This window comes from Pseudomonas sp. GD04158, assembly GCF_029834875.1.
In the GTDB taxonomy this organism is placed as follows: domain Bacteria; phylum Pseudomonadota; class Gammaproteobacteria; order Pseudomonadales; family Pseudomonadaceae; genus Aquipseudomonas; species Aquipseudomonas hydrolytica.
This window is the reverse complement of sequence record NZ_JAODYT010000021.1, coordinates 1-57,055: the sequence shown is the minus strand read 5'-3', so window position 1 is coordinate 57,055 and position 57,055 is coordinate 1. Positions and strand designations below refer to the sequence as shown.

Genomic DNA, 57,055 nt, shown 5'->3' with positions numbered 1-57,055 from the left:
ACGCAGCGCCACGCCAAGGCGCTGGCGCGACAAGGACCTGGCAGCATTGTATTTTTCTGCGCTGGATATCGGCCTGACCCGCCGCGACAAGCTGCGCTTTCTACGCAGCTACTTCCAGCGTCCTCTGCGCCAGGTACTGCGCGATGAGGCGCGCCTGCTCGCCTGGCTGGAGCGCAAGGCGGCGAAACTGTACGAGCGTAAGCAGCGTTATGGAGATCGACTGTAGATGTCGGAGAGCAAGACATTGATCGGCCCTGGGGTGAGCGTCGCGCTCGTACCCTGTCCGGCGCTCGGAGATACCACTTTGTTCCTGCGCCTGGCCTGGCGTCTGCAGGCCGCTGGCGCGAAGGTCAGCCTGGCTTCCGCTTCGTTGGCCTCTATACATGAGTACCTGCCGGGTCTGGAAATAATCGGCGGCAAACCCGATGTGGTGGGTCTGGCAGAGCGCAATGACCTGGTGATCTGTGCCATCGACTGGCAGGTCGACGCGCCGCTGGGCAATGTGGCCTATCTGGCTGGCAAGAAGCTGCCACGCGCATTCAAGCCCGAGCAACAACCCGTGTCACTGTTCGGGTATGAGATCGCCGGGGCGCATAACGTGATCTGTCGCGATCCGAAGGCCGGCAAGAGCATGGTGCAATGGATCGATCTTTATGCCGAGCAGATACTGGGGCTCGACCTGACTCAGCCCATTGCAGGCCTGCAGGCGATGCCTGTTCCGCCGGCGGATGCGGAGCGGCGCGTCGCGATTTTTCCAACGACGCCCCATGCCAGCAAGAACTTTTCATGCTCTGGGTTTCGCCGTCTGGCACGTTCTCTGGCTGCCAGAGGGTGGCTGGTCGAGTTCGTTGTAATCCCCGCCGAGCAGCAGAGGTTGAGTGCTGAATACGCAGACTACAGGGTGCATGCCTTCGCGGATCTGAAAGGGCTCGTCGACTTTCTGCGTACATGCTCCGTTGTCATCAGCAACGACTCTGGAGGCGGGCATCTCGGTTCGCTCATGGGGCTGCGTACGTTCACCATTACCCGCCGTCGTACCGATTTCACCTGGCGTCCGGGTTTCAATGAGCTCAATTACGTGATCAATCCGGTGCTGAGCTTCAAGTGGCTGGGCAATACGGTCTGGCGCCCTTTCATTCCGCTGCGCCGGATCGTGCAGGCCTTGCCGAACTGGAAGGGACGGCAGGCATGACGACTTGGAAGCATGACCTGCAACATCCGCAATTGCTTGAGGCTTTCGGTACGCTCGAGGCCGTATTCGCCCTCAAGGGAGAGCGCCTCACTTCCGATCCCCTGTCCGAGGTGATCCGCGTCGAGCTCGACGGCGTGCGCTATTACGTCAAGCGCTACTGGGGCGCCGGCAAGGGGCTGCGCCGCTATCTGGGGCGGCCGCGGGTCAAGGCCGAATGGCAGAATCTCAAGCTCTTCGCCAAGTGGGGCATTCCCACCGCGCCGATCATCGCGCATGGGCTGGAGCGCCGCGCCGGCGCGTTCGTGCGCGGTGCGCTGGTGACTCGCGAGCTGGAAAACACCCGCGACATGGCCGAGATGGCCAGTCAGGGCGATCCGCGGCTGCATGATTCGCACTGGGTGGCAGCGGTCAGTCGGCAACTGGCGAACCATACCCGGACGCTGCACGACCATAGCTTCACCCACAACGATCTCAAGTGGCGCAACCTGCTGGTCAATGACAAGGCCGAGCTGTTCTTCATCGATTGCCCCACCGGCAGCTTCTGGTGGGGCCCCTTGCTGCGTTACCGCATCGTCAAGGACCTGGCCTGCCTGGACAAGGTCGCCAAATACCATCTGTCGCGCACGCAACGCCTGCGCTTCTACCTGCAATATCGCCAGCGCAGTCGGCTGAGTCGTGGTGACAAGCAGCGTGTGCTGCAGATTCTCAGGTTCTTCGAGGGACGCGAATGAGTGATTTCATCGCCGCGCAGGATCGCGCGCTGCTCGAGCGTCACGGCCTTTCCAGTTTCGAGGCGCTGTGGGCGCTGCAACTGGAGGCCGTGGATGAGCCCAACACCGAGCGCGGTGGCTGGAGCACGGTGTATCGCCTTGAGCTGGACGACCGCGCCTTCTACCTCAAGCGGCAGAGCAATCACCTGACTTACAGCCTGCTGCGCCCGTTCGGTGAGCCAACCTTCGCTCGCGAGTTTCGCAACATTCGCCGTTATGCCGAATTGGACATTCCGGCCTTGCAGGCTGCCTTCTTTGCCGAGCGCAAAGTACCCGGCGAGCGCCGCGCTATCCTGCTGACCCGTGCGCTGGATGGCTGGCAGGATCTGGACAGCTGGTTGGCGCGCTGGCAGACCGTCGACGCCGCGCGGCGTACAGCTGTCCTGCGTGCCTGTGGCGAGCTGGCGCGATGCCTGCACCAGGCTGGGCAGGTGCATGGCTGCTTCTATCCCAAGCACATCTTCCTGCGCGAGCAGGGCGATAACGTCGAGGCGCAACTGATCGACCTGGAGAAGACCCGGCCATTGTTGCTGGGGCGACGTGATCGAATCAGGGATTTGGAACCCCTGTTGCGCCGCGCCAGGGTCTGGAGCGAGGCCGAGGTGCGCGAGCTGCTGGTGGCCTATCTGGGCAGCCCTGCGCAGGTCGATATCTGGTGGCGGCTGCTCGAGGCGCGCCAGCGCCACAAGGAGGCGCGTTGATGCCTTTGCACAAGCTGAGTCAGGCCGGGCGGACGCCGACACTGCCGCTGACGCTGGAGCTGGCAGGCGAGCCTCTGGTGCTGGAACGCCTGCTACGCGTGTTGCCGGGGCAGCGTTATGTCGGCGTGGCCCATTGGCTGGGGCGCCAGGTGCTGGCCAAGGTGCTGGTGGGCGGCAAGGCGCAGCGGCATTTTCAGCGTGAGCTGGAGGGCGCCGAACGGATGGCGCGGCAGGGACTGGACACGCCGGAGCTGCTGGCGCACGGATTCGTCGAGGGGCAGGGCGGCTGGCTGTTGTTCGAGTATCTGGATGGCGCGCAGAGTCTCTGGCAGGCCTGGCGCGAGGTCGCGCAGCAGCCGCTGCTCGGCGATGGCCAGCAAGGCGTACTGGCAGAAGCGCTGGGCGCCATCGGGCGGATGCATGCGCAGGGCCTGTGGCAGGACGATCTGCATCTGGACAACCTGCTGCGGCACGAGGGGCGCCTGTACCTGATCGATGGCGGCGGCGTGCGTTGGGAAACGCCGGGCCAGCCACTGTCCCGCGCGCACGTGCTGGAAAATCTCGGCGTGTTCTTCGCTCAGTTGCCGGCCGAGCTGGATCCCTTTCTCGAAGAGCTGCTGATCCACTATCTGCTAGCCAATGGCGAGCACGCGTTGCCTCTGGAAATGCTCCAGGCCGAGATCGCCAAGGTGCGTCGCTGGCGTCTGCGCGATTATCTGAAGAAGGCGGCGCGCGACTGCAGCCTGTTCGCCGCGCGCATCGGCGCCTTCGGCCTGCGCGTGGTGCGTCGCGAGGCCGAGGCGGCCCTGCAGCCGCTGCTGTCCGACCTGGATGCTCGCATCGAGGCCGGGCATATCTACAAGACCGGTGGCGCCGCCACGGTGGCGCGCGTCGAGCTCGATGACCGGCAGCTGGTGGTCAAGCGCTACAACGTGAAGAACTGGCTGCACTGGCTCAAGCGCTTCTGGCGACCCAGCCGCGCCTGGCACAGCTGGATCGAAGGCAATCGCCTGGAGCTGCTCGGCATCGCCACGCCGCGCCCGTTGGCGGTGATCGAGCGGCGCTGGTGCTGGCTACGGGGCCGCGCATACCTGATTACCGACTATTGCGGCGGGCAGGATATAATTGCGCGTTTTGAGGCATACAAGCAGGCCGTACCCCCGGAAAACGAGCTGCTGGCGCTGGATCGACTGTTCGCTGCCCTGCTGCGCGAGCGCATCAGCCACGGCGATTTCAAGGGGCACAACCTGTTCTGGGATGACGCGCAGGGCGCCTGGTCGCTGATCGACCTGGATGCCATGCGCCAGCATCACAGTACGCGCAGTTTCGCCCGGGCCTATGCCCGCGACCGCGCCCGTTTTCTGCGCAACTGGCCGGCGGACTCCGCCCTGCACCAGTTGCTCGACCAACGTTTACCGCAGGTGCCCGGCACCTGCCCGAATTAGAGGCTCAAACCTGTGGCACTGACCATTCTCGGCCTGTCCGGCGCCCTCAGTCACGATCCGTCCGCTGCGCTGTACATCGACGGCAAGCTGATCGCGGCGGTGGAAGAGGAGCGCTTCGTGCGCGACAAGCACGCGAAGAACCGCATGCCCTACGAATCGGCCAAGTTCTGCCTGGAACAAGCCGGGATCAAACCGTCGGACGTCGACGTGGTGGCGATTCCCTTCGCCCCCATCAGCATCTTCGAAAAGGCCCGCTGGCAGTACGCCAAGCGCTATGCCTACGCGCCGGATCGCGCTCTCGATGCGATCCTGTTCGGCAACCGCCGGTACAAGCGCTACAAGAAGCGTATCGAGTGGTGCCTGGTACAGCTGGGCTTCGACCTGAAGAAGGTCAAGATCGAACCGGTCGAACATCACCTGGCCCACGCCTCCAGCGCCTACCACTGCTCTGGCTTTCAGGAAAAGACCGCGATCCTCGGCATCGACGGCAAGGGCGAGTACGCCACCACCTTCTTCGGCTGGGGCGAGAACGGCAAGATTCACAAGATCAAGGAGTTCTACGATCCGGATTCCCTCGGTGGCCTGTACGGCGCGATCACCGAGTATCTTGGCTTCGAGATGCTCGACGGCGAGTTCAAGGTCATGGGCATGGCGCCCTATGGTGATGCCGCCAAGTACGACTTCTCGCGCCTGGCCAAGTTCGAGAACGGCGAGCTGATCATCAACACCGAGTACGCCAACGTCATCGGTTTCCGTCGCTACAAGGAAAATGGCAAGGGCTACTACTTCTCGCCCAAGCTGATCGAATGGCTGGGGCCGAAGCGTCAGGGCGACATCGCCGACGATCCCTACATCCATTACGCGGCCAGCATGCAGGCACTGTTCGAGAAGCTGGCGCTGGAGATGATGGAGTACTACTTAGGCGACATCCTCAAGGAAACCGGCAAGATCGCCTTCGCCGGCGGCTGCGCGCTGAACGTCAAGCTGAACCAGAAGATCATCGCCCGCGACGACGTCAAGGAGCTGTTCGTGCAGCCGGCCTCCGGCGATGCCGGCACCGCCGTCGGCGCCGCCGCCTATGTCTCGCACCAGCGCGGCGTACCGGTGGAGAAGATGGAGCACGTCTACCTCGGCCCCTCGTACAGCAACGAGGAGGTCATCGCCGCCTGCGCCAAGCACCCGAACAAGCCGGTGTTCAAGCGCATCGACAATACCCCCGAGCGCATCGCCAGGATCATGGTCGACGGCAACCCGGTGGCCTGGTTCCAGGGCCGCATGGAGTTCGGCCCGCGCGCCCTCGGCGGCCGCTCCATCATCGGCTGCCCGAGCGTGCCGGGCGTGGCCGACCGCATCAACGAGCAGATCAAGTTCCGCGAGCGCTGGAGACCCTTCTGCCCGTCGATGCTCGACACCGTGGCGCCGAAGATGCTCAAGGTCGATCACCCGAGCCCGTTCATGACCTTCACCTTCGAGGTGAACGAGGAGTGGAAGGAGCGCGTCGGCGAAGTGGTGCACGAGGACGGCACCTCGCGTGCCCAGGTGCTGGAGCGCCAGTACAACCCGCGCTGGTACGACCTGATGCTGGAGCTGGAGAAGCTCACCGGCAACGGCGTGTCGCTGAACACCTCGCTCAACCGCCGCGGCGAACCGATGATCTGCTCGCCGACCGATGCGCTGAACATGTTCTACGGCTCCGACCTGCAGTACCTGATCATGGAGGACATCCTCGTGGTCAAGGACGGCAAGGACTGGTATGACCACGTCTGACCAGGCTCATGGCGAGCCCGAACGTTGGGTGCTGCAGTTCTGCCACGGCTATGACGGCCCCTTTCTGGATTGCGCGCGGCAATACGCCGTGCTGTTCAAGGGCACGCCCTACAAGGTCTGCACGGTTTACCTGACCGGCAAGCCGAGTGCCGAGGTCGAGCGCGGCTCGGCCTCCGACGAGGTGATTTTCCTCAACTACTCCAGCGCTCAGGTGCGCGGCCTCAAGCTGGGAGCGATCCGCGATTTCCGCCGGATCGCCACCTCGCGCCACTTCGCCCTGTGCATCGCCCACCGCTTCAAGCCGATCTACGTTGCGCTGCTCGGCAGCAACCTGCCGGTGATCGGCGTGCATCACGCTTTCGGTGACTACAAGCGTCGTTCCCGACAGCTGTTCGCCAATTTCTTTCGCAAGCGCCTGGCGCTGCTCGGCGTGTCCAACGCCGTACGCGACGACATGCGCGCCTGTCTGCCCGATTGGCCGGCCGAACGCATCGAAACCCTCTATAACCGCATCGACGTCGAGGCCGTGCAGGCCGAGCAGGTATCCCGCGAGGTCGCGTGCGACCATCTGGGGCTGCCCCAGGATGCCTGGATAGTCGGCAACGTCGGCCGTCTGCACCCGGACAAGGACCAGGCCACCCTGATCCGCGGCTTCACCCTGGCATTGCCGCAACTGCCGGCAGGCAGTCTGCTAGCGATCATGGGCAGCGGCCGCCTGGAGGCGCAGCTCAAGGCATTGGCGGCGGAACTGGGCGTCAGCGAGGCGGTGCGCTTTCTCGGCCAGGTGCCGAATGGGCGACATTATTTCAAGGCGTTCGACGTGTTCGTGCTGACCTCCGACCACGAGCCGTTCGGCATGGTGCTTTTGGAAGCGATGGCGGCAGGGGTGCCGGTGCTGGCGACCGATTGTGGTGGGGCGCCCGAGGTGGTTGGCGAGCCTGATGCGCTGTTTGCACTGGGTGACGATGCGATGTTGGCATCTCGCCTATCGGCTCTACCGACCACCGAGCGCAAAAGTGCCGAGCATGCGGTGAAGGACTGTTTCACTGACGCGGGCGCCCATGCTCGTTTCTGGTCGCTGGGCCTGATGCCATTGAGGAAGCCGTGATGCCTGAGCGCGTATCCAGGCAACTGGTTTATCTGGTTTACGGAGGCAAGCCGGAATATCACCAGGAGGCCAAGTACAGCATTCTCTCGGCCCTGCACCATGCGCAGGGCGCCTGCCCTCGAATTCTGCTGTACACCGACGAGCCTGGGCAGTTCCAAGGTTGGCCGGTCGATCTGATTGCGCTCGATGCCGATACCTTGAAGGACTGGACAGGCCCGGCGAGCTATCTGCATCGCCGCAAGGCTGCTGCCATCCGCGATGCAATGCAGTATGCCGAGCAGAGCATCTTCATCGATACGGATACCTTCTTTCTGGACTCGCCAGTGAGGCTCTTCGAGCGACTGGCAAAAGCGCCCTGGCTCGTCGATGAAATCGAGGGTGTCTGGAAAGAATACAAGGGCGACGCCCTGCATGATGCTTTGGCACCCTATTTGGCAGAACGGCATGGTGTCGATCAGCAGATGTTGTTGATCAATTCAGGAGTTCTGGGCTTCCAGGATGATGCTTCTGGTTTGATGGATGAGGTGCTGAGTCTCATCGATGTCATGCATCCGATGGTTCCCAAGATTCATATCATCGAGCAATTCGCCGTTGGAGTCGCGGCCAGGCACCTGGGGCGACCTGCGGAGTCTCGTGGGGTGATAAAGCATTACTTCTCAGGCAAGAACTATTGGCGTCACCTGGTCGCGGCGTTCTTCCAGCGCCATGGTGAGGCGTTTTCAGCACTTGCCGTGCAGGCGGTGCGTGAGATGCCAACTACAAAACCCAGGCCTGCCTGGTGGCATCGTTTGAACTTTCGTTTGCGAAGTCTGTTCCTGCCCTCTCGAGTCCGCTCTCATGCCAAGCTGGCTTACTACGCTGCGGTGATGCGCACCGATCCTTATGCTGAGGCCTGTGGCCGTGGGTATGCAGAGGAACTACGGCGCAAAGCTATGCCTAAAGGCGAAAGTCTCAATGGGCAGCCTTGGAGCAAGGTGCTGAGCAGGCCGCAGAAGGAGCATCTGGCCAGGCTGTTGGGTGAAGCTGTTTCAGGGAGCTCTCGTGATCTTTCCTAGTCGTGTTTTCGAGGTGTTCCGGTGAACGTGCTTTTTCTGGTCCAGGCCGAGCAGCGGGCAATACTGGATCGACTGTATGACGGTATCGCGCAAGCGTGCGATAGCTGTGACATCCGCTGGCTGAGCAGCGATGAGCAGGCCCATCTGCAGCGTTACTTCCATGAGCATGTGGACGTATCGCGTTACGACAGGATTCTATTCTTTCTACGTTTCAAGAAAGAAATGCGGCAGTGGCGTTTTATTCGCACCCTGCCCAATCTGGTGATTCTGGAGCACGACGCCTACCAGAACTACATCCCCTGCAAGTACACCGGAAAGTTCAGTGCGCACTACCGGCGGATGCCATGGGCGCGCATCATCAGTTCAGGCGCCCAGGTCAGTCAGCGCCTACGCGAGGAAGGATTTGACGCCTGTTTCGTGCCCAAGGGTTATGACCAGGCCCTGCTGTCCTACCAAGGCCGGGAGCGGGATATCGAACTGGCCTTTGTTGGCAGCACCAAGAGCGTGGCCTACAGTGGGCGCAAGGCGTTGCTCGAGGAGCTGGGGCAGGTGGAGAACCTGCTCGTGACCAAGACCAAGTCGGGGGCGGAGTATTGCGATACCCTGAACCGCATCCGCTTCTTCGTTAGCGCGGATGTTGGCATGGGCGAGTACATGATCAAGAACTTCGAGGCGATGGCCTGTGGTTGTGTGCTGCTGGCTTATGACCATGGTGAAGTGGAGAACTCGGCGCTGGGCTTCGTCGACATGCACAATCTGGTTCTGTATCGAAACGTCCCGGAGCTGCGCGAAAAACTTAACCTGCTGCGGCAGGATCCGCAGAGGGCTGCCGCTATCGCAGAGGCGGGGCGTCAGCTGGCCGAACAGCGCTATGGCTTTGGCGCTATCGGGCGCCAGATCGTCGAGACCATGCGTCCGCCGTTACGTCCCGCACGACAGGCATCCTGGCTGCAGCGGCAACTGCGCAAGATCGGTGTTTACTACTGATGCAGACGCAGGTGGATGTCCTCAACATCATGTGGGGGGGCGGCTCGGCCTTCGCCTCCGTGCACAAGGTGCACCGTGACATCCTTCGACTCGTCGGGACCGGCATGGTTGTTAACAGCCTTTTGCTGCAAGGTGGAGAGGCTGAGCCGCTGGCGGAGGTCGGCGAGGTCTTCAGTCTGGGATTGTCTTCGACACGCATCAAGGGGCGCGGGCTTGCCGCGTTGAGACGCTGGTTCGATCGCCGCAGTCTGGCCAGGTGGCTGGCAGCGCGTCGGCCGCGGGCGGTGCTACTTGATGGCATCGGCGTGGCGGCCTACATCCTTCCGCTGCTGGCTGCGCTGAGCGAGGTGCGAATCATTGTGCTGTTTCATGGGCACAAGCGCCTCAAACCTGAGCACATCAGGCTGCTGCAACGCTTCCCTGCCGAGAGGCTGGAGCTGGTGGCGGTTTCCGAGACACTGGCGGGCGATCTTGAGCGCCAGATCGGGCGCAAGGTCGTGGGCGCTCGCATCGCCCTGGAGCCGGTTGCTCTGGGCGCGGCCCTCAAGAGCAGGGAAGAGGCCAGGCGTATTCTCGGCCTATCGGTACCTGTGGAAGGGCGCGTCATCGGGGCTGTTGGCCGGTTGGTCAAAGAAAAGGGGTTCGGCCTGCTGATCGAGGTGGCGTCAGGGTGGTTGAAGGCGCATCCCGCTGACCGGCTGGTCATAGTCGGCGAGGGCTCGGAACGGCAGGCGCTGTTGGCGTTGGCGTATAAACTCGGTATAGCTCATCAGGTGCATTTGCCAGGTCACGTGGCAGAGGCTCCTCGCCTTTACCGGGCCTTCGATTTGTTGTGTATCCCCTCGCGACAGGAAGGTTTGGGCCTGGTGTTGCCCGAAGCCGTGATCGCCGGCGTTCCGGTGCTGGCGACGGACCTGCCGGTTTTCCGCGAACAGCTGGCGGGCAGCTCTGGTTTGGTCGCCTTGGATCAAAAGGCCGCCTGGGTGGCAGCCTTGAATGAGCATCTGCAGAGTGATCCCCACGCATTGGCGCGAGTGCAGCGCGCGGGTCTGGATCCCGAGGGAGCCTGGTTGCGCTTCCGTGAGCGATACGGTGCGCTGTTGCGTTAGTCCTTTAGGACGGCCGATGTCAGGGCTGCCAGCGGGAACTGTTCGGCGAGACCGAGATTTTCCAGTAGGCGTGTGAAGTGGGCGAGATTGCGCCGGGCTTTGGCTTTCGATAACGGCCGGCGCTGAAAGCTCAGGTCGGCGATGTCGATCAGGCCCAGCGAGCCTTCCGGCGTCAGCACGATATTGCCCAGGTGAAGCGAGCGGAAATAGATGCCACGGCGATGCAGCGTACGAATGAAGTCGCTCAGGATTGGCAGGTGTTTGCCGAACGCATCCGGTTCATCCAGATAGATGTCTTTAAGCGTTTTTCCCTGCAGCGGACTGTACAGCACCGCGCTCAGGGAAGAGTCTTCTAGCCGATACAGTTCCAGCGGTGTGAGAGTGGCAATGCCCAGTTCCTTCAGTCGCACGGCGTTGAGCCAGAAGCGATCCGAATAAGGAACGAACAGCGCCGAAGAGATCAGACGCTTGCGTCTGAAGAGCTTGAGAAAGTTGCCATCGGCCAGTCTGTAAACTTTGGGGCCGAGGCTGTCCTCCTCCAGTACCTGCGCGCCGGCCGTCAGGGTGGCCAACATGTCATTGTTGAGTTTGGTTTTGATGGGCATGGGTCTTGAGGCGTGCATGTGGAGTCGGGATTGGCGAAGAGCATGCCGCCGAGCAAGCGGCGTTTTCGTCTTCGTCGAGTTTTTTGTGCTCGCATCGGTCATTGTTGTTGCTTTTGCCATTGCAGACGAGCGCCGCTTGAACGGCTGCTAAGCCGAGCTCAGAGAGGTGTCGCGCGGCCGGCCAGAGTTGAGCTTGGTGCGTAATGCGAGCTTTGTGATTCCAGTCGTCCTGAGGGTGTCGATATAGAATATCAGGTCGACCGAGCATATGCCGGAGCGGAACAGTCTGCCAATGAACTGTAGAATGCTCGCCTCTCATTACGGGCCGTCAGAATGTGGCCCATCTTATTGGAGCGAAGATGGTAGGGGTTCGTGTCGCAGGCGTGACCAGTGTTTTGTGTCTGGGTTATTTATGGTTCCTGATCGGCATCGTTTGGATCCCCACCAACAAGCTGTATCAGCAGGGGCTGGTAGTCTTGCTTTGGCTTCCAGCTCTCGTGACTGCTGTGCTTTGGCGGAAACGTCTGACCGCAGCATGGCAGTCTGAAAAGCTTCTTCTTTGGCTGGTCTTCCTGCTGTTGGCCTGGGCTGGACTGAGTGTCACCTGGACGGAAGCCGGAGAACCCTTAAGAGAGCTTAAGCGCGTTCTTTACGTCGGCCTGTTTCTGGGCGCCTTCGTTCTGCTGGCACTGGAGAAGCCTGCTTTCGTGTGGAAAGGTTTGGGGCTGGCCTTCGCTCTCTTGGCGCTGTCCTGCCCCATCAGTATCTATCTGTTTTACGGACTGGATATTCACCCCCTTCAAGCGAGGCTCCACGGGATAGGGCAGGCAGGTCATCCTATTCTGGGCGCCTACGTGATGGCGTTGGCGGTAGTGTGGGGGCTGCAGTGCCTACCCCGTATCGGCTGGCAGCGCATCGTATGGGGTGCTCTGCTCGTCATGCTCATGTTGTTTATCGCATTGGGGCAAAGCCGCGGGGCCATGCTGGCGCTGGGCCTGGCTGCCATTTCGATGCCTTTCTGGGGCGGCGGTCGGGGGGCCTGGCTGGTATTCCTTTCTGCATGCCTGATAGCCCTTGGAGGTTTTTTCTTTTTTGCTCCTTTCATCCTTGAACGCGGATTCTCCCACCGTCCGGACATCTTCTGGTCCAGCGTGGATATGATCTCGCAGAACCCCTGGCTGGGCCTGGGTATAGGGGCGGATTACCGTGTAGTGACAACCCACTTTCCCAGGGGAGTCGACCATTCCCATAATGTGTTCACCCACGCCGCGATTGAACTCGGGATACCGGGGCTGGTGCTATGGGCTGCGTTGTGGCTGGCGGCGTTCAGGGTGGCATGGGGGGCGCGTCAGTCACGAGAGGGACGCATTCTGCTAAGCAGTCTTCTGGTTTCGTTTGTCGCACAGCAGTTCGACGCTGCCAGCCTCTGGGGAAGCCCTAGAGCGGAGTGGTTCGTGACTTGGCTGCCGATAGGCCTGGCCATGGCTCTCGCCATTCAGCGTGGTCGAGTAGAGGAACATGGCGTGCCCCGACGCCCCTGAAACATTTTTGCCGCGTCATTTCCAGCGCAAGCGTCTTGGGCGGGGGCGAGGAAAACTTGTAAGGTTGCCGACGTGCTTAATAGGCACGTGCTGCTACAATCCGCCCCTTGCTAATCCTGCCAGTGCGTGAGGCGAGCCGAATGGCCAATTCCAACCAGCAATCCAGCATGAAGGTGTATCTGCGGTTGCTGCGCTACGTGGTCCCCTACTGGGGGCTGTTCACCATCAGTATCCTCGGCTTCCTGATCTTCGCTTCCACCCAGCCGATGCTGGGTTACATCCTCAAGTACTTCGTCGACGGCCTGTCCAACCCTGACGCCAGCCTGTTCGCAGGCGTGCCCTGGCTGCTCGAGCATGCGCCGTGGGTGGCGCACCTCAAGCTGCTGCAGGCCGTGCCGTTGCTGATCGTGCTGATCGCCCTGTGGCAGGGCATCGGTTCCTTCCTGGGTAACTACTATCTGGCCAAGGTCTCCATGGGGCTGGTGCAGGATCTGCGCGTGGCGCTGTTTAACAACCTGCTGACCCTGCCCAATCGCTACTTCGACAACCACAACTCCGGGCACCTGATTTCGCGGATCACCTACAACGTGACCATGGTCACCGGTGCCGCCACCGATGCGATCAAGGTGGTGGTGCGTGAGGGCATGACGGTGATCTTCCTGTTCGCCACGCTGTTGTGGATGAACTGGAAGCTGACCCTGGTGATGGTGGCGATCCTGCCGGTGATCGGTCTGATGGTGACCAGTACCAGCAAGAAATTCCGCAAGCAGAGCAAGAAGATCCAGACCAGCATGGGCGACGTCACCCATGTGACCTCGGAGAGCATCCAGGGCTATCGCGTGGTGCGCAGCTTCGGTGGCGAGGACTACGAACGGCAGCGTTTCCTCGATGCCAGCGAGCAGAACAAGCTCAAGCAGCTGAAGATGGTCAAGACCAACGCCGTCTACACCCCGTCGCTGCAGTTGGTGATCTACAGTGCCATGGCGGTGCTGATGTTCCTGGTTCTGCTGCTGCGTGGCGATGCCTCGGCCGGTGATCTGGTGGCCTATATCACCCTGGCCGGCCTGCTGCCCAAGCCGATTCGCCAGCTCTCGGAGGTCAGCTCGACCATCCAGAAGGGCGTGGCCGGTGCCGAGAGCATCTTCGAGCAGCTCGACGAGGAGCCGGAAGTCGACCGCGGCACCCAGGAGCGCGAGCGCATCAGCGGCCGCCTCGAGGTGCGCGATCTGAGTTTCAGCTACCCCGGATCGGAAAAGCCGGTGCTGAACAACATTTCCTTCGTCGCCGAGCCCGGGCAGATGGTGGCGCTGGTCGGACGTTCCGGCAGCGGCAAGTCGACCCTGGCCAATCTGATTCCGCGCTTCTATCACCATGAGCAGGGCAGCATCCTGCTCGATGGCGTGGATGTGGAGGATTACCGCCTGCGCAACCTGCGCCGCCACATCGCGCTGGTGACCCAGCACGTCACCCTGTTCAACGACACGGTGCGCAACAACATCGCCTATGGCGATCTGGCTGGCGCGCCGCTGGAAGCGGTGCAGCAGGCGGCGCGCGATGCCTATGCCGCCGAGTTCATCGAGAAGATGCCGCAGGGCTACGACACCCTGGTCGGCGAGAACGGCGTGCTGCTCTCCGGCGGCCAGCGCCAGCGCCTGGCCATTGCCCGCGCGCTGCTCAAGGATGCGCCCCTGCTGATCCTTGACGAGGCCACCTCGGCGCTGGATACAGAATCCGAGCGGCATATCCAGGCCGCGCTGGATCAGGTGATGCAGGGCCGCACCACGCTGGTGATCGCGCACCGCCTGACCACCATCGAGAAGGCCGATCTGATTCTGGTGATGGACCAGGGGCAGATCGTCGAGCGCGGCAGTCATGCCGAGCTGCTGGCGCAGAACGGCTATTACGCACGCCTGCATGCCAAGCAGTTCGAGGAAGGCGGCGAGCCCGTCGTGGTCGAGCAGGACGTCTGATGCTCAGTCACCTGCGATTCTGGCGCGAGCGCGGTTGGGCGCCGATCTCCGCCGCCGACTATGCCGATGCCTGGGCCAACTTCGGCGGCAGCGTCGCCACCCATCCCGAGGTGGTGGCGCGCCTGGCCGATCTGGCCGGGATTCCCGTGCGTTATCTGGGCTGGCTGGCCGACGGTCAGCTGCAGGCGGCGATGCCCACCTGGGGGCGGCATCTGGCGCTGTCCAAGGACGTACTGAAGCAGCAGGGCCGGCGCGGCCTGTTCGACCTGGGCAATGCCGAGGTGATTCTGCCCATAGCCCAGAATGTGAAAGTGGCGGTGCAGCACCGCATGCGTTACGTATCCGAGCTCAATGCGGCGCAGATCAGCTCGCTGCGCGAACAGCCGGAGGGTCTGGCGCTGGCGCGCGAGCCGGAGCAGTACAGCAAGAAGTTCCGCTACAACCAGCGCCGCGAGCAGCGTCTGCTGGAGGAGGCGGGCGGGGTGATCCGGCCGATGCTGGAGCTGACGGCGCAGGAGCAGGCGCGCATCTATGCCGATCTGTTCCAGCGCCGCTGGGGCTTCGAGGCCACCGGCAAGGCTCACTTGGCGGAAGTGTTTACCCGGCTGCGCAACTTCATGACCGGCTCGCTGATCTACCTGAACGACGAGCCGGTGGCGATCCAGGTGCTCTACCGGGTCGAGGCGCCGCGGTGGGTCAGCCTGGAGTACATCAACGGCGGGGTCGACCCGCAGCAGCGCGAGTTCAGCCCCGGCAGCGTGCTCAGCTTCGTCAACACGCAGAGCGAGTGGGAGCAGGCGCGTGCGCTGGGCAAGCCTTTGCGCTATTCCTTCGGACGCGCCGACCGCGAATACAAGGATCGCTGGTGCCACCGGGTGCCGGTCTACCAGGTCTGAGGCCATGAACGGACGCAAGCAGCAACTGCTCAAGCGCCACCGGCGCAACAAGCGCATCGCCCTATTGGGGGCGCTGCCGGTGCTGGTATTGCTGGGGGTATTGGTCGCCTGGTGGTTGCCGCCGCTGCTCCTGGTGCTGGGCTGGGTGGCGCATGAGGCCTGGTTCGCCGATCACCTGTTCTATTCGCCGCGCGACGATTACCGCTACGACTTCCCCGCGGATTGCCTGAGCGTCCCGGCGCGGCTGGAACAGGGTGTGTTGCGCGTCGATGCCGAGCTGGATGGTCATGACACCCTGATTCTCGAACTGCGGCTCGAAGCCACCTGGCTGGGGCGCTGGCTCGACCCCCATGTCCTGTTCGGCGGCGACCGCCAGGATTTCGAGCGTGGCGTGGCCGGGCGGCGCTATCTCAATCTCTCCGGGCAGAAGGTCGATGGCCTGGCCCTCGTGCCGCGTTTCTGTCGCATCCATGGCGAGCCGCGCCTGCATGCCATGCGCAACCCGGATTACGCCGGGCAACGTCTGCTGATCGTCGCGCCGCATGCCGATGACGCCGAGCTGGCGGCCTTCGGCCTCTACAGCCGGGCGGCCGAGGTCGCCATCGTCACCCTGACCCAGGGCGAGATCGAGGCTGAGCATTACCAGCGCCTGGGCCTGGAAAAGGCCGCCGCTGCGCGTCTCAAGGGCCGTCTGCGCGCCTGGGACAGCCTGGCCGCGCCGCTCTGGGGCGGGGTTTCGCAGGCGCGCTGCGTGCAGCTTGGCTACTACTGCCTGCAGCTGCCCGCCATGGCCGCGGCTCCCGAACAGCCCTTCGCCTCGCGCGAATCCGGCGAGAGCGATATCCGCAGCGTGCGCCAGTACAACCCGCTGACGCTGCCGGCCGATGACGATGGCCTGCCCACCTGGCGCAATCTGGTCGCCGATCTGGGGGCCGTGCTCGAGCACTTCCGCCCGGAAGTGGTGTTGACCCCGCACCCCGAGCTCGACCCGCATCACGACCACGTCGCCAGCACCCAGGCGCTGCTCGAGGCCGTGGCCGCCTGCGCCTGGCAGCCGCAGACGCTGCTGCTGTATGCCAATCACCTGCATGACAACGACCGCTGGCCCATGGGCCCGGCGGGCAACGGCATCGCCCTGCCGCCGGCGATCACGGCGCTGCCGGCCGATCGTCTGTGGAGCCCCGTGCTCGATGCCGAGCAGCAGCTGGACAAGGCCATGGCCCTGGCGCTGCAGCACGACCTGCAAGGGCCGCTGCCGCTGAAGAAGCGCCTGCGCCGCTCGATCCAGCGCCTGCTGGCCGGGCGACGCTGGCCGGCCAGCGGAGAGGACGAGTTCTTCCGCAAGGCGGTGCGCCGCCATGAGCTGTTCTGGGTACGCCCCATCGGTCGCTGAACCAGCGCCTTCGAACCCCTATGTTATGATCCGCGACGATTTCGTCGCCCCCGGAGCCTTCATGAAGCTGACCCTGCCCCGTTACGACCAAGCCCCCGTTCTGGTGGTGGGCGACGTCATGCTCGACCGCTACTGGCATGGCGGCACCTCGCGCATCTCGCCGGAGGCGCCGGTGCCGGTGGTGCGCGTCGAACAGATCGAGGACCGTCCGGGCGGTGCGGCCAACGTCGCGCTGAACATCGCCGCGCTCGGCGCGCCGGCGCTGCTGGTGGGCGTGACCGGTGAGGACGAGGCCGCCGACAGCCTCACCGACAGCCTGGCTGCCGCTGGCGTCGAGGCGCATTTCCAGCGCATCGAGGATCAGCCGACCATCGTCAAGCTGCGCGTCATGAGCCGGCACCAGCAATTGCTGCGCATGGATTTCGAAGAGCCCTTCAATACCGATGCCGCGGCCATGGCGCGCGAGGTCGAGGCGCTGCTCGCCGGGGTCAAGGTGCTGGTGCTCTCGGACTACGGCAAGGGCGCGCTGCAAAACCATCAGGTGCTAATCCAGGCCGCGCGCAAGAAGGGCATTCCGGTGCTGGCCGACCCCAAGGGCAAGGACTTCTCCATCTACCGCGGCGCCAGCCTGATCACCCCCAATCTGCACGAGTTCGAAACCATAGTCGGCGGCTGTGCCGATGAGGCCGAGCTGGTCAGCAAGGGCGCCAAGCTGATGCGCGAACTGGAACTGGGTGCGCTGCTGGTGACCCGCGGCGAGCATGGCATGACCCTGCTGCGCCCGGAGCACGCGCCGCTGCACCTGCCGGCGCGCGCCCGTGAGGTGTTCGACGTCACTGGTGCCGGTGATACGGTGATCTCCACCCTGGCCGCTTCCATCGCGGCTGGCGAAGAGCTGCCAAATGCCGTGGCATTGGCCAACCTGGCCGCCGGTATCGTGGTCGGCAAGCTGGGCACGGCCGCCATCAGCGCCCCCGAACTGCGCCGTGCGGTACAGCGCGAGGAAGGCTCCGAACGCGGCGTGCTGAGCCTGGACCAATTGCTGATCGCCATCGAGGACGCCCGCGCCCACGGCGAGAAGATCGTCTTCACCAACGGCTGCTTCGACATCCTCCACGCCGGTCACGTGACCTATCTGGAGCAGGCCCGCGCCCAGGGCGACCGTCTGATCGTGGCGATCAACGATGACGCCTCGGTCAGCCGCCTGAAAGGCCCGGGCCGGCCGATCAATGCCGTCGACCGGCGCATGGCGGTGCTCGCCGGCCTCGGCGCGGTGGACTGGGTGGTGAGCTTCGGCGAGGACACTCCCGAGCGCCTGCTCAAGCAGGTGCAGCCGGATGTGCTGGTCAAGGGCGGCGACTACGGCATCGACCAGGTGGTCGGCGCCGATATCGTCCAGGCCTATGGCGGCGAAGTGCGCGTGCTCGGTCTGGTGGAAAACAGCTCCACCACCGCCATCGTCGAGAAAATTCGCAACAAGTAGCGCCCCTTTGCGATGGGCTCGGTGCCTAGCCGGCCGATGAGCCTGAGTCTGCCTTGACCCGATTGCCGTCCGGCGGCGGCTTGAGGGTCATAGGCGCTCGCCGGCTGGCGGCGCATCATCGTTGGCATCCCTCATGTGGAGTGAGATGCCATGACCGTCGATGTACAGGGCCAGGCCCTGAGCATGCTGAGCAAGCTGGCCCAGGCCGACTGGCCAGACCGCCTCAAGCTGCGCAAACCCTTCGAGAAACTCGTCTACAACGGCAGCCGCGCCAGCTTTCGCCTGGCTGCCGGGCGTGCAGCCAGCAAGCCGCGTCAGGCGCGCCCGGCGGCTGACGATCTGTTCGACCTGTCATTGAGCGACGAGCAGCAGATGCTGGTGGAGATGCTTCAGGGCTTTGCCTTGGAAGTGCTACGCCCCGCTTCGCACGAGGCCGATGCCCAGGCGCGGGTGCCGGCTGCGCTGATCAATCAGGCCCGCGAGCTGGGCCTGGCCCACTACGGCGTCGGCGAGGCGCAGGGTGGACTGGCCGGCGAGCGCACCGTGCTGAGCAATGCGCTGATCGCCGAAAGCCTGGCCCAGGGCGACTTCTCCCTGGCCGCCGCGTTGCTGCTGCCGCTGTCGGCGGCCAACTGCATCCGCCGTTGGGGCTCGCCGGCGCAGCAGGCGGCCTGGCTGCCGGCCTTCGTCAGTGAGGCGGGCGCCGATGCCTTCGCCTTGGCGGTAAGCGAACCGGGTGTGCTGAGCGATCCGGGACGGCCCGCCACCCGTGCACGCAAGCGTGGCAAGCACTACCTGCTCGATGGCGAGAAAGCCCTGGTGCTCGGCGGGCTGGAAGCCAGCCGGTTGATCGTCAGCGCCCAGGCCGGCGACGGGCCGGGGCTGTTCATCGTCGATGCGACGAGCAAGGGCATCAGCCGGCGCGCCGAACCGGGCATGGGGCTCAGGGCCTGCGGCTTGGCGCGCGTGCGCCTCAAGGGCGTCAAGGTGCCGGCCGAGCGCCGCCTGGCAGCGGCCGATTTCGATTTTCAGGCCTTTCTCGATCACTCCGCGCTGGCCCTCTGCGCCCTCGCTGTCGGTACCGCGCAGGCGGCCCTGGATTACGTCACCACCTACTGCAACGAGCGCCAGGCCTTCGGCGAGCCCATCAGCCATCGCCAGGGCGTGGCCTTCATGGTCGCCGACATCGCCATCGAACTGGATGCCATGCGCCTGCTGCTCTGGCGCGCCTGCACCCGCGCCGAGGCCGGCTTGCCGTTCCGGCGCGAAGCCTACCTGGCGCGCCTGTTCTGCGCGGAGAAGGCGATGAAGATCGGCTCCGATGCGGTGCAGCTGCTCGGCGGCCATGGTTTTACCCAGGAACATCCGGTCGAGCGCTGGTATCGCGATCTGCGCAGCGTGGCCGTTCTGGCCGGCGGCCTTCATCTCTAGCAGGCAGGCAACCATGAATCTGGAAACCCCGAAGAAATTCCGCGGCCTGCAGCAGCAGGCGCAGCAAGTGGCCAGGCATTATTTCCGGCCGATCTCGCGCAAGTACGACAAGGCCGAGCACGCCTATCCCAAGGAGCTGGATCTGCTCGCCGCGTTGCTCGACGGCATGAACGAAGGCTCGCCCGATGCCGTCGGCGCCGGTTCGGCGAGCAAGCGCGGCGCTGCCCGTGAACAGCAGGACGGCATCAAGAACGGCGGCAACCTGGCGGCGCTGCTCGGTGTGATGGAGCTGTGCTGGGGCGATGTCGGCCTGCTGCTGGCCATGCCGCGCCAGGGCCTGGGCAACGCGGCCATTGCCGCGGTGGCCAACGACGAGCAACTGGCGCGCTTCGGCAAGACCTGGGCGGCTATGGCCATTACCGAGCCGGGCTGTGGCTCGGATTCGGCGGCGATCCGCACCACGGCGGTGAAGGATGGCGATCACTACGTGATCAACGGCGAGAAGATCTACGTCACCTCGGGGGAGCGTGCCGATGCCGTGGTGGTCTGGGCCAGCCTCGACCGCAGCCTGGGGCGCGCGGCGATCAAGTCCTTCGTGGTGGAGAAGGGTACGCCGGGCATGACGGTGACCCGTCTGGAGAAGAAGCTGGGTATCAAGGCGTCGGACACCGCCTCGATCAGCTTCAGCGACTGCCGGGTACCGGCGGCCAACCTGCTGGGCAACGCCGAAATCGACGTACAGAAGGGCTTTGCCGGGGTCATGGAGACCTTCGACAACACCCGGCCGCTGGTCGCCGGCATGGCGGTCGGCGTGGCCCGCGCGGCGCTGGAGCGTACCCGCGAGCTGCTGAGCAAGGCCGGTTGCCGCTTCGATTACGCCAGGCCGCTGCTCAGCGTCACCCATGCCGAGGCCACCCTGTACCGGCTGGAGGCGGAATGGGAGGCGGCGCGCCTGCTGACGCTGAAAGCGGCCTGGATGGCCGACAACAAGCTGCCCAACTCCAAGGAGGCCTCCATCGCTAAGGCCAAGGCCGGGCGGGTGGCCAGCGAGGTCACGCTCAAGTGCGTGGAGCTGGCCGGTGCCCTGGGTTATGGCGAGGACGAACTGCTGGAGAAATGGGCGCGTGATTCGAAGATTCTCGACATCTTCGAGGGCACTCAGCAGATTCAATTGCTGATCATCGCGCGGCGCCTGCTGGGCAAGAGTTCCAGTGAGCTCAGGTAGATCCGGCAACGCAGCAGCCATGAAAAAAAGCCCGCATCTGCGGGCTTTTTTCTAGAAACGGAAGACTTCCGTATCGATCTTGATGGGTTCTGCCACCGGGATCCTCGGCCCCGCGGCGGGCGGCTCCTGGGGTTTGGCCTTGGCCACTGGCGGCTTCTTGCGGGGCGGCTCGGGTACAGGCTCTTCGACCACGGCGATGGGCTGGATGGCCACTGCCAGCTCTGCAGCCAGGCGCTGCAGCAGCGCGCTCTGGGCCTTGACCTGCTCGGCCAGCGGGCCGCCATGGGCCTCTTCCATGCGGATCAGGCGGCTGTCACGCAGTTGGCCGTTGCGATCGAGCAGGCGCCACTGGGCTTCCAGAATGGCGGGCTGAGTAGGGCCGGAGTCCAGGCGGGTGATGGTCAGCATCACCTGCGCATCGGCGTTGAAGCCGGGAGCGGCAGGGGCCAGGGCCAGGCGCTGGCTTTCCAGGCGCCAGGCCAGCTGGCGCAGCATCTGCTGATCGATATCGTTGGCCAGACCGCTGGCCCAGCGCGCTTCCGGCGCTGCCACCAGGCTGCCATCGGGCTGACGCTGCAGCAGGTGCTGCTGGCGCAGGTAGTCGGCCACGCTGATCGGGCCCACCAGTACCGCCATACCCGTGTCCTTGGTCGGGGTGACGGCGTCGCCGCTGTCGAGCTGATAGAGCGGCACCGGCTTCTGCTGCAGCAGGCTGCAACCGCTCAGAACGAGCAGAGTGGTCAGAAGCAGGGCCAGAGGGCGTACTACAGTCATCATTCGTTCCCGGCAGCCGCTTCTGAGGCAGCTGCACATCAATCCCATATCATGCCAGCGGGTCACTTCCTCATGACCCGGGCCGCGTATCATCCGTCAAACCGCGCTACGACTCCAGCCTTGGCCGCTTGCCGGTAGCAGGTAATCGCGGAGCAATGGGGTGATCGGGCGAGGCTATTCCACCAGAAGCTGATCGACTCGCTGGAAACCTCGGGGCAGTTTGTTGCCGCGCCTGCCACGCTCGCCCTTGTAGTGCTCCAGGTCGTCTGCCTTGAGCGTCAGGGTGCGCTTGCCGGCCTGCAGCACCAGGCTGGCGCCACTCGGCAGCACGGCCAGGTCGGTCAGGTATTCCTCGCGACTGGCCACTCGCTCACCGGGTATGCCGATGATCTTGTTGCCCTTGCCTTTGCCCAGTTGCGGCAGATCGGTGACCTTGAACAGCAGCAGACGGCCTTCGGTCGTCACCGCGGCCAGCCAATCGTCTTCCAGGTTGGTTACAGGCTTGGGTGCCACCACTTTCGCGCCATTGGGCAGACTGAGCAGCGCCTTGCCGGCCTTGTTCTTGGCCTGCAGGTCCTCGCCCTTGACCACGAAGCCGTAGCCGGCGTCGGAGGCGATCACGTACAGCGCGCTGTCTTCCGGCAGCATCACGCATTCGAAGGTCGCGCCTGGCGGCGGGGTCAGGCGGCCGGTCAGCGGCTCGCCCTGGCCACGCGCCGACGGCAGGCTGTGGGCGGCCAGCGAATAGCTGCGGCCGGTGGAGTCGATAAACACCGCGTACTGGTTCGAGCGTCCGGGCGCGGCGGCCTTGAAGCCGTCGCCGGCCTTGTAGGACAGGCCGGTGGCGTCGATGTCGTGGCCCTTGGCGCAGCGCACCCAGCCTTTTTCCGAGAGCACCACGGTGACCGGCTCGGTCGGCATCAGCTCGGTTTCCGACAGCGCCCTGGCCTCGGCGCGGGCAACGATCGGCGAGCGGCGGTCGTCGCCGTACTTCTCGGCGTCCTCGATGATTTCCTTGCGCACCAGCTTCTTCAGCTTGGCTTCGCTGCCGAGCAGGGCCAGCAGTTTCTCGCGCTCCTTGGCCAGCTCGTCCTGCTCGCCGCGGATCTTCATCTCTTCCAGGCGCGCCAGCTGACGCAGGCGGGTGTCGAGGATGTAGTCGGCCTGCACCTCGGTGAGGCCGAAGGCTTCCATCAGCACCGGCTTGGGTTGGTCTTCGGTGCGGATGATGCGGATCACTTCATCCAGGTTGAGGAAGGCGATCAGCAGGCCTTCCAACAGGTGCAGGCGCTTTTCCACCTTGTCCAGGCGGAACTGCAGGCGGCGGCGCACGGTGCCGACGCGGTACACCAGCCACTCGCTGAGCAGGGTGCGCAGATCCTTGACCTGCGGCTTGCCGTCGAGACCGATGACGTTGGTGTTGACCCGGTAGCTGGACTCCAGATCGGTGGTGGCGAACAGGTGAGTCATCAGCTCGTCGGCATCGACGCGGTTGGAGCGCGGGATGATGACGATGCGGGTGGGGTTCTCATGGTCGGATTCGTCACGCAGGTCGGCGACCATCGGCAGCTTCTTGGCCTGCATCTGCGCGGCGATCTGCTCCAGCACCTTGGCCCCGGACACTTGGTGCGGCAGGGCGGTGACGACGATATCGCCGTCCTCGATGCGATAGACGGCGCGCATGCGCACCGAGCCGCGGCCGCTCTCGTAGATCTTCAGCAGGTCCGCCTTGGGCGTGATGACCTCGGCCTCGGTGGGGAAGTCCGGGCCCTGGATGTGTTCGCACAGCTGCTCGACCGTGGCGCCCGGCTCGTCCAGCAGGCGCACGCAGGCAGCCGCTACCTCGCGCAGGTTGTGCGGCGGCACGTCGGTGGCCATGCCCACGGCGATGCCGGTGGTGCCGTTGAGCAGCAGGTTGGGCAGGCGCGCCGGCAGAGTGGCTGGCTCGTGCATGGTGCCGTCGAAGTTCGGTACCCAGTCCACGGTGCCCTGGCCCAGCTCGGACAGCAGCACCTCCGAGTAGCGCGACAGGCGCGCCTCGGTATAGCGCATGGCGGCGAAGGACTTGGGATCGTCCGGTGCACCCCAGTTGCCCTGGCCGTCGACCAGGGTGTAGCGGTAGGAGAACGGCTGCGCCATCAGCACCATGGCTTCGTAGCAGGCGCTGTCGCCGTGCGGGTGGAACTTGCCGAGTACGTCACCGACGGTGCGCGCGGACTTCTTGTGCTTGGCGTCGGCGTCCAGACCCAGCTCGCTCATGGCGTAGACGATGCGCCGCTGCACGGGTTTCAGGCCGTCGCCGATGTGCGGCAGGGCGCGGTCCATGATCACGTACATGGAGTAGTTGAGATAAGCCTGCTCGGTGAAATCGGCGAGTGACCGGCGTTCAACGCCTTCCAGGCTCAAATCGAGGGATTCGCTCATGCGGGCCTCATTGCAAGGTTGATTGGCGCAGCACCAGGGTGCCGCCCTTCTGACTGAATTCGAGTTGTTTCAGGGCGCTCATGCCCAGCAGCACTTCGTCGCCGTCCATGCCGGGGGCGATCAGCGCGGCGACGTCGCGCAGCTCGATGTCGCCCAGGCGCAGGCTGGCCAGGCGCGTGCGGTGGCCGGTGGCGCGGCCGTTGGCGGTGCTGATGACGATCGGCGCACCGCGCACCAGGCCCAGGCGCTCGGCCACCGCGCTGGGCACGGCAACCTGGGTGGCGCCGGTGTCGAGCAGGAAGGTGACCTTCTGGCCATCGATCTGCCCGTCCACCAGGTAATGGCCCTGGCGGCTGCTGGCCAGGCTGACTTCGACGAAACCGTCGCCATGCAGCGACTGCGGCGTGCGGTTGGGATTGTGCTGGCGGTCTTCCCAATTGCCGAAGAAATGCGTGGCCAGCAGCAGGCCGGCGCCCCAGGCGAGCACCAGCATCACCCGTCCGGCGCGGCGGCCAGGTGCCTGTTCGCTCACGGCCGGCGGCTCCAGCCGCCCTTGGGCGCGGCGAGGCGCCAGACCAGGGGGCGTGATTCACCGTCGGCGCGGGTCTGGCCGCCGTTGTCGACGCCGATCCAGGCGCCGTCCTTGTCGATCCACAGGGCTTCGGCCATGCCGTAGGTCCGCGCATAACGGCGCTGTTCGGCCAGCGCCTCGCCGGCGAACGACCAGCAGATGTCCATCTCACCGTCGCCCAGGGTGCGCCGGCAGATGCGGTGGGCCTGGCGCTCGAGGGTGAAGAGTTTCTCGCCGAAATAGGCCAGGCCGGAGAAATCGCGCGGCGCCATATGGCCGCCCAGGGCCTCGGGAGAGGCTTCCTCGCCGCTTTCGCTGGTCAGCACGCAACCACCGGTGCAGCGCCAGCCGCTACCGCGGCGATGCATGACGGTAAGGCCGCGGCGGCGCTGCTCGGCGGCCAGCCACAGGCGCTCGCCGGCCGGGTCGATGGCGATGCCCTCGAAGCCCTGGTTGAAGTGCAGCAGCATGCCGCTGGCACGTGCCTGACGCACCAGGCCGCTGGGCAGGTTGAGCCACTGGGCGTTGCCGTTGCTGCTCACCTGCAGCACGGCGGCGCGGGTTTCGCTGACCAGATAGCGGTTGCCCTGGGCATCGCAGGACAGGCCCTCGAAATCCAGCTTGCCGCCGCGCACCAGGCCGGCTGCCCAGTTGCGCATGCGCAGGCCCCAGGGCAGGGCGCTTTCCGGTGGCTCGGGGGCGACGAACGTCTCCGCCTCGGCGCGCAGCAGGCTGCCGTCCAGCTGCAGCTGGTACAGGCGGTCGTCATCGCGGTCGGACACCGCCCACATGATCTCGCCGCACAGGGCCAGGCCGGACAGGTTGCCGCCGTTGATCCCTTCTACCGGGTATTCGGCCTGCAGCTTGAGCTCCTCCAGCACCACTGGCTCGGCGTGGACCACGCCGGCCAACAGACCGAGTGCAAGGAAAAGACTGCGCATCAGGCCAGTACCTCGGCCAGGTTGCCTTTGGTTTCCAGCCAGCTCTTGCGGTCGCCGGCGCGTTTTTTCGCCAGCAGCATGTCCATCACTTCGCGGGTGCCCTCGAAGTCGTCGAGGGTCAGCTGCACCAGCCGGCGGGTGTTCGGGTCCATGGTGGTTTCGCGCAGTTGCGGCGGGTTCATCTCGCCGAGGCCCTTGAAGCGGGTTACCTGCGGCTTGCCGCGGCGCTTTTCGGCCACCAGGCGGTCGAGGATGCCGTCGCGCTCGGCGTCGTCCAGGGCATAGAAGATCTCCTTGCCCTGGTCGATGCGGTACAGCGGCGGCATGGCCACGTAGACGTGGCCGGCATCCACCAGCGGGCGGAAGTGACGGACGAACAGGGCGCAGAGCAGGGTGGCGATGTGCAGGCCGTCGGAGTCGGCGTCGGCGAGGATGCAGATCTTGCCGTAGCGCAGCCCGGAGAGGTCGCTGGAGCCCGGATCGATGCCGATGGCCACGGCGATGTCGTGCACCTCTTGCGAGGCCAGTACCTCGCTGCCGTCGACTTCCCAGGTGTTCAGGATCTTGCCGCGCAGCGGCATGATGGCCTGGAACTCCTTGTCGCGCGCCTGCTTGGCGCTGCCGCCGGCCGAGTCGCCCTCGACCAGGAACAGCTCGCAGCGCAGCGGGTTCTGCCCCGCGCAGTCGGCCAGCTTGCCGGGCAGCGCCGGGCCCTGGGTGATCTTCTTGCGCTCGACCTTCTTGCCCGCCTTGAGACGGCGACCGGCGTTGCTGATGGCCAGCTCGGCCAGGGCCAGGCCGGTTTCCGGGTGGGCGTTGAGCCACAGGCTGAAGGCGTCTTTAACGACTCCGGAGACGAAGGCGGCCGCCTCGCGCGAGGACAGGCGCTCCTTGGTCTGCCCGGAGAACTGGGCGTCCTGCATCTTCATCGAGAGGACGAAGGCGATGCGCTCCCAGACGTCTTCCGGGGCCAGCTTCACGCCGCGCGGCAGCAGGTTGCGGAACTCGCAGAATTCGCGCATGGCATCGAGCAGGCCCTGGCGCAGGCCGTTGACGTGGGTGCCGCCCTGGGCGGTGGGGATCAGGTTGACGTAGCTTTCCTGCACCGCATCGCCGCCTTCGGGCAGCCACAGCAGGGCCCAGTCGACCGCTTCCTTGTTGCCGGCCAGGCTGCCGACGAAGGGTTCGGCGGGCAGGCGCTCGAACTCGCTGACGGCATCGACCAGGTAGGAACGCAGGCCGTCCTCGTAATGCCATTCGACCTTCTCGCCGGCGGCCTTGTCCTCGAAGGTGACGCTCAGCCCCGGGCACAGCACGGCCTTGGCCTTGAGCACGTGCTTGAGGCGGCTGACCGAGAACTTGAAGGAGTCGAAGTACTTGGCGTCGGGCCAGAAGTGCACGCTGGTGCCGGTATTGCGCTTGCCCACCGTGCCGATCACTTCCAGCTCGCTGGCCTTGAACCCGTCGGCGAAGCTCATCTGGTACTCGTTGCCGTCACGCTTGACGGTGACCACCACGCGGGTCGACAGGGCGTTGACCACGCTGATGCCGACGCCGTGCAGACCGCCGGAGAACTGGTAGTTCTTGTTGCTGAACTTGCCGCCGGCGTGCAGCTTGGTGAGGATCAGTTCCACACCCGGCACGCCTTCTTCGGGGTGGATATCCACCGGCATGCCGCGGCCGTCGTCGATCACCTCCAGCGAGTTGTCCTCGTGGAGGATCACCTGAATCGACTTGGCATGCCCGGCCAGCGCCTCGTCGACGCTGTTGTCGATGACTTCCTGAGCCAGGTGGTTGGGGCGGGTGGTGTCGGTGTACATGCCCGGGCGTTTGCGCACCGGGTCGAGGCCGGAAAGGACTTCAATGGCATCGGCGTTGTAGGCGTTCTGCTGGGCCATGGGCTCTCTTGTTCGTCAATTGGATACGGAAAAGTCGATATCACGCCAAAGTGTGGCGTTAATGCCGGCAAAAGCGAAGAGTATCGGCAGGCGTTCGGCGAAGCCCTGGAAGCCATGGTCGCCACCGGCCTGGATGCGCAGGGCGCAGCCGCGGTAGTAACGTTCGGCATCGCGGTAGTCGAGGGTTTCATCGCCGGTCTGCAGCCACACCTGATAGCGCGCCGGGTCGTTTGGCGGCGGCACTTCCAGTTCGGCCAGGGTGTGGATGTGGTCCTCGGTGAGGTCCCAGGTCTCGTCGCTGTAATAGTTCTTCTGCGGGCCCAGGTAGCCGTCGAAGCGCAGGTGCGGGCGCACCGCGGGGTTGATCAGCAACGCCTTGAGCCCGTGCTGCTCGGCCAGGTAGGTGGCGTAATAGCCGCCCAGGGAGCTGCCCACCAGCAGCGGCGCGCCAAGCTCGGCGACCAGCGCCTGCAACTGCAGCATGGCCTGGCGCGGATGATGATGCAGGGCCGGCACGCGCAACTGCTGCGCCAGGCCCAGGCGGGTCATGGCACCGCTCAACTGGCAGGCCTTGTGCGAGGCCGGCGAGCTGTTGAGGCCGTGGATATAGAGGATGGATGCGGTCATGGAGCGGGAGGCTACTACAAAAAGCGGCTATAAGCTGCAAGCCGCAAGCTACAAGAAAATGCAGGACGGCACCTGCCGGAACTGCGCATGGTGACGTGCGGCCTGGTGCGGCTCAGTAGCCCTTGACGCTGTAGTCGATCTCGAAGGTGATGCCGGTGACGCGCGAGACGCCGGTTTCCAGGGTGCCGTCGGCATGCAGGCGCAGCCAGCGGTAGCCGGGGGCTTCGCTGCCGACCTGGAATTCCTCGCTGCCGGGGGCGAACTGCACGCAGGTCGAGGGCGAGGCGAGCAGGCGCAGATTGCCGCGCTGCTGATCGAATTCCTGATGGACATGCCCCCAGAGCAGGGCGCGGGCCTGCGGGTGGCGGTCGAGCACGGCAAACAGGGCATCGGGGTTGCGCAGGCCGATGGGTGCCATCCACTTGCAGCCGATGGGCACCGGATGATGGTGCAGGCAGATCAGGTGATGACGCTGCGGTGCCTCGCTCAATGCCCGCTCCAGCAGCTCGAGCTGGCTGTCTGCGAGAAAGCCCGGTACGGCGCCGGGAATCGACGAGTCGAGCATGACGATGCGCCAGGCGCCCAGGTCGATCACCGGCTCCAGCAGGTCGCTGCCCTGGCAGGCGGCCTGCATCGGTGGGGTTTCGTCATGGTTGCCGGCCAGCCAGCGCGCCGGTGCGCCGATGGCCGCGGTGAGCTGGCGAAAGCGTTGGTAGGAGGCCTGGCTGCCATCCTGCGACAGATCGCCGGTGGCCAGGATCAGGTCGATCTGCGCTTGTTCCTGCTGCACCCGTTCGATCACCCGCTGCAGGCTGTCGCGGGTATCCATGCCCAGCAGCTTGCCGTCCGCTTCGGCGAACAGATGGCTGTCGGACAGCTGCACCAGCAGGACCGAGGAATCAGCGGAAGGGGTGGGCAGGCTCGGCAAGACCGTCTCCTAAGGCACAATCGAGTGAATTATGGTGGTTGCCGCGGTAAAGGGAAAACCCGGGAAGCGGACGCAGATCACAGAAAACAGCGCAACCTCGCGCTATCGGCCAGACGGGTCGAAGCTTGATCGGCCGATGCTGCCGTTCACTGCACCGGCAGGGCTTCGTGGCCGCAGGCCAGGCAGTGACTCAGCCACTCGCCGAGAAACAGGTTGAGCTGGCTCTTTTCGTCCGGCTGATGCATGGCCGCGTTCGGGTAAGGGTAACGAATGTGCAGGCGGCGGGCATTCTCGGCGCCGACCACTTCTGCCATGCGCGCGTCGTGGTAGACCCGCACTTCAAGCTGCGGCACCGGCAGCCAGGGCAGGCTGTGCTCCTGGCGGGCGCGCAGGGTGGTGGTGTAGGGGCAGGCTTCCAGCACTTCCAGGCTGAGGATGCCAAGCAGGTGGTCGCCCTGGCTCAGGGCCACGCGGCGTACCTGGTGATCGGTGCGCATGTTGGGCAACAGGCGCATCAGGCGCACGTAGTTGGCCTCGCAAGCCGCCTGCAGCTCGACCAGGTCGACCCGATAGCGCTCGCGCAACAGATTCACGACCACATTCCTCGTACTTCGTCTCGATTCAGGGCCAGCCACTGCAGGGCGATGATGCTCGCCGCGTTGTCGATGCGCCCGTCGCGTACGGCGGCCAGGGCATCTTCCAGGGCCATCACCTGCACGCGAATGTCCTCGCCTTCTTCAGGCAGGCCATGCACGCCGCCGGCGCCCTCGCTGCTGCAGCGCCCGACGAACAGATGCACGCGTTCGTCCGAGCCGCCGGGCGAGGGGTAATACTGGGTAATCGGCCACAGCGAGGTCAGGGTCAGATCGGCTTCCTCGACGGCTTCGCGACGGGCGACCTCCTCGGGTTCCTCGTCCTTGTCGATCAAGCCGGCGACCAGCTCCAGCAGCCAGGGGTTGGTGCTCTTGTCCATGGCGCCGACGCGAAACTGCTCGATCAGCACCACCTCGTCGCGCTGCGGATCGTAGGGCAGCACGCACACCGCGTCGTGACGCACGAACAGCTCCCGGGTGATGGAGGGGCCCATGTCCCCGGAGAACTGGCGATGGCGCAGCTTGATCCGGTCGAGCCGATAGAAGCCGCGAAAGCAGTTCTCGCGCGAGAGGATTTCGATGTCGTCGTTGCCCATATTGCCCCCAGATGGTCGTAACGGGCCAAACCGCGGCCCGTTACGCATCACACTAGCGAGCATCCGGCCCGCCGATCAAGCCTGGCTGACGGAAAACGCCTGCTCAGACCTTCTGGTACAGCTGACTGCCCTGTGCCTTGAACTCCGCCGCCTTGGCCTGCATGCCCTGTTCGGCGTCCAGGTCGACGGCGTCGATACGCTGTTCCTTAGCATAGTCGCGCACCTCCTGGGTGATCTTCATCGAGCAGAACTTCGGCCCGCACATGGAGCAGAAGTGCGCCACCTTGGCCGAGTCCTTGGGCAGCGTCTCGTCGTGGAAGGCACGCGCGGTGTCCGGGTCCAGGCCCAGGTTGAACTGGTCTTCCCAGCGGAACTCGAAGCGCGCCTTGGACAGGGCGTTGTCGCGAATCTGTGCGCCCGGATGACCTTTCGCGAGGTCAGCAGCATGCGCGGCGATCTTGTAGGTGATGATGCCGGTCTTCACGTCATCCTTGTTCGGCAGGCCCAGGTGCTCCTTGGGCGTGACGTAGCAGAGCATGGCGCAGCCGAACCAGCCGATCATCGCTGCGCCGATGCCGCTGGTGATGTGGTCGTAGCCGGGGGCGATGTCGGTGGTCAGTGGGCCGAGGGTGTAGAACGGCGCCTCGTCGCAGCATTCCAGCTGCTTGTCCATGTTCTCCTTGATCAGCTGCATCGGCACGTGGCCAGGGCCCTCGATCATGCACTGCACGTCGTGTTTCCAGGCGATCTTGGTCAGCTCGCCGAGGGTCTCCAGCTCGCCGAACTGCGCGGCGTCGTTGGCATCGGCGATGGAGCCGGGGCGCAGGCCGTCACCCAGGGAGAAGGACACGTCGTAGGCCTTCATGATTTCGCAGATGTCTTCGAAATGGGTGTAGAGGAAGTTTTCCTTGTGATGCGCCAGGCACCACTTGGCCATGATCGAGCCGCCGCGGCTGACGATGCCGGTGACGCGCTTGGCGGTCAGCGGCACGTAGCGCAGCAGCACGCCGGCGTGGATGGTGAAGTAGTCCACGCCCTGTTCGGCCTGTTCGATCAGGGTGTCGCGGAACAGCTCCCAGGTCAGGTCCTCGGCGATGCCGCCGACCTTCTCCAGCGCCTGGTAGATCGGCACGGTGCCGATCGGTACCGGCGAGTTGCGGATGATCCACTCGCGGGTCTCGTGGATGTGCTTGCCGGTGGACAGGTCCATCACCGTGTCCGAACCCCAGCGGATGCCCCAGGTCAGCTTGGCCACTTCTTCCTCGATGGAGGAGCCCAGGGCGCTGTTGCCGATATTGCCGTTGATCTTCACCAGGAAGTTGCGGCCGATGATCATCGGCTCCAGTTCCACGTGGTTGATATTGGCCGGGATGATGGCGCGGCCGCGGGCGACTTCGCTGCGCACGAACTCGGGGGTGATTTCCTTTGGGATCGAGGCGCCGAAGCTGTGGCCGGCGTGCTGTTCGTTGAGCAGGCCGGCTTCGCGGGCTTCGGCCAGCTTCATGTTCTCGCGGATGGCGACGAACTCCATCTCCGGCGTGATGATGCCTTTCTTGGCGTAGTGCATCTGGCTGACGTTGTGCCCGGCGCGGGCCCTGCGCGGGTTGCGCACGTGGGCGAAGCGCATGGCCGACAGCTCGGCATCGTTCAGACGGCGCTGGCCGAACTCGGAGGACAGACCCGGCAGCTTCTCGGTGTCGCCGCGATCCTCGATCCAGGCGCTGCGCACGTCGGCCAGGCCCTTGCGCACGTCGATGGTGACGTTCGGGTCGGTGTAGGGGCCGGAGGTGTCATAGACGGTGACCGGGGCGTTGATCTCGCCACCGAAGTCGGTCGGCGTCACGTCCAGGCTGATTTCGCGCATCGGCACGCGGATGTCCGGGCGCGAGCCTTGGACATAGACCTTCTGCGAACGGGGAAAGGGTTGTACCGACTGCTGATCGACCTGAGCCGATTCACTCAGGTTCTTTTGTTGTTGTGCGCTCATCAAGGCTCTCTCCAGATTAAATGTCGGAGGTAGAACCTGAGAGAAGAGGGCGAAGGCGCACCATGGGCGGTGCCGAGAGGACTCGCCGATATGCTGGCGAGGACATCTTGTTCCCTACGCAGGCCTTAACCTGATCAGGTTCAACGGGATCCGGCAGCTGCCAATCTCAGCCCCGCATATGGGGCACCCCGACAAGAACTCGGGCAGTCTAAACAAGCTGGTGGGAGAAAACCAACCCGGCGGTCAATAAAGGTCGACCCGTGCGTCGGAAAGCGACTGCCGTCGCCGCCGCTGAGGGATTGTTGCGGACGAGCAACATAGCTTGCCGCCAGCTAGACTTATGCCGCTTGCGGCGCTCTTGACCCTCGCCTGCGGCGCCCCGTAGCCTTGCCGATTACCGCCTATTCAAGGATTGACCTCCATGTTGCGCAGACTTTCCCTGGCTGTTGCTATTGCCGCTGCTTCGGTGGGCCTGGCCCAGGCCGAAGAGGCCCCGCTATCGAGCAAGACCGACCTGGTCACCGTGTATCAGGAAGCGGCGAGAAACAACGCCGATATCGCCGCCGCGCGCGCCGATTATCAGGCTCGCCGCGAAGTGGTACCGCAGGCCCGTGCCGGATTGCTGCCCAACCTTTCCGCTGGCGCCAACTACGGGGACACGCGCACCGAAGTCGATTCGCCGAGCGCCACCGTCTCGCGCAGCGGCCTGGTCTATCAGGCCAACCTCAGCCAGCCACTGTTCCGCGCCGATCGCTGGTTCCAGCTGCAGGCGGCCGAGGCCACCAGCGAACAGGCTGCTCTGGAACTGTCCGCCACCGAACAGAACCTGATCCTGCAGAGCGCCGAGACCTACTTCGCCGTGCTGCGTGCCCAGGACACCCTGGCTTCGACCAAGGCCGAGGAGGCGGCATTCAAGCGTCAGCTCGATCAGGCCAACGAACGTTTCGACGTCGGGCTTTCCGACAAGACCGACGTGCTCGAGGCGCAGGCCGGTTTCGATACCGCGCGTGCCAACCGCCTGCTCGCCGAGCGTGCCGTGGATGACGCCTTCGAAGCGCTGGTGACCCTGACCAACCGCGACTACCTGGCCGTCGAAGGGATCGTCCACACCCTGCCGGTGCTGGCGCCGACACCGAACGATGCCAAGGCCTGGGTCGATACCGCTGCAGCGCAGAACCTCAACCTGCAGGCCAGCCTGTATGCCGTCACGGCTGCCGAAGAGAACCTGCGCCAGCGCAAGGCCGGCCATGCGCCGACCCTGGACGCCGTGGCCAGCTATCAGAAGGGTGACAACGACAGCCTGGGCTTCACCAATTCCGGCGCCTTTGGTGCGCCGCGCTACAGCGGCGACGTCTCCCAGCGCTCCATCGGCCTGCAGCTGAACATCCCGCTGTACAGCGGCGGCCTGACCAGCTCCCAGGTGCGTGAGGCCTACCAGCGTCTGGGGCAGACCGAGCAGCTGCGCGAAAGCCTGCGTCGCCAGGTGGTGCAGAACACCCGCAACCTGTTCCGCGCAGTGAACACCGACGTGGAAACCGTGCAGGCCCGTCGTCAGTCGATCATCTCCAACCAGAGTGCCCTGGAAGCCACCGAGATCGGTTATCAGGTCGGTACCCGCAACATCGTCGACGTGCTCGATGCCCAGCGTCAGCTGTACAGCGCCGTGCGCAACTACAACGATGCGCGCTACGACTACATCCTCAACAACCTGCGCCTGAAGCAGGCCGCCGGCACTCTCAGCCCGGCCGACCTGGAAGCGCTGGGCAGCTTCCTCAAGCCGGACTACAACCCGGACGAGGACTTCCTGCCGCCGGATCTGGCCTCGGCCGCCGAGTCGCGCCTGCAGGGCAATCCGGATTTCTGAGCCGCTTGCGCAACGAAAAAAGCCCGACTTCGTGTCGGGCTTTTGCTTTACAGGCGGCGTGCCACCCGCAGGGTGCGCCGTGTGCACCAGGGATCAGATGCCGGTGGCAAGGCCTGGACGGCCCCGCGCCACCCTACATGAGGCGGCGCAAGCCCTCCAGCAGCCTGTCCAGCGCGCCCTGGTTGGCCCGCAGCACCTGCAGGCCGGCCTCGCGCATGCGCTCGGCGCGATCCGGTTCGCGCCATAGCGCCTCGACCTCGTCGGCCAGGTCGGTGGCGTCCTGCACCTCGCCCAGCGCGCCGGCCTCGCGCAGTTGTGCGGCGATCTCGAGGAAGTTGAACAGATGCGGGCCGCTTAGCACCGGCTTGCCCAGGGCTGCCGGCTCCAGCAGGTTGTGCCCGCCGTTGGCCACCAGGCTGCCGCCGACGAACGCCACGTCGGCCAGCGCATAGAGAAACAGCAGCTCGCCCATGGTGTCGCCCAGCAGCACCTGGTCGCCGGCCTGCACGGCTTCGCCGCTGGAGCGCCGGCGCGTCGTCAGGCCCAGGTTCAGGCACAGCTCATGCACCGCGTTGAAGCGCTCGGGGTGGCGCGGCACCAGGATCAGCAGGGCGTCCGGCCTGGCGAGCAGGAGCTGCCGATGGGCGGCCAGGATGATCTCGTCTTCGCCGGCGTGGGTGCTGGCGGCGATCCACAGCGGGCGCCGCTCGGCCTGCCACTGGTGGCGCAGTTCGCTGGCGCGGCGGGGCAGCTCGGCATCGATCTTCAGGTCGAACTTGATCGAGCCGGTCACCTCCACGCAGTTCGGGCGTGCGCCCAGATCGAGAAAGCGCTCGGCCTCGGCCTGGGTCTGCACCGCGATCAGCGACAGCTCGGCGAGCATCGGCGCGGTGAGTTTGCGCAAGCGCGCATAACCGCGTGCCGAACGCTGCGACAGCCGCGCATTGGCCAGGGCTACGGGAATGCCGCGTTTGGCGCACTGGTGGATATGGTTGGGCCACAGTTCGGTTTCCATCACCACCGCCAGGCGTGGTTGCACGCGCTGGAGAAAACGCGACGCGGCCCAGGGCAGATCGTAGGGCAGGTAGCAGTGCTGCACGCTGTCGCCGAACAGCGCCTGGATGCGTTCGGAGCCGGTCGGCGTCATGCAGGTGACGGTGATCGGCAGGTCCGGATAATGCGCCTGCAGCGCGCGGATCATTGGCGCGGCGGCGATGCTTTCGCCCACCGATACGGCATGCACCCAGATGCCGCCCGGCTTCATCGCCGGCAGGCCGAAGGAGAAGCGCTCCCGAACGCGCCGCGCATAGGCGGGTGCCTTGCGCGCACGCAAGGCCAGGCGCAGGGCGATCAGAGGCAGGGCCAGGTGCAGCAGCAGGGTATAGAGGTATCTGTTCATGGGCGCGCAGCTTAGCGTCGCCAGCCTGAGCCTGGAAGTGCGATCAGGTCTGCGGGCGCAGCAGCTCCTGCGCCAGGCAGTCGGCCAGCCAGCTGGCCGCAGGGCCGAGGGCGCCGTCGCGGCGCCATACCAGTTCCACCACCAGCGGCAGCGGTGCCCAGTCGCTGCGCAGTTCCTGCAGGTGGCCCTGATAGGTCGGGTACTGCGCCACGTGACGCGGCAGCCAGGCCCAGCCGACGCTGCGGATCACCAGCTCGGCCATCACGTAGAAGCTGTCGGCGCGCCACACCAGCGGGCTGATCTGCTCGCCGCCCGGATAGTGGCTGTCCTGCGGCGTCATCAGCAGTTGGCGATGCTCGGCCAGGTCGCGTCGTTCCACCGAATCGAGCCGCGCCAACGGATGCTGCGGGCTGCACACCGTGACCATTTCGATGGTGCCCAGGCGCTGGCTCTCCAGTTCCCGCGGCATCTGCTCGTGATGAAACAGCAGGCCGAGATCCGCCTGGTGCTGCAGCAGCTTGCGCGCCACGTCGCCCTGGGCGCCGCTGGAAAGCTGAACCTCGAGCAGGGGAAAGGCATTGGCCAGCGCCTCCAGGCTGGCCAGCACCGGCTGGTAGGGCATGGCCTCATCCTGCGCCAGGCGCAGGCGTGCCTCCTCGCCACGGGCCAGGCCCAGCGCGCGGCCATCCAGGCGCTGGCACTGCTGCAGCACGCTGCGTGCTTCCTCCAGCAGCGCCGTTCCCGCTTCGGTCAGGCGCGGCTGGCGTCCGCTGCTGCGCTCGAACAGGGTGACGCCGAGATCGGTTTCGAGCAGGGCGATGGCGGTGCTGACCGCCGACTGCGCGCGCCCGGTTTCCCGCGCCACCGCGGAAAAGGAACGGCATTCGGCGGTGCGCACGAACAGATGCAGCTGGTCGAGGTTCCAGTTCATGGCTGGCCTATCTTCATAGTAGATAGGTAATGACTTTATCCCATCGCCGAATTGCTTAGAATCGCGCCATGTTTCAGGAGTCGCCATCATGCCCGGATACCTCTACCTCGCCATTGCCATCGCCGCCGAAGTGGTCGCCACCACCTCGATGAAGGCCATCGACGGCTTCAGCAAGCCGTTGCCGTTGCTGCTGGTGGTGGGCGGTTACGCGATCGCCTTCTGGATGCTGACCCTGGTGGTGCGCACCATTCCGGTGGGCATCGCCTACGCCATCTGGGCCGGCCTGGGCATCGTGCTGGTCAGCATCGCCGCGCTGTTTCTCTACCAGCAGAAGCTCGACCTGCCGGCCGTGCTCGGCATGGGGTTGATCGTCAGCGGGGTGGTGGTGATTCAGCTGTTCTCGCAATCGACCGGGCACTGATCGGCCGCGGCCGAGGAGGCTGACGGGTTATACTGCGCGCCTGTTTTTTCGCCGAGGCCCGTTCATGTCCCAGTCTCTCAGCACCGATGTCCTGATCGTCGGCGGCGGTATCGCCGGCCTCTGGCTCAATGCGCGTCTGCGCCAGCAGGGCTTCGCCACCGTGCTGGTGGAGTGCGGCAGCCTGGGCGGCGGGCAGAGCCTGAAGTCGCAGGGCATCATTCATGGCGGTGCCAAGTATGCGCTGCACGGTGCGCTCACCGGCGCCTCCGAGGCCATCGCCGACATGCCGCGCCGCTGGCGCGAGGCGCTGGCCGGCACGGGCGAGCTGAACCTCGCCGGCGTGCGCATTCTGTCCGATGCCCATTACCTGTGGTCGCCAGGCACCCTGGCCGGCAACCTCACCAGCTTCTTCGCCAGCAAGGCCGTGCGCGGGCGCGTCGATCAGGTCAAGGGCGAGCAGCTGCCACCGGCTTTGCAGCATCCGAAATTCAAGGGCAAGGTCTATCGCCTGGCCGAGCTGGTGCTCGACGTGCCCAGCCTGATCGCCCGTCTGGCCGAGCTGGCTGGCGATGGCTTGCTCGCCGCGCGGCAGATCGAGCCGCTGCGCGAAGACGGCGAGCTGTGTGGCCTGATCGTCGATGGCCGCGAGATCCGTGCGCAGCGAGTGGTGCTGAGTGCCGGCGCCGGCAACGCCGCACTGCTCGCTGCGCTGGGTGTCGAGCAGCCGGCGCAGCAGTTGCGTCCGCTGCACATGGTGCTGGCCAAGGGGCCGGCGCTGAAACCGCTTTACGCCCATTGTCTCGGCGGCGGGCCGAAGCCGCGGGTGACCGTCACCACCCATCCGGCGGCCGATGGCCAGTGGGTCTGGTACCTCGGCGGCGATCTGGCCGAGGCCGATGGCGTGGCCCGTGACGAGTCGGCGCAGATTCAGGCGGCGCAGAAGGAAATGGCGGCGTTGCTGCCCTGGGTCGATCAGAGCCAGACGCGCTGGGCCACGTTGCGCGTGGACCGTGCCGAGCCCGCGCAGTCCGGCCTGGTACGGCCGGACAACGCCTTTCTCGCCGAGCAGCAGCGCCTGCTGGTGGGCTGGCCGACCAAGCTGGCGCTGGCGCCGGACTTCGCCGATCGCGTGCTGGCGAGCCTGCAGCGCGACGGGGTGCAGCCGGCCACTCATGCGCCGCTGCCGGAGCTGCCGCGCCCGGCGCTGGGTCAGCCGATCTGGGAGGCACTGCTGCCATGAAAAGCACATTGCACGACCTGCACCGCCCGCTGGGTTCCACCGGCCTGATGGTCTCGCCGCTTGGCCTCGGTACGGTCAAGCTCGGTCGTGATCAGGGCGTCAAATACCCCAACGGCTTCACCATCCCAGACGATGCCCGGGCCTCGGCCCTGCTGCGCCAGGCCCGCGAGCTGGGCATCAACCTGATCGACACCGCTCCGGCCTACGGTATCAGCGAGCAGCGTCTCGGCCCGCTGCTGCGTGGTCAGCGCGATGAGTGGGTGATCGTCAGCAAGACGGGCGAGGAATTCGAGGGCGGCCAGTCGCACTTCGATTTCTCCCCGGCACACACGCGGCTGTCGGTGGAGCGCAGCCTCAAGCGTCTGCAGACGGACCGCATCGACCTGCTGCTGGTGCATTCCGATGGCAACGACCTCAGCGTGCTGCGCGATACGGGGGTGTACGAGACGCTGGCCTCGCTCAAGCGCGAGGGCAAGATCCTCGCCTATGGCCTCTCCGGCAAGACGGTCGAGGGCGGGCTGCTGGCGCTGGAACTGGGCGACTGCGCCATGGTCACCTATAACCTGAGCGAGCAGGGCGAAAAGCCGGTGCTGGACTACGCTGCCAGTCACGCCAAGGGCATTCTGATCAAGAAGGCCCTGGCCAGCGGGCACGCCTGCCTGGCCGAGGGTGTCGATCCGGTGCGTGCCAGCTTCGAGCTGATCTTCGATCACCCGGGGGTCAGCAGTGCCATCGTCGGTACCATCAACCCGGCCCATCTGGCGGCCAACGTGGCCACCGCCGCGGCGGTGCTGCAGGACATCTGCTGAGTCGTCACGTCCTCTTACAGGCTCGGGTTGTGCTGGGCGCTGTGCTTGGGGCAGCCTTGAGCCGTTTTCGCTTCACCCTGACCCACGCATGGATCCCGGCTGCCTGGCCGGGGGCATGACCAGCCGGATGAAGGAGTCGAGATGCCGCGTACGCTGATCCGCAAGGACCCGAGTAACTTCAAGACCCTGCCGTTGTTCGTCGAGGCCGGACCGGACGGGCTGCGATACCAGAGCCTGGGGCAGCCGCTGAACTTCCGCCAGATGCTCGAGCGGCGCCGCCCGGTAGAGGTGGCGGACAGCTCGCGCTTTGCCGTGGAGCTGGCCAACCTTGGCGTCTCGGTGCGCCTGACCTTGCGCCTGCAGGGGCGTGACTACTGGCTGCTGGTGCGTCAGCGCCGTCCTGATCGGGGCGACACCGTGCTCAAGCTGATCTCCGGTTACGTGCCAGCACATGAACTCAACCTGCCATTGCTCACCGCCATTCAGGAGGTGGCCGAGGAGTGCCTGCTGGAGAGTGCTGACGGCTGGTTGTCCGGGCGCTTCGCCGATACCTGGCTGCCGACGCCCTATCAGGGCGCGCTGCGCTACCGCGAGGCCAGTCATTTTCGCCTGAGCCCGCTGTCCGGCGCGGCGCGTCCGGTGCAATGCGGCAATCTCACCCTGCTGGAACGCCCGCGGGCCTACGTGCACCTGCCCACCGCCTCGCTGCAGCTGGTCTATGACCTGAGCCTGGAGCTGCCGCGCGATGCCCGTCAGCTGAGCCTGTTTCACGTCGACGAGTGCCTCGAGGACGGGCAACTGGTGGCGCGACTGGAGCGCCGCCGCCCGGATATCTACCTGCTGGCCCTGCAGCGTGGGGTACCCAATGGCGGGCTGTTCACCCTGCGCAAGGGCGAGCTGCTGCCGGCCAATACGCGCGGCTTGTGGCTGTCGGAGAGTTTTGCCGAGCAGGACGGCTGGCTGGTGCGTGACGAGCGTGTGCGCTGGAAGGACTGGCTGCGCCGCTGCGGTGTGCAGCCGCAGCCGCAGCCGCAGCCGCGGCGGGCGCTGGTCGGTGCGTCGTAGGGCATATCTCTTGGGGAGCGCTGGTGCGCATGGCGCACCCTACGGGCCGTAGCGTCGCGTCGTAGGGTGCGCCGTGCGCACCATACCTGAGCCGTCCGTCAGTGCGCCCGGCTTTCGTGCATGCGCGTCAGTTGCCGCTCCAGCAGCGCCGGGTAGGGGTCGAGCAGGCGCTCGACGCAACTGGCGCCTTCCGGGCTGGCGATCGGGCGGATGCGTGCGCGCTGTCTGGCCAGGGCATCCTGGGCGACGCGCTGTTCCACCAGCAGCAGGTTGCGGCTGTGTTGCGACAGGGCCAGGGCATCCAGCGCGCTGTCGCTCAGCAGCAGCTCGGCCTGACCCAGCTCCTCCAGATCGCTGCCCAGGGTCAGACCCAATTGCAGCTGCAGGGTAATGCCGCTGTCGGCAACCTCGATCTGCAGGGCATGGCCGAGCGCACGCATCAGCTCGCCACAGCAGATGGCGTGGGTCAGATAGTCCTCGCCGCACTCGCTCTCATGGAACAGCATCAGGCTGCTGCCGTCCTTGAGCGTGTGCAGTTGGCCCTGGTACAGCGCAGCCGCCTGCTCCAGGCAGCCGCGGTAGCGCTCCAGCAGGTCCAGCAGGCGCGTGCGCGGCAGGCGGCGCAGCTGCTCCTGAGCGCCGAGCTGGATGGCCAGCACGGCACTGGCCTGCACCTGGCGCGGAGCCTTGGCCGCTGGGGCAGGCGCCGCCGGCTCGTCGTTCAGCTCGGCAAAGGGATCGTCCGGCTCGATGGCCTCGGGCCAGGGCTTGAGCGGTTCGTCGTCGGCAGCGTCGAGGTCGTATTCATCGAACGCCCGCTCGCTGACCTCGGCCTCCTCGTCGAGCTCGACGAAGGCGCCGTCGTCCGGCTCGTCCAGGTAGCTTTCGTCCTCTTCGAAGACCGGCTCATCGTCCAATTCCGGCTCGGCTTCCGGCTTTTCCGGCACCAGTCGCGCCTGCAGCTGGCGCGCCAGATCGCCGATTTCGTCGTTGCGTCCGGCGCCGGGGGCCGGGTCGTCCGGGTCGCGCAGCCACAGCCGCATCTGCAGCAGCGGCGTGGAGATATGCCGGCCCAGGCGCATGCTCAGCGACAGGGTCAGCGCCAGCAGGATCAGGCTGAGAATGCCCATGCTCTGCAGGCTGATGGTCATCGGCTGCTGGAACTGGCCCATGTCCAGGCTGATGCGCAGTTGCCCGGCGATCACCTCCTGGAAGGTGATGGGCGTGGAGTACAGGCCCTCGGTCTCGCCCAGCACGCTGCGTGTCGGGCGCGCGCCGGCTTCGGCGAGAATGCGGTTGTCCACGCTGTAGATCGCCGCGTGCGCCACCAGCGGGTTCTTCGCCAGGTTGTTCAGCAGCACGTTGAGGCTGAGGATGTCGTTGGACACCAGCAGCTCGGTGGCCGAGGCCGCCGTCTGGGTGATCAGTGCCTGCCCCAGTGCGTCGGCCTGCTGCTGCATGGCCTGCTTGAACTGCATGCCCATGACCCAGGCATAGATGAGCATGGCCAGGGCCACCAGCAGCAGGCTGTGGCTGGCGATGCGCAGCACCAGGGGCACCCGCCGCTGACGCAGCGCGTGGAAGATCATGATGAAGAAGTTGTCGGGTTTGACGGGCGCGGGCCGGTTCACAGAGCACGGCTCTTGTCGACTGAAGATGCCGCGCAGTATAGCGAGCGGCCTGGAGCGGGCAAAGCGCGCGACTGCCCGGAGAAGGGGGAAACTGGGTAGAATGTGCGCCTTTTCGTCGGTCGGTGGCCCATTCGCCGTTGCCCGGCCTCAACTCGTCTGCTGCGGAGGGCGCGTCTTGCGCGAAATCGTCCTGATCAATATCACCGGCGAAGATCGCCCCGGACTCACCGCGGCCATCACCGGCGTACTGGCCCAGGGTGGGGTGAATATCCTCGACATCGGTCAGGCGGTGATCCACGACACCCTGTCGTTCGGCATCCTCATCGAAATTCCCGACAACGGCCGCTCCCAGGCCGTGCTCAAGGACCTGCTGTTCACCGCCTACGAGCTCGATCAGCAGGTGCGCTTCACCCCGGTTTCCGAAGACGACTATCGCCAGTGGGTGGGCGGCCAGGGCAAGGCCCGCCATATCGTCACCCTGCTGACGCGCAAGGTCAGCGCCGAACAGTTGCAGCGGGTCAGCGCCATCACCGCCAAGTACGGCCTCAACATCGATCATATCGACCGTCTTTCCGGACGCATGCCACTGGACATGCCGGCCGAACAGGGCAAGGGCTGCATCGAGTTTTCCGTCCGCGGCGAGCCGGCCGACCCGGCGGCGTTGCGCGCCGAATTCCTCAGCGTGGCCCAAGAGCTCAACGTCGATATCGCCTTCCAGCGCGACTCGGTGTTCCGCCGCAACCGCCGCCTGGCCGTGTTCGACATGGATTCGACGCTGATCGAGGCCGAGGTGATCGACGAGCTGGCCAAGGCTGCCGGCGTGGGTGAGCAGGTGGCGGAAATCACCGAGCGCGCCATGCGCGGCGAGTTGGACTTCCGCGCCAGCTTCAAGGAGCGTCTGGGCCTGCTGCAGGGCTTGTCGGAGGACGTGCTCGAGGAGATCGGCGCGTCCCTGCGTCTGACCGAGGGGGCCGAGGTGCTGTTCGCCGAGCTCAAGCGCCTGGGTTACAAGACCGCGATTCTCTCCGGTGGCTTTACCTATTTCGCCAAGCAGCTGCAGGCCAAGCTGGGCATCGACTACGTGTTCGCCAACGAGCTGCAGATCGAGAACGGCAAGGTCACCGGCGTGGCCGTCGAGCCCATCGTCGATGCCCAGCGCAAGGCCGATCTGTTGCGCGAGTTGGCGCAGAAGGAAGGCTTGCAGCTGGAACAGACCATCGCCGTGGGTGACGGCGCCAACGATCTGCCGATGCTCGGGCTGGCCGGCCTGGGTGTGGCCTTCCGCGCCAAGCCGCTGGTCAAGCAGTCCGCCAAGCAGGCGATCTCCACCCTGGGCCTGGATGGCATTCTCTACCTGCTGGGTTTCCGCGATCGCGAAGGCCAGGAGTAAGACCAAACAAACGAAAAAGCCGCCCTCGGGCGGCTTTTTCGTTTGCGCGGCATCATTCGTCGCCGGCGGAGAAGTCGTAGTCCATCGACTGGCTCGGGCCCTGCAGGTAGTAGCCCTGGATGAAGTTGACCCCGGCCTGCCACAGTGTGGCCAGCACGCTGGCGCTTTCGACGAAGGGCACGATGGTCAGCTTGGCCTGCGCATGCAGACTGCTGAGCAATGTCTTCAGCGCTTCCTGATTGTCGGCGTTGCCCAGGTCCTGGGAGAAGGACCCGTCGATCTTGACGAAATCCACGTGCAGGTGCTTCAGCGTATTGAACGGGTTCAGCGCGCAGCCGAACTGGCTCAGCGCCACCTTGCAGTGCAGTTCGGCCAGACCCTGGGTCAGGGCCTTCGCCTGCTTGAGGTAGGCGATGGCGTCCGGTTCGCTGAACTGGAACACCAGCGCGTCGGAGGGCAGGCGGGCGGCCTTGAGCGCGACACTGAGCCACGGCAGCAGGGTCTGGTCCTGCAGGCTGGCGCTGGACAGGTGCACGAACAGTCGGGTGTTGTGGCCCTTGGTGCGATGGTCGGCGAGCAGCTTGATCGAATTGAGGATCACCCAGCGGTCGATCTTCTCGCCCAGGCCGGCTTCCTTGGCGGCGGCGAGGAATTCCATCGGCGGCACCTCTTCGCCCTGCGGGCTGAGCAGGCGCAGCAGCACCTCGTAATGCTCGTTGGCGTCGCCGCGCAGACTGATGATCGGCTGGAACAGCAGGCGGAAGCTGTTGTTCTCCAGCGCCTGCTGCACCATCGCCAGCAGGTTGCCGCGGCTGGCGGCGGCGGCCAGCTCGTCGGCCGGGTTGAACAGCTTGATGGCATTGCCATTGGTGAGTTCGTCGGCGCAACGGTGGGCGCGTTCGACGACTTCCTGGGCCTTGGCAGTCTTCTCGCTGAGGCCGGCGACGCCGACCGACAGGGTGGTCTGCGCGGTACGCCCGCTGACATCGAACAGATGGCCTTCGACTTTCTTCAGCAGTGCCGCCAGGCTGGCCTGACACTGTTCGGGCGTCTGCCCAGGCAGCAGTGCGGAGAACACGTCGTCACCGAAGCGGGCCAGCTGGGTGTCGGCCGGGAAATGCGCGCGCAGCAGGCCGGCCAGGTCGGTCAGCAGCAGGTCGATGCCGGCCAGGCCGATCTCGCCTTGCAGGCTGGCGTAGCGGTCGACGCGGATATAGGCGAGGGTCGAAGGCTGACCGGTGCTGACGGCGCGCTCGGCGGCGCCATCCATCAGCTCGAGGAAGTGGCTGCGGTTGAACAGGCCGGTGACCAGGTCCTGGCTGCTGATCTCGCGCAGTTTCTCTTCCAGCTCAGCGTTGGAAGTTTCCGCGCGGATCACCACCTGGATGCAAGGTTCGCCATCATAGGTGGCCGGGGAGAAGCTCATCTGCGCCGGGAAGCTGCTGCCGTCGGCGCGTACGCCCTGGCAGTTCAGTTCGGCATTGCCTTCGGCGCTCTGGTAGTTCTTCAGGAAGTCCTTGAAGGCACCCTGATCGGCACTGGCGATCAGGTCGATCATCGGCATGCCTTCCAGTTCTTCGCCATCCTCGTAGCCGAACAGCTCGAGATAGGCGCGGTTGGCGTAGATATGCATGCCGTCGTGGACGTAGGTGATGGCGTCGACCGAACTTTCCAGCAGCAGCTGGCAGCGTTTTTCCGCCTCGCGCAGCGCGACTTCGGCGGCGCGGCGGGCGCGGCGTTCCTCGAGGTTGGCCAGCTCGCGTTTGGCCACCAGCACCAGGCGTTCGTCTTCACCCTGGGGCAGGGCATCCTGGGCGCCGAACAGCAGCGCTTCGGTGATGCTCTCCGAGTCGTTGCCGTCCACCAGCTGCACCACCGGAATGTCCTTGGCCTGGCGGCGAATGGCGCTGATGGCTTCGCTGGGGTCGAGCTGTTCGCTGCTGGGCGCGCAGATCAGCAGATCCCAGGTCTGTTGCAGGGTTTCGGCCAGGTCTTCGCTGGAGGTCAGGCGATGCACGCGCGTGGCATGCCCGGCGTTGCGGAACAGACTGACCAGGCGCTCGGCTTCGTTCTGCGAATCCTCGAGAATCAGCAGGCGGATGGTTTTCTTTTCGATGGCCATAGGTGGGGGTCAATACCGCGCCGAACGGGCGCGAAAAGGCGACAAATGGTGAGTTGGCCGCAGCCTACAGCGACTTCCAGAGTGAGTCAAAATCTTCCTCCCCGGCAGGCTTCTCGCTTTGCGAGGCTGTGACCGGCTTCCCGGCAGCGCCCTCGTCATCGCCCACCCGACGATACTCGAACTGGCTGAAACTGCCGCTGCTGACCTGCTTGCGCATCAGCACCGCGCGGTGTTCCTCGCCCTGGTCGTTGATCAGCACCTTGCTGCCTTCCTGGAAGGGCAGGCGGGGAGTGATGAGGCTGGCGGGGCGCGAGATGGCGCTGATCTCCGGCAGCAGCAGGGCACGCAGGTACTGGCTGCTCTGTTCGGCCTTGCGCAGCAGCTGCAGGCCGCAGGGCTGTGCATGCGGTGCGATCAGTTCGATGCCCATCTGCGTGCCGCCACCGCGGACCTGGCGGATCCAGCGCACGATCGCCACGCTCCAGGCCTGGTTTGGGTTGTCCTGTACGCCCAGCAGTTCACCGGCCTGCAGCTGGCTGGGCACTTCCTTGGGCCAGGACAGGCAGTAGCCGCCGGGGCTGTGATTGACGATGGCCAGCGGATAGGTGGGGTAGCTCTCGCCATTGCTCTCGGGCTGCGCCTGCTCGCCGGGCGTCACCTTGGTGTACTGGATTTCCTCGAAATGGATCTCGTCGGCCGCGTTGCGTTGGGCGTCGAAGGCATTGGACCAGACATCGGGCTCGCCGGTAGCGGGTTTGAACACCGCTGCGCCGACCTCGACCGGACGCTTTAGCATCTCGGCGAAGGAGCGGCGTCCCGAGAGGAAGAAGTGCAGCGCCGTCATGCCAATGCATAGTGTCAGATTGCCCTGCCCCGGGGTGCGCTGGAAGGTGCGCTCGGCGATATCGCCCCAGGCAGCGGCCACGTGCTGCAGCAAGTCGAGACTAATGCCCTCCGCTATCAGCAGGCGCGATTTGCTGCGCTGGTCTTCCGGCAGTTCCAGGTACTCCTTGAGTGCATCGACCAGGGGCTGCGTATCGATGCCCAGCAGGTTGTGCAGCTCGCCGCTCTGATACAGCGAGCGATAGCGCGGCGGGCCGTCGACCTGGGGGGCGAGGACGAACAGGCTGCCGGGCTGGTCGCCCGGTTGCAGCTTGATCAGTGCGCTCCAGGGTTCCAGCGCTTCTGCCAGGCGGGCGATGCCGCTCTGGCGCATCTGGTTGGTGCGGGCGCAGCCGAGCAGCAGCGCCGTCACGTAGGTCTGCTCGGTGCTCAGGCCCTGGGTGTGGCGCGCCAGCGGGTCGCGGATGACCTGGCGCTGCAGGCGCTGCTCGAGAGCGATCTGGTACAGCTGGTGCAGCTCCAGCCAGAGTCCTTCGGGTACCGGGCAGTACAGCTGGCTGGCGCGAATCAGCGGGCTGCACAGGCTATGGCTGGCACGCTGCAGGGCGATGGCGAGCAACTGGTCGCGATCCTTGCCACTGCGGGTCATGGCGCGGGAGATAATCAGCTTGTAGCCGACGGCCAGATGGTTCTGCAGGGCCTGGCACAGGTTGGCGACCTTGCGCGGGCGTTCGTCGAGCACGATGGCCTGATTGAGGAAGTGCCGCTCCAGGTGCTGGCAGACGAAGTTCACTTCCGGGCGCAGCAGCTCCAGCAGTTGCAGGCGGTTTTCCGAAGGGGTGAGGAGTTGGTTGAGTTCCACCAGGCTCTGGTACAGCTGGCGCGCGGTTTCACCGATGTTCGCCTTGGGCAGACCGGCGATCCAGCGCTTGAGATCGCGGGGGCTGCCGTCGCAGAAGCTGAGGCTTTGCTTGCTCGGTGTGGGAACGCGCAACAACTGAAGGTGGGGACTCTGTTTATCCATCAAACTCGGATACTCCGGCCACGCAAAGCAAGCGGCTCTAGTAATAGTCTTTCGAACTCTAGCAGCATCTAGCTGCGCTGGCAGCCCGTCCTCGGGTAGGGCTGCCTCGCCAGAGTACGGCTCTATGACCAGATGGTCGATCTTCGGGTTCAGTTTCCCTGATCGTTCAGAGCTGCGCGTTGCCCAGCAGCTGGCCCATGCGCACCGTGCTGCCGGCGGTCAGTTCCTCGGCCCACTGCACCTGCTGCGGACCGAACAGCACGATGGCGGTGGAGCCCAGTTTGAAACGACCCAGCTCAGCGCCCTTGGCCAGCTCGATAGGTCCGCGCGACTCGGCGTCATAGCGTGTGCTCTTCAGCTCGCGCTTGGGCGGAGTGACCAGGCCGGCCCACACGGTCTCCACGCTGGCGACGATCATCGCGCCGACCAGCACCACGGCCATCGGGCCGCGATCGGTGTCGAACAGGCAGACCACCCGCTCGTTGCGGGCGAACAGTTCCGGTACGTTCTCTGCCGTGGTCTGGTTGACCGAGAACAGGCGCCCCGGCACGTAGACCATTTCCTTCAGCGTGCCGGCCAGCGGCATATGCACGCGGTGATAGTCCTTGGGCGACAGGTACACGGTGGCGAACTGGCCGCCCATGAAGGGCGCGGCGCGTTCGGCATCGCCGCCGAGCAGCTCGGTGGCGCTGAAGCTGTGGCCCTTGGCCTGGAACAGGCGACCGTGTTCGATGACGCCGAGTTGGCTGATCGCGCCGTCGGCCGGGCAGAGAATGGCGCCGGGGGTCTCGTCCAGAGGACGCGTACCCTCTTTCAGCGCGCGGGTGAAGAAGGCGTTGAAGTGTTCGTAAGCGCTCAGGTCCTCGACCTGGGCTTCGCTCATGTCGACCCGATACTGCTTGGCGAACCAGGCGATCAGACGATTCTTCAGCCAGCCGATACGGCACTCGGCGACGCAGCCGATCAGGCGCGACAGCAGGTGATGGGGAAGCAGGTACTGGCTGAGAATGAACAGACGTTGTTTCATCATGTGTCCTTGAGGGGTAAGGTCGTTGCCGGCATGCAGCGAATGGGCGATGCGGCTCAGCGTTCGATGGGGGTGTCGGGCAGGTTGCCCCACTCGGCCCAAGAGCCGGCGTAGGCCTTCACTCTGGGATAGCCCAGCGCCTTGGCCACCACGTAGGTGAAGCCGGAGCGGCGATGGGTCTGGCAGTGGGTGATCACTTCCTTGTCCGGGGTGATGCCCAGATCCTGCAGGACGTCGGCGATGTCCGTGCGGATGCGCAGGTGGCGCTGCGGGTCCATGCCGGCGGTCCATTCGAAGTTGACGGCGCCGGGGATGTGTCCGCCGCGCGCCGAGCTCAGCTTCTCGCCGCGGTACTCGTCGGCGCCGCGTACGTCCCAGATGGCCAGATCGCTGGCGCCCAGGCGCGACTGGAGATAGTCCCGCGTCGCGGTGGGCTGCTCATGCAGGGTCAGCGACGGCTGGCTGCGCTGCACAGGGGGCGTTTCCTGGCTCAGCTCGCGTCCTTCGCCGATCCAGGCATGCAAGCCGCCGTTGAGGAAGTGGTAGCGGGTGTGGCCGATCACGTCGAGCAGCCAGATGAATCGTCCGGCCCAGGGACCGCCCTCGTCGTCGTAGACCACGTAGGTGGCGTCCGGTCGATGGCCTATGTCGGAGAACAGCGCTTCGAGCTGGTCTCGTTGCGGCAGCAGGCCGGGCGCCGGTGGCTGGCCCAGCTGCGTGCGCTTGGCATCGACCCAGCGGGCGCCGGGAATGTGCCCGGCGGCATAGCGTGCGGCGCCGCTGAGATCGAGCAGGATCAGGTCGGCGGCGTCCAGGCGCTCGGCCAGTTCGGCGGGCTCGATGACCAGGGGCAGATTGTCGAAGGCGGACATGGCGGCCTCCTCGTATGAAAAGAGGTCGATTGTAGCGGAAAGCGCGCGTCGCGTTACCCGCCCGCGTCAGCGCGCGCGTCTGGAGAAGCTGGCCAGGGCGCGCTCGATGCACTGCACGGTCTTGGCGAAGGCCTGCAGGCTGAGCTCGTTGAGCGGCTGCCCGCCCTGGTCGGCGACCAGCAGCATCACCACTCGGCCGTTGTTGGCCAGCGAGCGCAGCAGCAGGTGTTCGCTGGGGAACAGGGCCTTGAGATTGCCCGGCAGCAACGCCGAGAACTGCGCGACATTGGCCGGGCTCAGGCGCAGCTGGCCGGGCTCGCTGAGCAGGCGGCGCAGGACCTGGCTATGCGCCGGGTCCAGGGTCAGGGTTGCTGCGTCGGGGCCGAGGCCGGCCTGCTGCTGGGCCTGCAGGCGACTGTGCTGGCGGTCGGCGAGCAGCAGCAGTACGCGCTTGAGGCCGCAGGCCTGCAGCGCATCGCGGGCGCAGGCGGTCAGTTGCGGCACGTTGGCGAAGCTGCTGGGGTCGGCAAGCAGGCGCGCGCAGTGCTCGCGCCAGGCGGCGAGATGGTCGCGCTTGGGGATGGCCGCTGGAGTCGGCGCGGGCTTCAGGCGGTGCGCGTCCCAGGGCCAGAGCAGAGCCTCGGCCGGGTGCCAGAGTGCGGCGTCGTGGATCAGGCGCGCACTGCTCACTGCATGCTGGTGCACCTCCTGTTGCAGTTCGCTCAGCGGCAACTGCAGATAGAGGCCGGTCAGGCGTTGCCAGCGCAGGCTGTGCGGCGTGTCCCAGGCGTGGTGGGCCGATACCGCCAGGCCGTTGGCCAGCAGCACGCAGTTGCTCGGCTGGGTCAGCCAGCGGCGCAGCGGGATATCGGCGTCGAGCAATTGTTGCTGATGCAGCGGGTGTTCGTTGTCGCGGGCGATATGCAGCGCCTTGACCAGCAGGCGTCGGTCGCGTTCCAGCAGGCGGTAGCCTTGAACGATCCATTCCGGCAGGCGCCAGCGCTCCGCCAGCTTGATGCACAGATGAATCAGCGGAACGCCGAGCAGTTCCTGCTCGACCCGTGCGGGACGCTCGCCCTTGAGCAGAATGCGCTGCTCCCAGGCCTCGAACAGCTGGGGATGGGCGCACAGCAAGGGCCAGAGCGGCGCCAGAAACAGCAGGCTGCAGCCGTGCAGCTCGTTCCACAGGCGCGCCAGCCGGGCGCCGAACAGGCCGCGGGCCTGCTGGCTGGCGTGCTGGCTGATCAGCAGGATCTGTCGCAACGCCAGGGGAATGTCGTTTTCCGGCAGGGCGGGTGCCTGATTGAGCAGCGCTTCGCAGCGACTCAGGCCGAGACGTGACAACGCGGTTTCCAGGCTGTCGGCGGGGGCGCTGAGGCTGCTGCCCGACTGGTTGGCTTCGCGCAACACCTGCAGGGCGAAGGAAGGGCTGAGCTCGATGGCTTCGGCTATCTCGCGCCAGGTGCGGCGGCTGTCGCTCAGGGTGCGACGCAAGCGCGCATGCTGCTCCTGCTCGATTGGCAGGGGCAGCTTGCCCAGCTGTTGCAACCAGGCGTCGAGGGTGCGTGGCAAGGGCTTTGGCGTCGACATGTGGGTTGAGCCGATCTGGCTTTTGACCTTAACTGGCTATAGTCTGGCGTATAAGTTCCGATAATTAGAAGGGCTGTTTTTAATAACCTTCTTTCTTGAGTTCATAAGTACTTCTTTATGGTCAAAATCATAGGCATCGTCGTCGTGTTTGCGTGCGTGTTCGGCGGCTTCGTTCTCTCCGGTGGTCAACTGATGGCACTGGTCCATCCCTTCGAGGTTTTGATCATCGGCGGGGCGGCCCTGGGGGGCTTCCTCCAGGCCAACCCGGGCAGCATGTTCATGACGGTGTTCAAGAAGTCGCTGAGCATGTTCGGCACCCGCTTCACCCATACCTACTATCTGGAAGTGCTCAAGCTGCTCTACGAGATCCTCAACAAGAGCCGCCGCGAGGGCATGATGGCCATCGAGGCGGACGTCGAGGACCCCAACGCCAGCCCGATCTTCAGCAAGTACCCCGGCGTGCTCAAGGATGCGCGGATGACGGCGTTCATCTGCGATTACCTGCGCATCATGTCCTCCGGCAACATGGCCCCCCACGAGCTGGAAGGCCTGTTCGACATGGAGCTGGCCAGCCTCAAGGAGGAGGTGGAGCATCCGGCCCATGCGGTGGCCAAGATCGCCGACGGCCTGCCGGCCATGGGTATCGTCGCGGCCGTGCTGGGTATCGTGATCACCATGTCGATCCTCGCCGAGGCGGACAACGCGCAGATCGGCGAAAAGGTCGCCACGGCGCTGGTCGGTACCTTCCTCGGCATCCTTGCTTCCTATGGCTTCTTCGGCCCGCTGTCGAATGCGCTGGAGCATGACGCCAAGGAAGAGCTGAACCTTTACGAGGCGATCAAGGCGACGCTGGTGGCCTCGGCGTCCGGCATGCCGCCGAGCCTGGCCGTGGAGTTCGGGCGCAAGGTGCTGTTCCCTGCGCACCGGCCGAGCTTCAGCGAGCTCGAGCAGGCCATGCGTGGCAACTGAGCCGAGACGCTGAGCCATGGAAAACAACCAACCCATCATCGTCAAGCGGGTCAAGAAGAACGCTGGCGGGCATCATGGTGGCGCCTGGAAGATCGCCTTCGCCGACTTCGCCACCGCCATGATGGCGTTCTTTCTGGTCATGTGGCTGATGTCGTCGGCCACGCCGGAGCAGAAGAAGGCCATTTCCGGTTACTTCCAGGACCCCATCGGCTTTACCGAGAGCGCCAGCCCGCACGCCATCGATCTGGGCGGCTCGCCCACGCCGGCGCCCGACCGCACCCTCAACCCGGAAATCCAGGACCTGACCGATAGCCAGGACGTGGACATCGACGCCGACCAGGTCGAAAGCCTGGCCGACAAGCTCGAGCGCGAGCGTCTGGAGCTGGTGCTGCAGGAGCTGCAGAACAAGGTCGAGGAAAACCCCGAGCTGCAGCGTTTCAAGGATCAGATCCTGTTCGAGATCACCCAGGACGGCCTGCGCATCCAGATCGTGGATGCCGAGAACCGTCCGATGTTCGCCCTCGGCAGCGCCAACCTGCAGCCCTACTTCGAAGACATCCTGCTGGCCATGGCCGACACCATTCGCGCGGTGCCGAACAAGATCAGCATCAGTGGCCATACCGATGCCAAGCCCTTCGTCGGGCGTGGCGATTTCGGCAACTGGGAATTGTCAGCCAACCGTGCCAATGCGGCGCGGCGTGCGCTGATCGCCGGCGGTTATGCCGATGAGCAGGTGGCGCGGGTGGTGGGCTACGCCTCCTCGGCGCTGTTCGATCGCAACGATCCCTTCAACCCGGTCAATCGGCGCATCGATATCGTGGTGCTGACCAAGAAGGCGCAGCGTGCCATCGAGGGTGAGCAAGGTGGCGAAGAGCCGCCCGCTCCGGCCGACGGCGCCGCACCGGGCGGCGCGGCGAACGAACCGCTGCCGGCCGGCCAGGTGCGCGAGCGGCTGAACATCTTCGAGGAAGGCGCCCTGCAGTTCGATCAGCTGGGCAATCAGTAATCGTCTTCGGGCAGGCTGGCAAGGATGTGGCGGTAGCTGGCCATGCGCTGCGCCTGAATGCGCCCGTCCTCCAGGGCCTGTAGCAGCGCGCAACCGGGCTCGCGGTCGTGCTTGCAGTCGCGGAAACGGCAGCGCCCGAGCAGGTCGTGGAACTCGATGAAACCAGCCTCCACATCGTCGCGGCTGACGTGGCCCAGGCCGAATTCGCGGATGCCGGGGGAATCGATCAGTTGGCCGCCGCCGGGAAAGTGGAATAGCCGCGCCGTGGTGGTGGTATGGGTGCCCTTGCCGGTCAGCTCCGACAGCGCGCCGACGCGGGTGTCGACGCCCGGCAGCAGGCCGTTGACCAGTGACGATTTGCCGACCCCGGACTGGCCGACGAAGACGCTGACGTGGCCGTCCAGGCGCTTCTTCAGCTGCTCCATGCCATCGCCCTGATGCGCCGAAACTTCCAGCAGGGGATAGCCCAGCTGGCGATAGACCTTGAGCAGGGCCTCCAGCGCCACCTGATTCTGCTCGTCGATCAGGTCGGCCTTGTTCAGCAGCAGCAGCGGACGGATGCCGGCATGTTCAGCGGCCACCAGGTAACGGTCGATCAGGTTGGCGTGCGGTTCGGGCAGGGGCGCGAAGACGATGACGATCTGATCGACGTTGGCTGCCACCGGCTTGAGCTGGCCGCGCATGTCCGGACGACACAGCTCGCTGCTTCTCGGCAGCTGTGCGACGATCACGCCATCGCCCTGGTTGCCGGGGCGCCAGACCACCTGGTCGCCGGTGACCAGCGCCGGCAGGTTGGCGCGCAGGTGGCAGCGGAATACCCGCCCGGCCAGTTCACCCTGCAGCCCCTCGATTTCCACCTGCACGCCGAAATGCGCGATCACCAGTCCGGTCTGTTCCGGGCCGAGGTCGCCGCCTTCCAGTGCTTCCACAGCGCGTGATTCGCGCTTGGCGGCGCGGGCAGCGCGTTCGCCCTGGATTTTTTCGATACGCCAGTTCTGGCGGCGATTGAGTTGGCGTTTGGCCATGGAGCTTCCGGGTGGTGGAGAGTCGATCGCGGCGAGTTTAGCATGAGCGCCTGGCGGCGATTCGGTCGCCGTCACGGGGAGCCGGGTAGCGATGGGGCAAGGGGGAGCGGTGACGCGTCTGCCGCTGGTGCGGGCGATGCTGGCGCAAGGGCTGGCGATCATCCTGGTGGTGGGGTTGGTGTACCTGCTGGCGTTGTTGGGCCGGCCGCTGCCGTTGATGGCGGTGAGCCTGGTGCAAGGCGTGGCGGCGGCGGCCATCGGCTGGCGCCTGGGGCTGTCGCGCTGGTGGCTGTGGATCAACCTGGCGTTCCTTCCCGCCTTGCTGCTGGTGCAGCGTGCCGAACTGCCGGCCTGGCTGTTCCTCCTGGGGTTCGTGCTGTTGCTGCTGGTCAACTGGAACAGCCTGCGCGAGCAGGTGCCGCTCTACCTCAGCGGGCGCCGAGCCCGGCAGCAACTGCAACAATGGTTGGCCGAGCGCGAGCAGCCGCCGAGCTTCGTCGATCTGGGGTGTGGTACGGCCGGGACGCTGTTGTACCTGGCGCGGCAGTTTCCCCGCGGGCGCTTCGTCGGGGTGGAAACCGCACCCCTGCTGTTCGCCCTCGCCTGGCTGCGCTGCCTGCTGCAGGACAACTGCAGCATCCGCTACCAGTGCCTGTGGCGCACTGATCTGGCGGAGTTCGACGGCGTTTACTGTTTTCTTTCGCCGGTGCCCATGCCGCGGCTGTGGGCCAAGGCCAGGACCGAGATGCGTGCCGGATGCTGGTTGATCAGCAACAGCTTCGAAATTCCCGGCGTGCCGGCCGACCAGGTGCTGGAGCTGAACGAGGGGCGGCAGACCCGCTTGCTGCTGTGGCAGATGAAGGGCAGGGATATCGGCTAGCAGGTAGTTTCTCGGCAGCCTGTTAAACTGGGCGTCTGAGCCAAGGAGCCCCCATCATGCAGAACCCCAACAACCTGATCTGGATCGACCTGGAGATGACCGGCCTGGAGCCGGAGCGGGACGTGATCATCGAAATGGCCACCATCGTCACCGACAGCGAGCTGAACGTGCTTGCCGAGGGGCCGGTGATCGCCATCCACCAGAGCGACGAGACCCTGGCCGGCATGGACGAGTGGAACACCCGCACCCATGGTCAGAGCGGGCTGACCCAGCGCGTGCGTGAGAGTCGCATCGACACGGCGACGGCCGAGGCGCAGACCATCGCCTTTCTCGAGCAGTGGGTACCGAAGGGCAAGTCGCCGATCTGTGGCAACAGCATCGGTCAGGATCGCCGCTTCCTCTACAAGTACATGCCGGCGCTGGAGGCCTACTTCCACTACCGCTACCTGGACGTCTCGACGCTGAAGATTCTCGCCGGCATGTGGGCGCCGCAGGTCAAGGACAGCTTCCAGAAGACCGCGACCCATCAGGCGCTGGACGATATCCGTGAGTCGATTGCCGAGCTCAAGCACTATCGTCAGCATTTCCTGAAGGTGTAGGCCCTGCCTGCTATCCACCAGACCGCGTAGAACCATCGTTCCGTAGGGTGCGCCGTGCGCACCGCGTGGCCGGCCAGTGGTGGCTCACGGTGCGCGCGGCGCACCCTAGGTGCTTCCGCACTGCTGGTGTCGCCCAAGCGCCCACTCGACATGCTCGCGCACCAGCTCGGACGGATGCTCGCGCCGCGCCTTCAATGCCTCCAGCACCGCAATGGTCGAAGGTGCATTGCCCAGACCCACCGCCAGGTTGCGCAGCCAGCGCTCGTAACCGGCGCGGCGTAGCGGCGAGCCTTCGGTGCGGCTGAGAAATTCCTCTTCCGTCCACAAGAACAGCGCCGCCAGCTCGGTATTGTCCAGGCCATGGCGTGGCTGGAAGTCGCCCTGCTCGGTGGGCCGGGCGAAGCGGTTCCACGGGCAGACGATCTGGCAGTCGTCGCAGCCGAATACCCGGTTGCCGATGGGCGCGCGCAGTTCTTCGGGTATCGATCCCTTCAGCTCGATGGTCAGGTAGGAGATGCAGCGCCGCGCATCCAGTACATAGGGGGCGACGAAGGCGGCGGTGGGGCAGATGTCCATGCAGGCGGTGCAGCGCCCGCAGTGTTCGCTGCCGTGCGCGGCATCCACCGGCAGCGGCAGGTCGACGAACAGCTCGCCGAGAAAGAAATAGCTGCCGGCCTTGCGGTTGAGCACCAGGGTGTTCTTGCCGATCCAGCCCAGGCCGGCCTTTTCAGCAATGGCCTTTTCCAGCACCGGGGCACTGTCGACGAAGGCACGGTAGCCGAACGGACCGATCTGCTGCTGCACGCGTTCGGCCAACTGCTGCAGGCGCTTGCGGATCAGCTTGTGATAGTCGCGGCCCAGCGCATAGCGCGACACATAGGCCTTCTCCGGCTCGGCCAGACGTTTGGCCATCTGCGTGTCGCCGGGCAGGTAATCCATGCGCAGCGACACCACGCGCAGGGTGCCGGGCACCAGCTCGTCAGGGTGCGAACGTTTGCTGCCGTGGGCGGCCATGTAGTCCATCTCGCCCTGATAGCCGGCAGCCAGCCAGCGCTGCAGGTGCGCTTCATGCTCACCCAGCGTCACGTCGGCGATGCCGACCTGCTGGAAGCCCAGCTCACGGCCCCAGTCCTTGATCGACTGGGCGAGGGCATTGAGGTCGAGGCGGTGGTCGGACATGAGGCGGGCGCGAGCGATGGAGGTGCGTATAATTCTGCCAGACATCTGCCGCGAGCGAGCCATGCATCCACTTTCCGCCTCCTTGCCCCTGAGCCTGCACAGCGCCGAGCAGGTGCGTGCGCTGGATGCCGCGCTGATCGCTGCCGGCACCCCCGGCTACGAACTGATGCAGCGCGCCGCCCATGCCGCCTGGCGCGTGCTGCGCAGGCGCTGGCCGGATGCTGGCGAGATCACCGTGCTGGCCGGGCGCGGCAACAATGCCGGCGACGGCTATCTGATCGCGGCGCTGGCTCAACGCGCCGGCTGGCGGGTGCGGGTACTGGCGGTGGGCGAGCCGGCGGCGCTGAGTGGCGATGCGGCGCAGGCCTGTGCCGAGGCGCGCAGCGCCGGAGTCGACGTGCGACCCTGGAGCGAATGTGCGCCGCTGGCCGGCGTGCTGGTCGATGCGCTGCTCGGCACCGGACTGGCCGGCCCCGTGCGCGAGCCTTATGCCCAGGCCATCCGCATGATCAATCAGAGCGGTCTGCCGGTGCTGGCGGTGGATATCCCGTCCGGCCTGCAGGCCTACCATGGGGCGCGCCTTGGCGTGGCGGTGCAGGCCGACGTGACGGTGACCTTCATCGCGCTCAAGCTCGGCCTGTTCACCGGTCTCGGCCCTGAGTTGTGCGGCGAGCTGCAGTTCGACGATCTACAGGGCGACCCTCGGCTTCTGGCGCAGGCCCCAGCCCTGGCGCAGCGCCTGGACCTGGCCAACCTGCCGCGTCTGGCGCCGCGCTCGCCGCTGGCGCACAAGGGCCAGTTCGGCCACCTGCTGGTGGTCGGTGGCGATCTGGGTATGGGTGGCGCGGCGCTGCTCAGTGCCGAAAGCGCGTTACGCGCCGGTGCCGGTCTGGTGTCGCTGGCGACCCGGCCCGAGCATGTGCAGGCGGCGCTGGTGCGGCGCCCGGAAGTGATGTGTTCGGCGCTGGCGTCGGCCAATCAGCTGCTCGGCCTGGCCGAGCGCGCCACGGTCTGCGTGGTCGGGCCGGGGTTGGGCCAGAATGCCTGGGGCCGCAGCCTGCTTTCGGTGGCCGCGGGTCTGCCGGTGCCTCAGGTGTGGGATGCCGATGCGCTCAACCTGCTGGCGGCCGGTCAGGTCGGTGCGCCGCGGCA

Annotated in this window: 49 protein-coding genes and 1 riboswitch (1 of these 50 cut by a window edge); of the genes, 28 read left to right on the top strand and 21 right to left on the bottom strand. The window is 65.5% G+C overall.

Going from position 1 to position 57,055, the window contains the following annotated elements:
* The 10 genes in view from rfaP to N7333_RS10705 are tightly spaced (at most 21 nt apart) and all read left to right on the top strand, a layout consistent with a single transcriptional unit that may run on beyond the window.
* Positions 1-226: the 3' portion of a lipopolysaccharide core heptose(I) kinase RfaP gene (gene rfaP / locus N7333_RS10750; protein ID WP_129481865.1), read on the top strand. It extends 581 nt beyond the left edge of the window; 226 of the gene's 807 nt are visible here — the last part of the coding sequence; the start codon falls outside the window, past its left edge; it ends in the stop codon at positions 224-226.
* Positions 227-1,192 (top strand): glycosyltransferase family 9 protein, encoded by a 966-nt coding sequence (locus N7333_RS10745; RefSeq protein ID WP_129481864.1) that lies wholly within the window; start codon positions 227-229, stop codon positions 1,190-1,192. It begins immediately after the preceding gene.
* Positions 1,189-1,923 carry a lipopolysaccharide kinase InaA family protein gene (locus N7333_RS10740; RefSeq protein WP_003246603.1) on the top strand — a complete coding sequence of 245 codons (735 nt, stop codon included), beginning with the start codon at positions 1,189-1,191 and terminating at the stop codon, positions 1,921-1,923. Before N7333_RS10745 ends, N7333_RS10740 begins: the two co-directional genes overlap by 4 nt.
* On the top strand, positions 1,920-2,663 hold the full coding sequence (locus N7333_RS10735) for a lipopolysaccharide kinase InaA family protein (protein WP_129481863.1): 744 nt from the start codon (positions 1,920-1,922) through the stop codon (positions 2,661-2,663). The genes N7333_RS10740 and N7333_RS10735 overlap by 4 nt, the downstream gene beginning before the upstream one ends.
* Positions 2,663-4,108 (top strand): lipopolysaccharide kinase InaA family protein, encoded by a 1,446-nt coding sequence (locus N7333_RS10730; RefSeq protein WP_129481862.1) that lies wholly within the window; start codon positions 2,663-2,665, stop codon positions 4,106-4,108. Before N7333_RS10735 ends, N7333_RS10730 begins: the two co-directional genes overlap by 1 nt.
* Positions 4,109-4,120: 12 nt before the next feature.
* Entirely contained in the window at positions 4,121-5,875 is a 1,755-nt protein-coding gene (locus tag N7333_RS10725; RefSeq protein WP_129481861.1) for a carbamoyltransferase, read from the top strand.
* Positions 5,862-6,983, top strand: a complete 1,122-nt coding sequence (locus N7333_RS10720) for a glycosyltransferase (protein ID WP_129481860.1) — start codon at positions 5,862-5,864, stop codon at positions 6,981-6,983. Before N7333_RS10725 ends, N7333_RS10720 begins: the two co-directional genes overlap by 14 nt.
* The gene (locus N7333_RS10715; RefSeq protein WP_279858822.1) at positions 6,983-8,038 is read left to right on the top strand and encodes a hypothetical protein; all 1,056 of its coding nucleotides are present in this window, start codon (positions 6,983-6,985) and stop codon (positions 8,036-8,038) included. The genes N7333_RS10720 and N7333_RS10715 overlap by 1 nt, the downstream gene beginning before the upstream one ends.
* A 21-nt stretch (positions 8,039-8,059) precedes the next feature.
* Positions 8,060-9,025 (top strand): glycosyltransferase, encoded by a 966-nt coding sequence (locus tag N7333_RS10710; RefSeq protein ID WP_096827503.1) that lies wholly within the window; start codon positions 8,060-8,062, stop codon positions 9,023-9,025.
* On the top strand, positions 9,025-10,134 hold the full coding sequence (locus tag N7333_RS10705) for a glycosyltransferase (RefSeq protein ID WP_129481858.1): 1,110 nt from the start codon (positions 9,025-9,027) through the stop codon (positions 10,132-10,134). Before N7333_RS10710 ends, N7333_RS10705 begins: the two co-directional genes overlap by 1 nt.
* Here N7333_RS10705 and N7333_RS10700 read toward each other — a convergent pair.
* Positions 10,131-10,739 carry a toluene tolerance protein gene (locus tag N7333_RS10700; protein WP_129481857.1) on the bottom strand — a complete coding sequence of 203 codons (609 nt, stop codon included), beginning with the start codon at positions 10,737-10,739 and terminating at the stop codon, positions 10,131-10,133. The two genes, N7333_RS10705 and N7333_RS10700, sit on opposite strands and share 4 nt — an antisense overlap.
* A gap of 359 nt (positions 10,740-11,098) precedes the next feature.
* On the opposite strand from N7333_RS10700, the gene N7333_RS10695 reads away from it, so the two are divergent.
* The 7 genes from N7333_RS10695 to N7333_RS10665 all read left to right on the top strand — a co-directional run bounded on the left by N7333_RS10695 (position 11,099) and on the right by N7333_RS10665 (position 20,678).
* Positions 11,099-12,280, top strand: coding sequence for an O-antigen ligase family protein (locus tag N7333_RS10695; RefSeq protein WP_129481856.1), 1,182 nt, complete (start codon positions 11,099-11,101; stop codon positions 12,278-12,280).
* A gap of 140 nt (positions 12,281-12,420) precedes the next feature.
* On the top strand, positions 12,421-14,250 hold the full coding sequence (msbA, locus tag N7333_RS10690) for a lipid A export permease/ATP-binding protein MsbA (protein ID WP_129481855.1): 1,830 nt from the start codon (positions 12,421-12,423) through the stop codon (positions 14,248-14,250).
* Positions 14,250-15,146: a GNAT family N-acetyltransferase gene (locus N7333_RS10685; RefSeq protein WP_129481854.1), complete on the top strand. Its 897-nt coding sequence runs from the start codon at positions 14,250-14,252 to the stop codon at positions 15,144-15,146. The genes msbA and N7333_RS10685 overlap by 1 nt, the downstream gene beginning before the upstream one ends.
* A 4-nt stretch (positions 15,147-15,150) precedes the next feature.
* Positions 15,151-16,539, top strand: a complete 1,389-nt coding sequence (locus N7333_RS10680; protein WP_129481853.1) for a PIG-L family deacetylase — start codon at positions 15,151-15,153, stop codon at positions 16,537-16,539.
* Between the two features lie 61 nt (positions 16,540-16,600).
* A complete protein-coding gene (hldE, locus tag N7333_RS10675) occupies positions 16,601-18,022 on the top strand; it encodes a bifunctional D-glycero-beta-D-manno-heptose-7-phosphate kinase/D-glycero-beta-D-manno-heptose 1-phosphate adenylyltransferase HldE (protein ID WP_129481852.1) in 1,422 nt (473 codons plus the stop codon).
* A gap of 150 nt (positions 18,023-18,172) precedes the next feature.
* The gene (locus N7333_RS10670; protein ID WP_129481851.1) at positions 18,173-19,453 is read left to right on the top strand and encodes an acyl-CoA dehydrogenase family protein; all 1,281 of its coding nucleotides are present in this window, start codon (positions 18,173-18,175) and stop codon (positions 19,451-19,453) included.
* A gap of 13 nt (positions 19,454-19,466) precedes the next feature.
* A complete protein-coding gene (locus N7333_RS10665) occupies positions 19,467-20,678 on the top strand; it encodes an acyl-CoA dehydrogenase family protein (RefSeq protein ID WP_129481850.1) in 1,212 nt (403 codons plus the stop codon).
* Positions 20,679-20,729: 51 nt separating this feature from the next.
* Here the strand turns inward: N7333_RS10665 and N7333_RS10660 are convergent, their stop codons facing one another.
* The 10 genes from N7333_RS10660 to thiC form a co-directional block, all read right to left on the bottom strand.
* Positions 20,730-21,452 carry an ABC-type transport auxiliary lipoprotein family protein gene (locus tag N7333_RS10660; protein ID WP_177491046.1) on the bottom strand — a complete coding sequence of 241 codons (723 nt, stop codon included), beginning with the start codon at positions 21,450-21,452 and terminating at the stop codon, positions 20,730-20,732.
* 174 nt (positions 21,453-21,626) lie between these two features.
* Entirely contained in the window at positions 21,627-23,876 is a 2,250-nt protein-coding gene (parC, locus tag N7333_RS10655) for a DNA topoisomerase IV subunit A (RefSeq protein ID WP_129481849.1), read from the bottom strand.
* 7 nt (positions 23,877-23,883) lie between these two features.
* Complete coding sequence (locus N7333_RS10650) at positions 23,884-24,408, bottom strand: TIGR02281 family clan AA aspartic protease (protein ID WP_003246570.1); 525 nt, start codon at positions 24,406-24,408, stop codon at positions 23,884-23,886.
* Positions 24,405-25,388 (bottom strand): esterase-like activity of phytase family protein, encoded by a 984-nt coding sequence (locus N7333_RS10645; RefSeq protein WP_096827493.1) that lies wholly within the window; start codon positions 25,386-25,388, stop codon positions 24,405-24,407. Before N7333_RS10645 ends, N7333_RS10650 begins: the two co-directional genes overlap by 4 nt.
* Positions 25,388-27,286 (bottom strand): DNA topoisomerase IV subunit B, encoded by a 1,899-nt coding sequence (gene parE / locus N7333_RS10640; RefSeq protein WP_129481848.1) that lies wholly within the window; start codon positions 27,284-27,286, stop codon positions 25,388-25,390. Before parE ends, N7333_RS10645 begins: the two co-directional genes overlap by 1 nt.
* A 15-nt stretch (positions 27,287-27,301) precedes the next feature.
* Positions 27,302-27,913, bottom strand: a complete 612-nt coding sequence (locus N7333_RS10635) for a YqiA/YcfP family alpha/beta fold hydrolase (RefSeq protein WP_129481847.1) — start codon at positions 27,911-27,913, stop codon at positions 27,302-27,304.
* Between the two features lie 112 nt (positions 27,914-28,025).
* Entirely contained in the window at positions 28,026-28,841 is an 816-nt protein-coding gene (cpdA, locus tag N7333_RS10630) for a 3',5'-cyclic-AMP phosphodiesterase (RefSeq protein WP_096827492.1), read from the bottom strand.
* Between the two features lie 146 nt (positions 28,842-28,987).
* Positions 28,988-29,440 (bottom strand): DUF1249 domain-containing protein, encoded by a 453-nt coding sequence (locus N7333_RS10625; RefSeq protein WP_129481846.1) that lies wholly within the window; start codon positions 29,438-29,440, stop codon positions 28,988-28,990.
* Positions 29,431-30,030 (bottom strand): NUDIX domain-containing protein, encoded by a 600-nt coding sequence (locus N7333_RS10620; protein ID WP_003246560.1) that lies wholly within the window; start codon positions 30,028-30,030, stop codon positions 29,431-29,433. Before N7333_RS10620 ends, N7333_RS10625 begins: the two co-directional genes overlap by 10 nt.
* Before the next feature lie 103 nt (positions 30,031-30,133).
* Positions 30,134-32,017, bottom strand: a complete 1,884-nt coding sequence (gene thiC / locus N7333_RS10615) for a phosphomethylpyrimidine synthase ThiC (RefSeq protein ID WP_129481845.1) — start codon at positions 32,015-32,017, stop codon at positions 30,134-30,136.
* Positions 32,018-32,111: 94 nt separating this feature from the next.
* Positions 32,112-32,218, bottom strand: a riboswitch (TPP riboswitch).
* 220 nt (positions 32,219-32,438) lie between these two features.
* On the opposite strand from thiC, the gene N7333_RS10610 reads away from it, so the two are divergent.
* Positions 32,439-33,881: a TolC family outer membrane protein gene (locus tag N7333_RS10610; protein WP_003246557.1), complete on the top strand. Its 1,443-nt coding sequence runs from the start codon at positions 32,439-32,441 to the stop codon at positions 33,879-33,881.
* Positions 33,882-34,014: 133 nt separating this feature from the next.
* Here N7333_RS10610 and waaA read toward each other — a convergent pair whose 3' ends face one another.
* Positions 34,015-35,280: a lipid IV(A) 3-deoxy-D-manno-octulosonic acid transferase gene (gene waaA, locus N7333_RS10605; protein ID WP_129481844.1), complete on the bottom strand. Its 1,266-nt coding sequence runs from the start codon at positions 35,278-35,280 to the stop codon at positions 34,015-34,017.
* Between the two features lie 43 nt (positions 35,281-35,323).
* Complete coding sequence (locus tag N7333_RS10600) at positions 35,324-36,211, bottom strand: LysR family transcriptional regulator (protein ID WP_096827488.1); 888 nt, start codon at positions 36,209-36,211, stop codon at positions 35,324-35,326.
* A gap of 88 nt (positions 36,212-36,299) precedes the next feature.
* On the opposite strand from N7333_RS10600, the gene N7333_RS10595 reads away from it, so the two are divergent.
* The 4 genes from N7333_RS10595 to N7333_RS10580 all read left to right on the top strand — a co-directional run bounded on the left by N7333_RS10595 (position 36,300) and on the right by N7333_RS10580 (position 39,746).
* The gene (locus N7333_RS10595) at positions 36,300-36,632 is read left to right on the top strand and encodes a multidrug efflux SMR transporter (protein ID WP_003246553.1); all 333 of its coding nucleotides are present in this window, start codon (positions 36,300-36,302) and stop codon (positions 36,630-36,632) included.
* Positions 36,633-36,696: 64 nt separating this feature from the next.
* The gene (locus N7333_RS10590; RefSeq protein WP_129481843.1) at positions 36,697-37,872 is read left to right on the top strand and encodes an FAD-dependent oxidoreductase; all 1,176 of its coding nucleotides are present in this window, start codon (positions 36,697-36,699) and stop codon (positions 37,870-37,872) included.
* Entirely contained in the window at positions 37,869-38,681 is an 813-nt protein-coding gene (locus N7333_RS10585; RefSeq protein ID WP_129481842.1) for an aldo/keto reductase, read from the top strand. Before N7333_RS10590 ends, N7333_RS10585 begins: the two co-directional genes overlap by 4 nt.
* Positions 38,682-38,822: 141 nt before the next feature.
* Complete coding sequence (locus N7333_RS10580; RefSeq protein ID WP_129481841.1) at positions 38,823-39,746, top strand: metal ABC transporter ATPase; 924 nt, start codon at positions 38,823-38,825, stop codon at positions 39,744-39,746.
* A 98-nt stretch (positions 39,747-39,844) separates the two neighbouring features.
* On the opposite strand, the gene N7333_RS10575 is transcribed toward N7333_RS10580, so the two are convergent.
* Positions 39,845-41,377, bottom strand: a complete 1,533-nt coding sequence (locus N7333_RS10575; RefSeq protein WP_011920825.1) for an AhpA/YtjB family protein — start codon at positions 41,375-41,377, stop codon at positions 39,845-39,847.
* 175 nt (positions 41,378-41,552) lie between these two features.
* On the opposite strand from N7333_RS10575, the gene serB reads away from it, so the two are divergent.
* A complete protein-coding gene (serB, locus tag N7333_RS10570) occupies positions 41,553-42,767 on the top strand; it encodes a phosphoserine phosphatase SerB (protein WP_195881145.1) in 1,215 nt (404 codons plus the stop codon).
* 52 nt (positions 42,768-42,819) lie between these two features.
* On the opposite strand, the gene N7333_RS10565 is transcribed toward serB, so the two are convergent.
* The 5 genes from N7333_RS10565 to N7333_RS10545 all read right to left on the bottom strand — a co-directional run bounded on the left by N7333_RS10565 (position 42,820) and on the right by N7333_RS10545 (position 50,245).
* Positions 42,820-44,889, bottom strand: a complete 2,070-nt coding sequence (locus N7333_RS10565; RefSeq protein ID WP_011920827.1) for an EAL domain-containing protein — start codon at positions 44,887-44,889, stop codon at positions 42,820-42,822.
* A gap of 64 nt (positions 44,890-44,953) precedes the next feature.
* Complete coding sequence (locus tag N7333_RS10560; protein ID WP_279858820.1) at positions 44,954-46,756, bottom strand: molecular chaperone; 1,803 nt, start codon at positions 46,754-46,756, stop codon at positions 44,954-44,956.
* A 166-nt stretch (positions 46,757-46,922) separates the two neighbouring features.
* Complete coding sequence (gene asd / locus N7333_RS10555) at positions 46,923-47,783, bottom strand: archaetidylserine decarboxylase (RefSeq protein ID WP_129481839.1); 861 nt, start codon at positions 47,781-47,783, stop codon at positions 46,923-46,925.
* A gap of 56 nt (positions 47,784-47,839) precedes the next feature.
* Positions 47,840-48,655 (bottom strand): rhodanese-like domain-containing protein, encoded by an 816-nt coding sequence (locus tag N7333_RS10550; protein ID WP_129481838.1) that lies wholly within the window; start codon positions 48,653-48,655, stop codon positions 47,840-47,842.
* A 66-nt stretch (positions 48,656-48,721) separates the two neighbouring features.
* Entirely contained in the window at positions 48,722-50,245 is a 1,524-nt protein-coding gene (locus N7333_RS10545) for an HDOD domain-containing protein (protein ID WP_129481837.1), read from the bottom strand.
* 117 nt (positions 50,246-50,362) lie between these two features.
* Between N7333_RS10545 and motA the strand changes: the two genes are divergently transcribed.
* Both motA and motB read left to right on the top strand, forming a co-directional pair.
* Complete coding sequence (gene motA / locus N7333_RS10540) at positions 50,363-51,214, top strand: flagellar motor stator protein MotA (protein ID WP_003246530.1); 852 nt, start codon at positions 50,363-50,365, stop codon at positions 51,212-51,214.
* Positions 51,215-51,230: 16 nt separating this feature from the next.
* Positions 51,231-52,220, top strand: a complete 990-nt coding sequence (gene motB, locus N7333_RS10535) for a flagellar motor protein MotB (RefSeq protein WP_129481836.1) — start codon at positions 51,231-51,233, stop codon at positions 52,218-52,220.
* Here the strand turns inward: motB and rsgA are convergent.
* Positions 52,214-53,245, bottom strand: a complete 1,032-nt coding sequence (gene rsgA, locus N7333_RS10530; RefSeq protein WP_129481835.1) for a small ribosomal subunit biogenesis GTPase RsgA — start codon at positions 53,243-53,245, stop codon at positions 52,214-52,216. The genes motB and rsgA overlap by 7 nt on opposite strands.
* 136 nt (positions 53,246-53,381) lie before the next feature.
* On the opposite strand from rsgA, the gene N7333_RS10525 reads away from it, so the two are divergent.
* Both N7333_RS10525 and orn read left to right on the top strand, forming a co-directional pair.
* Positions 53,382-54,125, top strand: coding sequence for a class I SAM-dependent methyltransferase (locus N7333_RS10525; protein ID WP_177491055.1), 744 nt, complete (start codon positions 53,382-53,384; stop codon positions 54,123-54,125).
* 56 nt (positions 54,126-54,181) lie between these two features.
* On the top strand, positions 54,182-54,724 hold the full coding sequence (orn, locus tag N7333_RS10520) for an oligoribonuclease (protein ID WP_003246522.1): 543 nt from the start codon (positions 54,182-54,184) through the stop codon (positions 54,722-54,724).
* 105 nt (positions 54,725-54,829) lie between these two features.
* Here orn and queG read toward each other — a convergent pair whose 3' ends face one another.
* Positions 54,830-55,903: a tRNA epoxyqueuosine(34) reductase QueG gene (gene queG / locus N7333_RS10515; RefSeq protein ID WP_011920834.1), complete on the bottom strand. Its 1,074-nt coding sequence runs from the start codon at positions 55,901-55,903 to the stop codon at positions 54,830-54,832.
* A gap of 61 nt (positions 55,904-55,964) precedes the next feature.
* Between queG and N7333_RS10510 the strand changes: the two genes are divergently transcribed.
* Positions 55,965-57,055, top strand: a 1,091-nt coding sequence (locus tag N7333_RS10510) for an NAD(P)H-hydrate epimerase (protein WP_279858819.1), incomplete at its 3' end; no start/stop codon positions are given.

Bases quoted from the DNA above. Each gene is read 5' to 3' on its own strand.
- N7333_RS10745 (WP_129481864.1), top strand. From the start codon at position 227: ATGTCGGAGAGCAAGACATTGATCGGCCCTGGGGTGAGCGTCGCGCTC.
- N7333_RS10740 (WP_003246603.1), top strand. From the start codon at position 1,189: ATGACGACTTGGAAGCATGACCTGCAACATCCGCAATTGCTTGAGGCT.
- N7333_RS10735 (WP_129481863.1), top strand. From the start codon at position 1,920: ATGAGTGATTTCATCGCCGCGCAGGATCGCGCGCTGCTCGAGCGTCAC.
- N7333_RS10730 (WP_129481862.1), top strand. From the start codon at position 2,663: ATGCCTTTGCACAAGCTGAGTCAGGCCGGGCGGACGCCGACACTGCCG.
- N7333_RS10720 (WP_129481860.1), top strand. From the start codon at position 5,862: ATGACCACGTCTGACCAGGCTCATGGCGAGCCCGAACGTTGGGTGCTG.
- N7333_RS10715 (WP_279858822.1), top strand. From the start codon at position 6,983: ATGCCTGAGCGCGTATCCAGGCAACTGGTTTATCTGGTTTACGGAGGC.
- N7333_RS10705 (WP_129481858.1), top strand. From the start codon at position 9,025: ATGCAGACGCAGGTGGATGTCCTCAACATCATGTGGGGGGGCGGCTCG.
- N7333_RS10700 (WP_129481857.1), bottom strand. From the start codon at position 10,739: ATGCCCATCAAAACCAAACTCAACAATGACATGTTGGCCACCCTGACG.
- N7333_RS10695 (WP_129481856.1), top strand. From the start codon at position 11,099: ATGGTAGGGGTTCGTGTCGCAGGCGTGACCAGTGTTTTGTGTCTGGGT.
- msbA (WP_129481855.1), top strand. From the start codon at position 12,421: ATGGCCAATTCCAACCAGCAATCCAGCATGAAGGTGTATCTGCGGTTG.
- N7333_RS10685 (WP_129481854.1), top strand. From the start codon at position 14,250: ATGCTCAGTCACCTGCGATTCTGGCGCGAGCGCGGTTGGGCGCCGATC.
- N7333_RS10680 (WP_129481853.1), top strand. From the start codon at position 15,151: ATGAACGGACGCAAGCAGCAACTGCTCAAGCGCCACCGGCGCAACAAG.
- hldE (WP_129481852.1), top strand. From the start codon at position 16,601: ATGAAGCTGACCCTGCCCCGTTACGACCAAGCCCCCGTTCTGGTGGTG.
- N7333_RS10670 (WP_129481851.1), top strand. From the start codon at position 18,173: ATGACCGTCGATGTACAGGGCCAGGCCCTGAGCATGCTGAGCAAGCTG.
- N7333_RS10665 (WP_129481850.1), top strand. From the start codon at position 19,467: ATGAATCTGGAAACCCCGAAGAAATTCCGCGGCCTGCAGCAGCAGGCG.
- N7333_RS10660 (WP_177491046.1), bottom strand. From the start codon at position 21,452: ATGACTGTAGTACGCCCTCTGGCCCTGCTTCTGACCACTCTGCTCGTT.
- parC (WP_129481849.1), bottom strand. From the start codon at position 23,876: ATGAGCGAATCCCTCGATTTGAGCCTGGAAGGCGTTGAACGCCGGTCA.
- N7333_RS10645 (WP_096827493.1), bottom strand. From the start codon at position 25,388: ATGCGCAGTCTTTTCCTTGCACTCGGTCTGTTGGCCGGCGTGGTCCAC.
- parE (WP_129481848.1), bottom strand. From the start codon at position 27,286: ATGGCCCAGCAGAACGCCTACAACGCCGATGCCATTGAAGTCCTTTCC.
- N7333_RS10635 (WP_129481847.1), bottom strand. From the start codon at position 27,913: ATGACCGCATCCATCCTCTATATCCACGGCCTCAACAGCTCGCCGGCC.
- N7333_RS10620 (WP_003246560.1), bottom strand. From the start codon at position 30,030: ATGGGCAACGACGACATCGAAATCCTCTCGCGCGAGAACTGCTTTCGC.
- thiC (WP_129481845.1), bottom strand. From the start codon at position 32,017: ATGAGCGCACAACAACAAAAGAACCTGAGTGAATCGGCTCAGGTCGAT.
- N7333_RS10610 (WP_003246557.1), top strand. From the start codon at position 32,439: ATGTTGCGCAGACTTTCCCTGGCTGTTGCTATTGCCGCTGCTTCGGTG.
- waaA (WP_129481844.1), bottom strand. From the start codon at position 35,280: ATGAACAGATACCTCTATACCCTGCTGCTGCACCTGGCCCTGCCTCTG.
- N7333_RS10600 (WP_096827488.1), bottom strand. From the start codon at position 36,211: ATGAACTGGAACCTCGACCAGCTGCATCTGTTCGTGCGCACCGCCGAA.
- N7333_RS10595 (WP_003246553.1), top strand. From the start codon at position 36,300: ATGCCCGGATACCTCTACCTCGCCATTGCCATCGCCGCCGAAGTGGTC.
- N7333_RS10590 (WP_129481843.1), top strand. From the start codon at position 36,697: ATGTCCCAGTCTCTCAGCACCGATGTCCTGATCGTCGGCGGCGGTATC.
- N7333_RS10585 (WP_129481842.1), top strand. From the start codon at position 37,869: ATGAAAAGCACATTGCACGACCTGCACCGCCCGCTGGGTTCCACCGGC.
- N7333_RS10580 (WP_129481841.1), top strand. From the start codon at position 38,823: ATGCCGCGTACGCTGATCCGCAAGGACCCGAGTAACTTCAAGACCCTG.
- N7333_RS10565 (WP_011920827.1), bottom strand. From the start codon at position 44,889: ATGGCCATCGAAAAGAAAACCATCCGCCTGCTGATTCTCGAGGATTCG.
- N7333_RS10560 (WP_279858820.1), bottom strand. From the start codon at position 46,756: ATGGATAAACAGAGTCCCCACCTTCAGTTGTTGCGCGTTCCCACACCG.
- asd (WP_129481839.1), bottom strand. From the start codon at position 47,783: ATGAAACAACGTCTGTTCATTCTCAGCCAGTACCTGCTTCCCCATCAC.
- N7333_RS10550 (WP_129481838.1), bottom strand. From the start codon at position 48,655: ATGTCCGCCTTCGACAATCTGCCCCTGGTCATCGAGCCCGCCGAACTG.
- N7333_RS10545 (WP_129481837.1), bottom strand. From the start codon at position 50,245: ATGTCGACGCCAAAGCCCTTGCCACGCACCCTCGACGCCTGGTTGCAA.
- motA (WP_003246530.1), top strand. From the start codon at position 50,363: ATGGTCAAAATCATAGGCATCGTCGTCGTGTTTGCGTGCGTGTTCGGC.
- motB (WP_129481836.1), top strand. From the start codon at position 51,231: ATGGAAAACAACCAACCCATCATCGTCAAGCGGGTCAAGAAGAACGCT.
- rsgA (WP_129481835.1), bottom strand. From the start codon at position 53,245: ATGGCCAAACGCCAACTCAATCGCCGCCAGAACTGGCGTATCGAAAAA.
- N7333_RS10525 (WP_177491055.1), top strand. From the start codon at position 53,382: ATGCTGGCGCAAGGGCTGGCGATCATCCTGGTGGTGGGGTTGGTGTAC.
- orn (WP_003246522.1), top strand. From the start codon at position 54,182: ATGCAGAACCCCAACAACCTGATCTGGATCGACCTGGAGATGACCGGC.
- queG (WP_011920834.1), bottom strand. From the start codon at position 55,903: ATGTCCGACCACCGCCTCGACCTCAATGCCCTCGCCCAGTCGATCAAG.